Source organism: Paenibacillus silvestris (assembly GCF_009882985.1).
Lineage (GTDB): Bacteria > Bacillota > Bacilli > Paenibacillales > NBRC-103111 > Paenibacillus_E > Paenibacillus_E silvestris.
The window spans coordinates 115,344-173,014 of sequence record NZ_WTUZ01000037.1 but is presented as its reverse complement, the minus strand read 5'-3'; the positions used below and the strand labels follow the sequence as shown (position 1 = coordinate 173,014).

General features: G+C 47.5%; 53 protein-coding genes (1 of these 53 only partly in view). 32 read left to right on the top strand and 21 right to left on the bottom strand.

All coding sequences use genetic code 11. The annotated features are described in order from the left end of the window. Nucleotides 1–101 precede the first annotated feature (101 nt). From GQF01_RS28605 to GQF01_RS28575, 7 genes are all read left to right on the top strand, one after another. Nucleotides 102–452: a DUF2294 domain-containing protein gene (locus tag GQF01_RS28605; protein ID WP_127456545.1), complete on the top strand. Its 351-nt coding sequence runs from the start codon at nucleotides 102–104 to the stop codon at nucleotides 450–452. A gap of 258 nt (nucleotides 453–710) precedes the next feature. Beyond that, entirely contained in the window at nucleotides 711–1,808 is a 1,098-nt protein-coding gene (locus GQF01_RS28600; RefSeq protein ID WP_161410351.1) for an ABC transporter substrate-binding protein, read from the top strand. A 74-nt stretch (nucleotides 1,809–1,882) separates the two neighbouring features. Further along, the gene (locus GQF01_RS28595) at nucleotides 1,883–2,815 is read left to right on the top strand and encodes a nucleoside hydrolase (RefSeq protein ID WP_161410350.1); all 933 of its coding nucleotides are present in this window, start codon (nucleotides 1,883–1,885) and stop codon (nucleotides 2,813–2,815) included. Nucleotides 2,816–2,842: 27 nt separating this feature from the next. Then, on the top strand, nucleotides 2,843–3,664 hold the full coding sequence (locus GQF01_RS28590; protein WP_161410349.1) for an ABC transporter permease: 822 nt from the start codon (nucleotides 2,843–2,845) through the stop codon (nucleotides 3,662–3,664). 4 nt (nucleotides 3,665–3,668) lie between these two features. Beyond that, entirely contained in the window at nucleotides 3,669–4,457 is a 789-nt protein-coding gene (locus tag GQF01_RS28585) for an ABC transporter permease (protein ID WP_161410348.1), read from the top strand. A 15-nt stretch (nucleotides 4,458–4,472) separates the two neighbouring features. Further along, nucleotides 4,473–5,534, top strand: a complete 1,062-nt coding sequence (locus GQF01_RS28580; RefSeq protein ID WP_161410347.1) for an ABC transporter ATP-binding protein — start codon at nucleotides 4,473–4,475, stop codon at nucleotides 5,532–5,534. A gap of 21 nt (nucleotides 5,535–5,555) precedes the next feature. Continuing rightward, entirely contained in the window at nucleotides 5,556–7,268 is a 1,713-nt protein-coding gene (locus GQF01_RS28575; protein WP_161410346.1) for an adenine deaminase C-terminal domain-containing protein, read from the top strand. A 42-nt stretch (nucleotides 7,269–7,310) separates the two neighbouring features. Here the strand turns inward: GQF01_RS28575 and GQF01_RS28570 are convergent, their stop codons facing one another. Continuing rightward, on the bottom strand, nucleotides 7,311–7,694 hold the full coding sequence (locus tag GQF01_RS28570; RefSeq protein WP_161410345.1) for a c-type cytochrome: 384 nt from the start codon (nucleotides 7,692–7,694) through the stop codon (nucleotides 7,311–7,313). Between the two features lie 203 nt (nucleotides 7,695–7,897). Here GQF01_RS28570 and GQF01_RS28565 point away from each other — a divergent pair, with 203 nt between their 5' ends. Genes GQF01_RS28565 through tatA form a run of 4 tightly spaced genes read left to right on the top strand, consistent with a single transcriptional unit; the run spans nucleotide 7,898 to nucleotide 11,459 of the window. Next, nucleotides 7,898–8,671, top strand: a complete 774-nt coding sequence (locus GQF01_RS28565; protein ID WP_161410344.1) for a gluconate 2-dehydrogenase subunit 3 family protein — start codon at nucleotides 7,898–7,900, stop codon at nucleotides 8,669–8,671. 38 nt (nucleotides 8,672–8,709) lie between these two features. Then, complete coding sequence (locus GQF01_RS28560) at nucleotides 8,710–10,431, top strand: GMC family oxidoreductase (RefSeq protein WP_161410343.1); 1,722 nt, start codon at nucleotides 8,710–8,712, stop codon at nucleotides 10,429–10,431. A 37-nt stretch (nucleotides 10,432–10,468) separates the two neighbouring features. Next, complete coding sequence (tatC, locus tag GQF01_RS28555; RefSeq protein ID WP_161410342.1) at nucleotides 10,469–11,203, top strand: twin-arginine translocase subunit TatC; 735 nt, start codon at nucleotides 10,469–10,471, stop codon at nucleotides 11,201–11,203. A 58-nt stretch (nucleotides 11,204–11,261) separates the two neighbouring features. Then, a complete protein-coding gene (gene tatA, locus GQF01_RS28550) occupies nucleotides 11,262–11,459 on the top strand; it encodes a twin-arginine translocase TatA/TatE family subunit (RefSeq protein WP_161410341.1) in 198 nt (65 codons plus the stop codon). Nucleotides 11,460–11,803: 344 nt separating this feature from the next. Here tatA and GQF01_RS28545 read toward each other — a convergent pair whose 3' ends face one another. After that, entirely contained in the window at nucleotides 11,804–12,211 is a 408-nt protein-coding gene (locus GQF01_RS28545) for a cytochrome-c oxidase (RefSeq protein ID WP_161410340.1), read from the bottom strand. A gap of 242 nt (nucleotides 12,212–12,453) precedes the next feature. On the opposite strand from GQF01_RS28545, the gene GQF01_RS28540 reads away from it, so the two are divergent. From GQF01_RS28540 to GQF01_RS28530, 3 genes are all read left to right on the top strand, one after another. Further along, complete coding sequence (locus GQF01_RS28540) at nucleotides 12,454–12,654, top strand: hypothetical protein (RefSeq protein ID WP_161410339.1); 201 nt, start codon at nucleotides 12,454–12,456, stop codon at nucleotides 12,652–12,654. A gap of 128 nt (nucleotides 12,655–12,782) precedes the next feature. Beyond that, the gene (locus GQF01_RS28535; protein ID WP_161410338.1) at nucleotides 12,783–14,111 is read left to right on the top strand and encodes a DRTGG domain-containing protein; all 1,329 of its coding nucleotides are present in this window, start codon (nucleotides 12,783–12,785) and stop codon (nucleotides 14,109–14,111) included. A gap of 32 nt (nucleotides 14,112–14,143) precedes the next feature. Further along, nucleotides 14,144–14,626: an SRPBCC family protein gene (locus GQF01_RS28530; protein WP_161410337.1), complete on the top strand. Its 483-nt coding sequence runs from the start codon at nucleotides 14,144–14,146 to the stop codon at nucleotides 14,624–14,626. A 562-nt stretch (nucleotides 14,627–15,188) separates the two neighbouring features. Here the strand turns inward: GQF01_RS28530 and GQF01_RS28525 are convergent. Then, a complete protein-coding gene (locus GQF01_RS28525) occupies nucleotides 15,189–16,499 on the bottom strand; it encodes an aminotransferase class I/II-fold pyridoxal phosphate-dependent enzyme (protein WP_161410363.1) in 1,311 nt (436 codons plus the stop codon). Between the two features lie 114 nt (nucleotides 16,500–16,613). After that, nucleotides 16,614–17,204, bottom strand: a complete 591-nt coding sequence (locus tag GQF01_RS28520; RefSeq protein ID WP_161410336.1) for a GNAT family N-acetyltransferase — start codon at nucleotides 17,202–17,204, stop codon at nucleotides 16,614–16,616. 134 nt (nucleotides 17,205–17,338) lie between these two features. Here GQF01_RS28520 and pdxR point away from each other — a divergent pair, with 134 nt between their 5' ends. Further along, on the top strand, nucleotides 17,339–19,009 hold the full coding sequence (pdxR, locus tag GQF01_RS28515; RefSeq protein WP_161410335.1) for a MocR-like pyridoxine biosynthesis transcription factor PdxR: 1,671 nt from the start codon (nucleotides 17,339–17,341) through the stop codon (nucleotides 19,007–19,009). Between the two features lie 77 nt (nucleotides 19,010–19,086). Then, the gene (locus tag GQF01_RS28510; protein ID WP_161410334.1) at nucleotides 19,087–20,526 is read left to right on the top strand and encodes an NAD-dependent malic enzyme; all 1,440 of its coding nucleotides are present in this window, start codon (nucleotides 19,087–19,089) and stop codon (nucleotides 20,524–20,526) included. A gap of 310 nt (nucleotides 20,527–20,836) precedes the next feature. Here GQF01_RS28510 and GQF01_RS28505 read toward each other — a convergent pair whose 3' ends face one another. Both GQF01_RS28505 and asd read right to left on the bottom strand, forming a co-directional pair. Then, nucleotides 20,837–22,090 carry an MFS transporter gene (locus GQF01_RS28505; RefSeq protein ID WP_161410333.1) on the bottom strand — a complete coding sequence of 418 codons (1,254 nt, stop codon included), beginning with the start codon at nucleotides 22,088–22,090 and terminating at the stop codon, nucleotides 20,837–20,839. 15 nt (nucleotides 22,091–22,105) lie between these two features. Further along, nucleotides 22,106–22,894, bottom strand: a complete 789-nt coding sequence (gene asd, locus GQF01_RS28500) for an archaetidylserine decarboxylase (protein WP_161410332.1) — start codon at nucleotides 22,892–22,894, stop codon at nucleotides 22,106–22,108. 222 nt (nucleotides 22,895–23,116) lie between these two features. Here asd and GQF01_RS28495 point away from each other — a divergent pair, with 222 nt between their 5' ends. Beyond that, nucleotides 23,117–23,413, top strand: a complete 297-nt coding sequence (locus tag GQF01_RS28495) for a transposase (RefSeq protein WP_235960599.1) — start codon at nucleotides 23,117–23,119, stop codon at nucleotides 23,411–23,413. A gap of 155 nt (nucleotides 23,414–23,568) precedes the next feature. After that, nucleotides 23,569–24,780 (top strand): beta-N-acetylhexosaminidase, encoded by a 1,212-nt coding sequence (gene nagZ / locus GQF01_RS28490; protein WP_235960597.1) that lies wholly within the window; start codon nucleotides 23,569–23,571, stop codon nucleotides 24,778–24,780. 567 nt (nucleotides 24,781–25,347) lie between these two features. Here the strand turns inward: nagZ and GQF01_RS28485 are convergent. Further along, nucleotides 25,348–26,448: a YheC/YheD family endospore coat-associated protein gene (locus GQF01_RS28485; protein ID WP_161410330.1), complete on the bottom strand. Its 1,101-nt coding sequence runs from the start codon at nucleotides 26,446–26,448 to the stop codon at nucleotides 25,348–25,350. Between the two features lie 255 nt (nucleotides 26,449–26,703). On the opposite strand from GQF01_RS28485, the gene GQF01_RS28480 reads away from it, so the two are divergent. The 5 genes from GQF01_RS28480 (at nucleotide 26,704) to GQF01_RS28460 (ending at nucleotide 35,499) form a co-directional block, all read left to right on the top strand. After that, on the top strand, nucleotides 26,704–27,870 hold the full coding sequence (locus GQF01_RS28480) for a glycosyltransferase family 4 protein (RefSeq protein ID WP_328803553.1): 1,167 nt from the start codon (nucleotides 26,704–26,706) through the stop codon (nucleotides 27,868–27,870). A 103-nt stretch (nucleotides 27,871–27,973) separates the two neighbouring features. Further along, nucleotides 27,974–32,731: a WIAG-tail domain gene (locus tag GQF01_RS28475; RefSeq protein ID WP_161410329.1), complete on the top strand. Its 4,758-nt coding sequence runs from the start codon at nucleotides 27,974–27,976 to the stop codon at nucleotides 32,729–32,731. Nucleotides 32,732–32,884: 153 nt separating this feature from the next. Beyond that, nucleotides 32,885–34,018, top strand: a complete 1,134-nt coding sequence (locus GQF01_RS28470) for a glycosyltransferase family 4 protein (RefSeq protein ID WP_161410328.1) — start codon at nucleotides 32,885–32,887, stop codon at nucleotides 34,016–34,018. A gap of 26 nt (nucleotides 34,019–34,044) precedes the next feature. Further along, nucleotides 34,045–35,187, top strand: coding sequence for a glycosyltransferase family 4 protein (locus GQF01_RS28465; protein WP_161410327.1), 1,143 nt, complete (start codon nucleotides 34,045–34,047; stop codon nucleotides 35,185–35,187). Nucleotides 35,188–35,214: 27 nt separating this feature from the next. Beyond that, nucleotides 35,215–35,499 carry a hypothetical protein gene (locus GQF01_RS28460; protein WP_161410326.1) on the top strand — a complete coding sequence of 95 codons (285 nt, stop codon included), beginning with the start codon at nucleotides 35,215–35,217 and terminating at the stop codon, nucleotides 35,497–35,499. Between the two features lie 535 nt (nucleotides 35,500–36,034). Here the strand turns inward: GQF01_RS28460 and GQF01_RS28455 are convergent. Genes GQF01_RS28455 through GQF01_RS28430 form a run of 6 tightly spaced genes read right to left on the bottom strand, consistent with a single transcriptional unit; the run spans nucleotide 36,035 to nucleotide 41,326 of the window. Then, on the bottom strand, nucleotides 36,035–37,000 hold the full coding sequence (locus GQF01_RS28455) for a GDP-mannose 4,6-dehydratase (RefSeq protein WP_161410325.1): 966 nt from the start codon (nucleotides 36,998–37,000) through the stop codon (nucleotides 36,035–36,037). A 25-nt stretch (nucleotides 37,001–37,025) separates the two neighbouring features. Next, nucleotides 37,026–37,796, bottom strand: a complete 771-nt coding sequence (locus tag GQF01_RS28450; RefSeq protein ID WP_161410324.1) for a hypothetical protein — start codon at nucleotides 37,794–37,796, stop codon at nucleotides 37,026–37,028. A 13-nt stretch (nucleotides 37,797–37,809) separates the two neighbouring features. Then, nucleotides 37,810–38,589, bottom strand: coding sequence for a hypothetical protein (locus GQF01_RS28445; protein ID WP_161410323.1), 780 nt, complete (start codon nucleotides 38,587–38,589; stop codon nucleotides 37,810–37,812). An 11-nt stretch (nucleotides 38,590–38,600) separates the two neighbouring features. Beyond that, nucleotides 38,601–39,377, bottom strand: a complete 777-nt coding sequence (locus GQF01_RS28440; protein ID WP_161410322.1) for a hypothetical protein — start codon at nucleotides 39,375–39,377, stop codon at nucleotides 38,601–38,603. Nucleotides 39,378–39,402: 25 nt separating this feature from the next. Beyond that, the gene (gene glf / locus GQF01_RS28435) at nucleotides 39,403–40,524 is read right to left on the bottom strand and encodes a UDP-galactopyranose mutase (protein WP_161410321.1); all 1,122 of its coding nucleotides are present in this window, start codon (nucleotides 40,522–40,524) and stop codon (nucleotides 39,403–39,405) included. A 31-nt stretch (nucleotides 40,525–40,555) separates the two neighbouring features. Next, on the bottom strand, nucleotides 40,556–41,326 hold the full coding sequence (locus GQF01_RS28430) for a glycosyltransferase family 8 protein (RefSeq protein ID WP_161410320.1): 771 nt from the start codon (nucleotides 41,324–41,326) through the stop codon (nucleotides 40,556–40,558). A 260-nt stretch (nucleotides 41,327–41,586) separates the two neighbouring features. Between GQF01_RS28430 and GQF01_RS28425 the strand changes: the two genes are divergently transcribed. Genes GQF01_RS28425 through GQF01_RS28395 form a run of 7 tightly spaced genes read left to right on the top strand, consistent with a single transcriptional unit; the run spans nucleotide 41,587 to nucleotide 49,272 of the window. Then, nucleotides 41,587–42,912, top strand: coding sequence for a UDP-glucose dehydrogenase family protein (locus GQF01_RS28425; protein ID WP_161410319.1), 1,326 nt, complete (start codon nucleotides 41,587–41,589; stop codon nucleotides 42,910–42,912). Between the two features lie 43 nt (nucleotides 42,913–42,955). After that, nucleotides 42,956–43,822, top strand: coding sequence for a UTP--glucose-1-phosphate uridylyltransferase GalU (gene galU, locus GQF01_RS28420; protein WP_161410318.1), 867 nt, complete (start codon nucleotides 42,956–42,958; stop codon nucleotides 43,820–43,822). Nucleotides 43,823–43,849: 27 nt separating this feature from the next. Beyond that, complete coding sequence (locus tag GQF01_RS28415; RefSeq protein ID WP_161410317.1) at nucleotides 43,850–45,808, top strand: DUF707 domain-containing protein; 1,959 nt, start codon at nucleotides 43,850–43,852, stop codon at nucleotides 45,806–45,808. A 2-nt stretch (nucleotides 45,809–45,810) separates the two neighbouring features. Further along, nucleotides 45,811–46,965 (top strand): glycosyltransferase family 4 protein, encoded by a 1,155-nt coding sequence (locus tag GQF01_RS28410; RefSeq protein ID WP_161410316.1) that lies wholly within the window; start codon nucleotides 45,811–45,813, stop codon nucleotides 46,963–46,965. Nucleotides 46,966–46,997: 32 nt separating this feature from the next. Next, complete coding sequence (locus GQF01_RS28405; RefSeq protein WP_161410315.1) at nucleotides 46,998–48,047, top strand: CotS family spore coat protein; 1,050 nt, start codon at nucleotides 46,998–47,000, stop codon at nucleotides 48,045–48,047. Beyond that, a complete protein-coding gene (locus tag GQF01_RS28400; protein ID WP_161410314.1) occupies nucleotides 48,037–49,053 on the top strand; it encodes a CotS family spore coat protein in 1,017 nt (338 codons plus the stop codon). The genes GQF01_RS28405 and GQF01_RS28400 overlap by 11 nt, the downstream gene beginning before the upstream one ends. A 12-nt stretch (nucleotides 49,054–49,065) precedes the next feature. Then, a complete protein-coding gene (locus GQF01_RS28395) occupies nucleotides 49,066–49,272 on the top strand; it encodes a hypothetical protein (RefSeq protein WP_161410313.1) in 207 nt (68 codons plus the stop codon). A gap of 94 nt (nucleotides 49,273–49,366) precedes the next feature. Here the strand turns inward: GQF01_RS28395 and GQF01_RS28390 are convergent, their stop codons facing one another. The 8 genes from GQF01_RS28390 to GQF01_RS28355 all read right to left on the bottom strand — a co-directional run bounded on the left by GQF01_RS28390 (nucleotide 49,367) and on the right by GQF01_RS28355 (nucleotide 56,628). Next, nucleotides 49,367–50,341 carry a hypothetical protein gene (locus tag GQF01_RS28390; protein WP_161410312.1) on the bottom strand — a complete coding sequence of 325 codons (975 nt, stop codon included), beginning with the start codon at nucleotides 50,339–50,341 and terminating at the stop codon, nucleotides 49,367–49,369. Between the two features lie 79 nt (nucleotides 50,342–50,420). Beyond that, complete coding sequence (locus GQF01_RS28385) at nucleotides 50,421–51,257, bottom strand: SDR family oxidoreductase (RefSeq protein ID WP_161410311.1); 837 nt, start codon at nucleotides 51,255–51,257, stop codon at nucleotides 50,421–50,423. Then, on the bottom strand, nucleotides 51,254–52,243 hold the full coding sequence (locus GQF01_RS28380; protein WP_161410310.1) for a polysaccharide biosynthesis protein: 990 nt from the start codon (nucleotides 52,241–52,243) through the stop codon (nucleotides 51,254–51,256). Before GQF01_RS28380 ends, GQF01_RS28385 begins: the two co-directional genes overlap by 4 nt. Further along, nucleotides 52,233–53,327 (bottom strand): non-hydrolyzing UDP-N-acetylglucosamine 2-epimerase, encoded by a 1,095-nt coding sequence (gene wecB, locus GQF01_RS28375; RefSeq protein WP_161410309.1) that lies wholly within the window; start codon nucleotides 53,325–53,327, stop codon nucleotides 52,233–52,235. Before wecB ends, GQF01_RS28380 begins: the two co-directional genes overlap by 11 nt. Before the next feature lie 16 nt (nucleotides 53,328–53,343). Then, entirely contained in the window at nucleotides 53,344–54,324 is a 981-nt protein-coding gene (locus tag GQF01_RS28370) for a GDP-mannose 4,6-dehydratase (RefSeq protein WP_161410308.1), read from the bottom strand. Beyond that, nucleotides 54,321–55,034, bottom strand: coding sequence for a sugar phosphate nucleotidyltransferase (locus tag GQF01_RS28365; RefSeq protein ID WP_161410307.1), 714 nt, complete (start codon nucleotides 55,032–55,034; stop codon nucleotides 54,321–54,323). The genes GQF01_RS28370 and GQF01_RS28365 overlap by 4 nt, the downstream gene beginning before the upstream one ends. A gap of 13 nt (nucleotides 55,035–55,047) precedes the next feature. Further along, a complete protein-coding gene (locus tag GQF01_RS28360) occupies nucleotides 55,048–56,031 on the bottom strand; it encodes an SDR family NAD(P)-dependent oxidoreductase (RefSeq protein WP_407945432.1) in 984 nt (327 codons plus the stop codon). A 186-nt stretch (nucleotides 56,032–56,217) separates the two neighbouring features. Further along, entirely contained in the window at nucleotides 56,218–56,628 is a 411-nt protein-coding gene (locus GQF01_RS28355; protein ID WP_161410305.1) for a hypothetical protein, read from the bottom strand. 201 nt (nucleotides 56,629–56,829) lie between these two features. On the opposite strand from GQF01_RS28355, the gene GQF01_RS28350 reads away from it, so the two are divergent. Next, nucleotides 56,830–57,591: a sulfotransferase domain-containing protein gene (locus GQF01_RS28350; RefSeq protein ID WP_161410304.1), complete on the top strand. Its 762-nt coding sequence runs from the start codon at nucleotides 56,830–56,832 to the stop codon at nucleotides 57,589–57,591. A 20-nt stretch (nucleotides 57,592–57,611) separates the two neighbouring features. Then, nucleotides 57,612–57,671, top strand: partial view of a glycosyltransferase family 4 protein gene (locus tag GQF01_RS28345; RefSeq protein WP_161410303.1) — the beginning only. Its footprint extends 972 nt past the window's final position; the window shows 60 of its 1,032 coding nt (coding positions 1–60); it begins with the start codon at nucleotides 57,612–57,614; its stop codon lies off the right edge, out of view.

Below are 57,671 nucleotides of genomic sequence, written 5' to 3'. Positions count from 1 at the left end.
ATAAAATCACGAACAATAACCTTGATTAATTAAGGAATCCTATGTATTATTAATATAGCTCGAAATCATACAGATCAATTATTCCTCTTGAAGGTGATTTAATGTCCGTACCGGATGATTCGAATGAATACAAGAAGAAGCTGTGTCACCTGTATAACGAGATTTCCAAAGAGTTATTCGGTTTTGGTACAACATTGCTGAAGGTTTCTTTGGATCAGAATATCATTACGTTTCATGCCAAGCATCGTCGGTCACCCCGCTCTACGGCTTTAGAAGGAGAGGCTCCTACGCTAAAACACGAGGTCGATTTTTACATGTCCTCGATTTACAAGAAGAGAATCCGGGAGAAGCTGGAGCAAGAACTTGGGTTGTCCATGGATGCGGTGTTAAGAGACTATGATCCACCGACTCAATGGGCCATAACGAACATTATTCTTAAACCAACTAAATAGTCTAGACCACGGTGTATCTCTTTTGATCTATCTTAAGAGGTTACCCGCTTGTATATCACTTGATGTCTCTTTCCATTGTTTACGATGAAAAGTGCTCTTGTTAGAAGTTATCTTCTATCAAGGGCACTTTTCTATTTTTTTATAGCCATAGCAAGAAGCACGGCATATATTTGTTAGCCTGTGTAGCATACTAGTAAAAATTTAACAAAGGGATTTTGCGCTACAAATTATATATATGATATTGGGAGGATGTTAACGATGAAACAAAAAATGCTTCGTGGTTTGATTTCTTTATCCGTAGTAGGACTGGCCTTGACGGGGTGTGGGACTGGACCTGCGAAAGATCAGGGCAATACGGGTGCAGCAACAGCTTCGCCAGCAGGAGCAACAAAAGGAGAACCTACACAACTGGTTATTTCCACTTGGGGTTTTTCCGATGATTTCTTCAAGAAAGAAGTATATGCGCCTTTTGAGAAAGAGCATAATGTGAAGATTGTTTTGGAAATCGGCAATAACTCGGAACGTTTGAATAAAGTGAAACAAGGTAGCTCCAAAGTGGATCTTATGTATTTATCCGATTATTATGCACAGCAAGGTATTGAAGCAGGTTTGTTCGAAAAAATCGACCGCAGCCGTATTCCGAATTTAAAAGATATCTACGATATTGCTAAGGCACCGCTTGGTGAAGATTACGGTCCTGCCTACACGATAGGCCGATTCGGAATCGCCTATAATCCTAAAGCAGTAGGTAAAGAAATCAAGTCATGGAGCGACCTGTGGAGTCCTGAACTCTCCAAGAAGCTGACACTTCCAAACATTACGTCTACAACAGGTCCAATGGTTCTAGATGCAGCGTCACTGGTATCCGGCAATGCGAAGTTCAATGAGGATCAAGCTTTCACAAAGGTTAAGGAGCTGAATAAAGGAGTCGTCAAGTATTATGGACAAACTTCTGAATTCGTTAATATGTTCGCGCAAGGAGAAATTGCTGCTGGTCCGATCATGGAGATGTATGTGAAGGATTTGAAAGCGGCTGTGCCTGATACGAAGTTCATTTCCCCAGCAGAAGGGGCATATGCCGTAATGAATACGGTCAACGTGGTTAAAGGAAGCAAAAATAAGCAACTGGCAGAAGATTTCATCAACTGGCATTTGAGCAAAGAAGTGCAAGAGAAATCCGCTAAAGCGAAAGTCGACTCACCTGTAAACACTACCCTGCAGCTCTCCGCTGATGAAGCTCAAGGGATTACTTATGGCGCAGATGTTGTAAATAAGTTGATCAAGATGGATATGAAATTCGTGAATGAGCATCTTAAATCGTGGATTGATCGTTGGAATAAGGAAGTTGCTCAATAATATAGAAGTGGACAAGGGTATATGCTGGTGTGTATACCTTTGTTTTCTTAAAAGGACTTGAAGGGGGCTTAGTTATGAAAAAGAAAGTCATCCTCGATGTGGACACAGGGATAGATGATGCACTAGGCATCCTGCTTGCCGTAAAAAGCGGAGAAATGGACGTACTGGGCATCACTACGGTGAATGGAAACGTATCGTTGGATCAAGCGACAGTGAATACATGCAAAATTCTGCAACTGCTTGGGGTGGAGCATGAGATTCCTGTTATTCGAGGCGCGAATAAACCTTTGATGCGCCCCACTTTCTTTGAGCATCGCGTCCATGGTAAAGATGGGCTTGGCGGAGCTTTACTCGACATGCCGGTTCATGTAGAGGCAGCCGAGGGGCATGCTGTTGATTTCATCGTGGATCAAGTGAAACAGCACGCTGGAGAGGTCACCCTAGTCATGACGGCTCCACTGACGAACCTAGCTTTGGCCGTTATGAAGTATCCTGAGCTGGTTCATCAAGTGAAAGAAGTAGTTGTGATGGGCGGCGTCGTCCAAGGCTTCGGCAATGTGACGCCTACAGCGGAGTTCAACATCTACGTCGATCCGGAAGCGGCCAAAATCGTCGTTCAAGCAGGCTTCCCAAACCTGACCCTCGTAGGCTTGGATGTAACAAGGAAAGCGCTGCTGACGGACGAGCATATCCGTGCACTTGGGGACTCGCCAATAGCTCGTTATGTGAAGGAGAGCACAGCAGATTATATGGAGCGTTACCATGAACGCAATGGTATTCGATCTTGTGCGCTTCATGATCCTCTTGCAGTCGGAGTAGCGTTAAACAAACAGCTGGTCACGACCCGCGAGTACTACGTCGATGTAGAAACCAAGAGTGAGCTGTGTGATGGGCAAACGGTATGCGATTTTCAGAATCGCTTGTCCAAAGCGGCCAACGTACAAGTATGTACCGAGGTTGCGGCTGACGAATTTCTCGAACTTTTTATCCGCACGTTACGTGCATAGCGAACCTAGGAACAGGAGTAAAGCTGCATGAAAAAAACGTACTTATTATTACTATTACTGCCAGGTGTATTATTCCTGACGGTTTTCATGGTAGTTCCGATCCTTCTTACGATAGGTTCGACCTTTTTCGATAAAGGAACATTTACCTTTGCAGGATATTTAAATTTTTTCAAAGACCCGTACTTTCTCAAAATTGTGTGGACAACGCTGCGTGTCAGCTTGGTGACCACGGTTCTCTGTATCATCCTTGGGTTTCCGGTGGCCTATTTTATATCCAAACAGGGTCCTAGACAGAAGGCTATTCTGCTTGCGCTAGCTATTTTTCCATTGCTGACAAGCTCTGTCGTTAGATCGTTCAGTTGGATGATTATTTTAGGTAAAAAAGGATTACTCAACAACGCCCTGATCGCGATCGGTCTCATTAAGGAACCACTGGATATTTTGTACACGCCAGCTGCGATGATGATTGGTCTCATCCACTTGTTTTTACCGCTCATCCTTATTACGTTGGTCGGTGTTCTTGAGAATATAGATCCGGATCTGATCAAAGCGGCGGAAAGCTTGGGAGCTAATCGATTTAAAGCTTTCGTTAAGGTCATTGTGCCACTCAGCGTTCCCGGATTAATCATAGGAAGTATTCTTGTTTTTGTCGGCAGCCTGACAGCCTATACGACGCCTGCTTTGCTTGGTGGCAAGCAGCGAGTTATCTCCACGTTCCTTTATCAGAATGCGATTACGCTTAACGACTGGCATCTCGCCTCTGTCATTGCTGTGATTATGATCGTGATTACCTTCGTCGTCATCGCGCTAATGAATAAGTTGGCGACTAAATTAAATCCGAAGGGGTAGAACTATGCGGGAAAAGAATCGAGGGCTGGCGTTTTTCACCCTTCTTGTCTATATTTTCTTGCTCGGGCCGCTCGTTATTATAGCATTTGCTTCATTTGAGCCAGGGAGTGTACTGAAATTCCCACCGACAGGATTTTCGTTGAAATGGTACCGCAACATTTGGGAAGTTAAGATGTTCCTGACAACCGCGGGCACCTCTATTATTGTATCGCTGATTGGTAACTTGTTTGCTTTGCTGCTTGGAATTCCAGCGGCTTATGCGTTAAGTCGGTTCGCGTTTAAAGGGAAAGAGGCATTGAATGCTGTTTTTATTTCCCCAGTCCTTATTCCTGGTATCGTGCTTGGATTTACGATGCTGAGGTATCTCATCGTCACGTATCACCTTCCGATCTATGCAGCTTTGCTTATAGGACATACGGTGATTATGCTTCCTTTCATCATCCGTGTCATCGCATCAAGCTTAGCGAATTTCGATTTCGCGGTTGAGGAAGCTGCCCTGAGTCTTGGCGCCGGCCGGTTGAAAACTTTCTTTAAAGTGGTCCTGCCGAACATCAAATCAGGGATTATTGCGGCTATTCTGATTGCATTTTTGGAATCTTTTAATAATGTCGACATCTCCGTCTTTATGACGGGTCCTGGCATCAGCACGCTGCCAATTCAGATGCTAACGTATGTGGAGAACCATTTTGACCCTACGATTGCTGCTATTTCGGTTTTACTTATGATCTTAACCGCGGTACTTATGTTCATCATTGAACGGTTGATGGGTTTATCCTACTTCACCAAACGATAACGGAGGCTTTCATCCATGGCATTGCTTACTCTGGAAAATATTTCGGTTGCCTACGACCAGCAATATATTTTGAAGGACTTCAATTTAAATGTAGAAAAAGGAAATTTAATATCTCTTCTCGGTCCTAGCGGATGCGGGAAAACGACGACCTTAAGGCTCATCGCCGGGTTCTTATTAGCTAAAGAGGGGAAGTTCGCTTTAAATGGGAAGGACTACACTCGTATTCCCGTTAGCAAGCGTAACTTCGGCTTCGTGTTTCAGAGCTATGCGCTGTTCCCGCACTTGTCCATTTACGATAATGTGGCCTTCGGCCTTCGTCTTCGGAAGGTAAGCGGAGCAGAGCTTGATCGACGTGTTCGCAAAATTCTGGAAACGGTAAGCTTGTCTGGCTTCGAGAAACGTTATCCGAAAGAACTCTCAGGCGGTCAGAGACAGCGCGTGGCTATTGCCAGGGCGCTGGTTATCGAACCTGAGCTGCTGCTCTTCGACGAGCCTCTTAGCAACTTGGACGCCAATCTACGTATCAATATGCGCGTAGAGATACGTCGTATCCAACAAGAGCTTGGTATTACGACTGTCTATGTCTCCCATGATCAGGAGGAGTGTTTCTCCATTTCGGATCAGGTGGCGATTATGAATAAAGGGATTATCGAGCAGCTGGGTGCTCCGGCAACGATTTTCAAATATCCAAAAACAGAGTTCGTGGCTCGTTTTATTGGCTTTACGAATTTTATCTCCTTTGATACAAGGTACGAAGAAAAAGAACTGATTGCACTAAAAGTGAAAGACTATATGTTCACTGTAACTAAGCATGTTAATAAGGGTGAACAGACTGGGATGCAAGGCGCTATTCGCCCAGATGATGTCGTCCTTGGTATGCCGGGGGAAATCGAGGAAGGTCCCAATGTAGTGACAGGACGTGTTAAAGTGAGCACCTTCTTGGGAAGAAGCTATCAATACGTCGTTGAGACGGCACTCGGAGACATTACGGTCAATAAAGAAATGGAGTTCCCATATCCGAGCAGTCAAGAGGTTCGGCTTCATTTTCCAAGCGAGAAACTGGTTTTAGTAGAGTAGTGTACTTGGAGGTTAAGGCATATGCAGGTTGATTTACTGATTGAAAATGTAAAGATTTATAATAGCTATTTCAAAACATTCATCGAGGGTAACGCAGCTATTCTGGATGGCAAGTTTCTATATATCGGAAAAAAGGGTGCGGAAAGCTTTGCGGCTGCTGAGCGTTTGGACGGGCAAGGCCGTTACATGATTCCAGGCCTCATCGACATCCATCTGCACATCGAAAGCACCATGGTCACACCAGAGACGTTCTCCTACGGCCTTATTCGCAATGGCGTTACGACGATTGTTCCGGAGCCGCATGAAATTGCTAATGTTTTTGGACTTGACGGGGTCAAGGAATTCATCAAAGCCAGCCAGAATTGTGTAGCGGACATGTTCTATGCCCTTCCTAGTTCGGTTCCTGCTACCTCCATGGAAACGTCCGGCGGATCGATCGAAATCGAGGATATGGACGAGTTGCTGCGAACGGAGCGAATTATTTGTCTAGGTGAAATTATGAATTTCGTAGATGTCATAACAGATCCAGACTGCAAAACGAATCACATCCTCACGCATATTCGCAAACACTATCCTCATCTGATTATTGAGGGGCATGTGCCGAAACTGCTGGATTTGGACCTGCATAGGATGATCTATAGCGGAGTCGATTCCGATCACACGCATCAGACGATTGAGGGTATGGAAGCCCGGATCGCTGCGGGCATGTTTATAGAAATTCAGGAGAAATCCATGACGCCTGAAGTAATGGATTATTTGATGGAGCATGAAGTGTCTGAGCACTTCTGCTTTGTTACCGATGATGTGATGGCGGATTCCTTCGAACGGCGCGGTCACTTGAATCATATTGTGCGTAAAGCAATTGAGATGGGGATGAAACCCGAGCATGCGATTTATGCGAGTACCCTTTCTCCAGCGAAAAGAATGCGGATGTATGATCGCGGCGTTATCGCACCGGGCAAAGTCGGTGATTTTCAGTTAATTTCTGATCTGGAGCTTCTGACTATTGACCAAGTGTTCAAGCACGGACGCAAGGTCTATGATGTTCAAGAGGCTTATACCTCAGTCACGAATGCACCTGCTTTTCCAGCCCATTATTATCAAAGCGTCCAGATGTCGCCATTAACAGAAGCAGATTTCTCAGTTAACGTTGAAGTAATGGACGGTTCTTATGACTGCCGTATGATGATGGTGAAAAACGGTTCAACCTTTACTGAGGAGCATCATACGGAGGTTCCTGTTCGTTCAGGTGAGCTTATGTGGCAGGAAAGCGGAAAAGGGCTTATTGCTACCTTTGAACGCTATGGTAAAAACGGAAATCGTGCCTATGGCTTAATTGGCGGGGATACGATTAAACGAGGAGCCGTGGCGACGACTTATTCGCACGATAATCACAACTTGCTTGTTGTCGGACATAATCCGCAGGATATGGTCATCGCGGCTAACGAGGTCATTAACAATCAGGGGGGCTTTAGCGTCGTAGAAGACGGTAAGGTAATTGCTTCGCTTAAGCTGCCTGTCGGCGGTATTTTAACGGAAGCTCCACTTGAGCAAGTAGCTAGGGAAGTCGAACAATTGCGTAAAGCGATGGAATCATTAGGCTACTGTCATTATAATCCTATTATGTCGATCAGCACGCATTCTTTGCCAGTAAGTCCAGCTTTGAAAATAACTGATTACGGTCTAATTGATGTGAATAACGGTAAAGTCGTACCGTTGATCGTCTCTAAATAATATAAAAATCCCGCTCTCATTCTGAGGCGGGATTTTTTGTATCTATTTCTTGTCGGCGAGCCAAGTAGCGAGGGACGAAATTTCATCATCATTGAGCTTGCCTTTGAAGCTAGGCATTGCGCCTTTCCCGTTGGTCACCGTTGCAGCAACTTGATCCTTAGATAATTTGCTGCCTACTTTTTGAAGATTAGGGCCTACAGCACCTTCCAGGTTGACACCATGGCAGCTTACACAGTTGGCTTTGAACACGGCTGATGCCTCAACCTTGGTTGTTGTACCCCCTGTGCTCTGGGTCGCGGAAGGGCTTGCTGAAACGGCAGGGCTTGCAGGTGCGGACGAGCTTGCCTCCGGTTTTGTTTCACTCTTGCCGCAAGCAGCCAGAGAACTGGCGAGCAACAGAGTGAGCACTAATAAGGTTTTCTTCATGTGAACTTCTCCTCATATACGTAGGTTCAAGTGCAAGACAGCCACTGATTGCATGCAATAATCTGCGTAATGACTGTAAATTTACATTGCCCGAATTACCAATTTTTCATGCAAATAATGAATAAGATAAGGGCTCTGGGCTCATGATATCCATAACTACCATAACTAACCTATTGTTCATAAAATTCCAAGGAGGCAACCATATGGCTGATAAAAATGTGGAAAATTCCCCTGACCAGTCGCGACGCAGTTTCCTGAAATATACCGGCACTGCCATTGGTGGTGTAGTGGTTGGAGGGGTGATTGGCAGTGCGATTTCCGGTGGATTCACCAAAAAGTCAGCAACGCCAACCCCTTCGCCATCGGCATCTCCGCAAGTTCAAGCAGGAACGGACTACAACAGAGCGCCTATGTTTTTCAACCAGGCTCAGCTACAGATGACAGAAGCTGCGGCTGAACGTATTTTCCCAAAAGATGAAAGCGGTCCAGGAGCAACGGATTTAGGAGTTGTTTTTTACATCGATCATCAGTTGGCAAGTCCTTGGGGCGTGAATGCCCGGACGTATCGGACAGGCCCTTTCGTTAAAGGGGAAGTGACGCAGGGCGACTACTTAAGTATTCAGCGCCACGAACTGATCACGATGGGACTGCAGAGCATGGAAGAAGCGAGCAAATCTAAATATACGAAGTCCTTCGTAGAGCTGGCTCCTGAGGAACAGGATGCGATTCTCACTTCGATGGAAAAAGGCGAAATTAATGTTGTGAATGGCGTAACAGGTAAAACCTTTTTCAATCAATTCCGTGTGCTCGTGATGGAAGGCGTGTATTCGGACCCGTTATATGGGGGAAATAAGGATATGCAGGGCTGGAAAATGCGGAAATATCCAGGCAACCAAATGAGCTACACCGATGTCATGAGCAAGGATCAATTTGTCGCTATGGAACCACGGAGCTTGCATGATCATTTTGTACATTAATTAAGAGCGAAATCCGATGAAGGAAGGGAAAAAAGCACATGGCTACTAAAATGCCAAAAGTTCCAGTAGTTATTGTTGGAATGGGATGGGTCGGGGGCATCATCGCTGCCGAGCTGTCGAAGCAAGGAGTCAAGGTGGTTGGACTAGAGCGTGGGAAGCCAAGAAGTACCCAGGATTACTACATGGTGCATGACGAGCTGCGTTATGCCTCCAGGTACGATCTGATGCAGGACCTATCCAAGGAAACGGTGACATTCCGTAATACGGAGAAGCTGGCGGCTGTTCCTATGCGAGAATACGGCTCCTTTTTGCTCGGAGAAGGGCTCGGCGGGTCGAGTATTCACTGGAATGGACAAACGTACCGGTTCCTTCCGTACGATTTTGAAATCTACAGTAAAACGGTCGAGAGGTACGGGAAGCAGAAGATACCAGATGGAATGACTATCCAGGACTGGGGCATTACATATGACCAATTGGAGCCCTATTTCGATAAATTTGAAAAGCTGGCAGGCATCTCAGGCGATCCGGATCAGAATCCGATGGTGGGCAAGCGTACGAATCCGTTCCCAACCAAGGCGATGGTGAAAACGCCAGTTCTGAAGTTATTCGAGGATGCGACGAAAAAACTGGGCTATCACCCGTATATGATGCCGTCGGCGAATCTGTCCGAGCAATATACGAATCCGGACGGTATTACCAGAGCGGCATGCCAGTACTGCGGATATTGTGAGCGTTTTGGCTGTGAGTATGGAGCCAAGGCGGATGCAGTGGTCACAGTGCTGCCAATTGCTCAGAAGTCGGGCAATTTCGAGCTGCGCTCTTACTCAAATGTCATTCAAGTGTTGAATGACGGGAAGAAGGCGAGTGGAGTTGTTTACGTCAACACGGTGACAGGCGAACAGTTCGAGCAGCCTGCTGATGTGGTGATTATGGCCAGCTATGTGTTCAACAACATTAAGCTCTTGCTGACATCTAAACTGGGTAAACCTTATGATCCCGCCTCAGGTAAAGGAGTAATCGGTAAAAATTATTGTTACCAAACGAACGGCGGCTCGGCTACGGGATTTTTTGATGACAAGGCGTTCAATCTGTATGCCGGTGCAGGATCGCTTGGCATGGAGATTCCTGATTTCAATGGAGATAATTTTGACCATAGCAGCCTTAATTTCCTGCATGGAGCGGGTATTCGGATCTCCCAAACCGGACAACGGCCGATTGCGACCAACTCAGTTCCCAAAGGCACACCTGCGTGGGGGAAAGATTTCAAGCAAAAGTCACTGAAATACGCGAATAGCGTCTTGGCTGTGTCCCCGCAAGGATCAAGCTTGCCTTGGAAGCATCATTATGTGGATCTGGATCCTACCTATAAAGATGCCTATGGGCTCCCGTTGCCGCGAATTACGTTTGATTTCGAAGAGCAGGATCGGCAGATGATCAAATTCGTAAGCGGTAAAGCCGCTGAAATTATGAAGGAAATGAATCCAACGAGCATTGGCTCATCGGATCAGCTCGGGCCTTACAATATCGTGCCGTATCAGTCCACGCATAACACAGGCGGAGTCATCATGGGGGCGGATCCTTCTACCTCGGCGGTTAATTCCTATTTGCAAATGTGGGATGCTGAAAATGTTTTCGTTGTCGGAGCGTCAGCATTCGCTCATAACAGCGGATATAACCCAACAGGAACCGTGGGTGCTCTTGCATATCGAGCCGTTGAAGGGATCGCGAAATATTTGAAACAAGGCGGAATGGTCGTTTAATCAGGCGCGAAGGTGACCCATAGATAGGAGGCCCCGCATGGAGCAAGAAGATTTGATTTTGCATCTTACCGAGGTCCGCAAACGGTTAATTATTGTGTTGGCTTGGTTTGTCATCATGTTATGCGCCGGGTTATATTTCTCCAGTGACATCCTGCTGTATTTGAAAAGGCAGCCTATGATCGGTGAGATTAAGTGGAATGTGTTCTCGTTTACAGATGGGCTGATGATTTATATGAAGTGCGCATTCCTCTTCGCTTTATTGTTTACAGTACCGGTGATGCTCTATCAGTTGTGGGCATTCGTCAGGCCAGGGCTTACAGAAGCGGAGTCCAGAAGCGCTCTTCCTTACATTCCAGTGGCTTTTGCGCTTTTCATCATCGGGGTGGCGTTCAGCTACTGGGTCGTCTTCCCCATGATGGTTCGCTTTATGATGCGTATGAATCAAACCATTGGCGCGGTGGAAACCTATGGCATTGACCGGTACTTTGGGTTTCTGTTTCAAATCGTATTTCCGATGGCCATAGCTTTCGAGCTGCCCGTGATTCTTCTGTTTTTGACCAAAATAGGACTGTTAACGCCGCAGCGTTTGAAAATGTCCAGGAAGTACGCGTACATCGCTTTAACGATTACAGGATCATGCATTTCGCCTCCTGACATGGTTTCACATCTATCGGTAACGGTTCCATTGCTGTTGCTGTTTGAGATCAGTGCTTTGGCCTCCAACTGGCAGTGGAGAGCGATGATGAGGCAAAGCAGTCCAACGAATGGCTAAGAATGAGGCAAAACAGTTCGATAAGTAGCTAAGTTATCATATAAAAAGGAGGATACGCATGTTTAACAACATTGGTGTATCAGGTTTAATCTTGATTTTGGCGATTGCGTTAATCGTCTTCGGCCCGTCCAAATTGCCGCAGCTGGGAAGAGCATTTGGCGATACGCTCCGAGAGTTCCGTAATTCAACGCGTAATATCATGGATGAGGGCGAACGCGAGCAGCTGATTGAGAATGAGGGTAAGAAGCCTTTTTGAGAGGGCGGACGTAGTGGATTAGCGGGGGAGGGGACTGTAGTCCGCTATTTTGATGAAAAGGAGCACTTTTCATGAGGAAGCGGAACTACGGTTCTCTATTTTATCAATTTCGCCTGAAAAAACAGCATGGCGGACAAATAAGCGCCTGTAGTTCCGCTCAGAAGGGAAACTCGCCTTTTTTCTCCAAATAAGGGACTCTAGTTCCCTTGCATGAGCTTATAGCCGGATTCCCACTAGATTTTTTTGGGGAAATGATAGCTTAAAGAACCGTCAGGAGGATCCTGACGGCTTTTTTTATTTTTTGAAGGTATTGCGTTGCCGCCTCAATGTCAGATGACTTTTGATCAACCAGGCAAGTCCTTATTCTTCGCTTGTTTCACAGATGTACTTCCAAGCTGCAGGAACAGGTTAATCGTAAAGAGGATGACGCCAATAACGACGAGCAAGGAACTGACAATGACAAGCGGGAGCATGGCGGAATTGCCAGAGAGAATCTCAATCGCGAGTCCACCCTGCATAAGAGGCAAACCAATGTTATGTAACCAGAAGTGAAGTTTTGCAAGACGTGTTTCTGCTGCATGCGGATAGAAGTGATAGATGAGACCGAATATCGCCATTGATACCCAACCTAGCAAATTCAAGTGCGCATGGACCGAGGCAAGTCTAAAATCCTGAATGATGCCCATCAACATTCCCAGTAGAACACCTAATGTGATGTAAACCGCAGCAATCTTTAAAAATGTCTTTGCCATTCAGCGAATCCCCTCCAAATTTGTACTTCACACTTATCGTATGTTGTATACAACAAAATATAAGGCGTGAGGAACCAAATTAGATTAAATATTTTATTGAGCCGATTAATTCGCGATGCATTGTTATAAAATAAATTAAAATTTTATTATTGTTTCACATATATTTTTGAAATTTATATAATATATTATCACTATGTTAAATGTAATAATACATTGGCGAGCGTCTGAAGGGGGAGATGGTTATGAGCAGCTTGGCATCTTCGATGGAGTTCGAGAGTAAAAACGTTTCACGCCAACACACCTATGACTTTCAGAGAATTATGGCGAATCGACAGGAACGAACCACACACGAGGAGTGTGGAGATACAGCGTTCTATCCCTTATCACCAGTAGCTTTGGCACTTTATTATGGGTTTGATTATGACATGGAGCCTGCCGGATAATCGGCAGGTTTTTATTTTGTATAACAGGTTGATAAGGTGCTTGAGAATCGGGTGATTTGCTTACTTTTTCCAAATGAATGTACTATACTTATCTCAATGTTATAGCACAGTTCAGCGAGGTGTGATCGATGAGCACAGGCCATTCGGAGCTACATACGAAGCATGAACAAATTACGAAATATATTGAATCTTTGCCTGTCGGCACCAAGCTGTCTGTTCGGCAAATTGCTCAAGACTTGGATGTGAGCGAAGGAACAGCTTATCGAGCCATCAAAGAGGCGGAAAACATCGGGCTGGTCAGCACCAAACGCCGAATCGGTACGATACGCATGGAGAAAAAAGAAGAGCCAGTCATTGATAAGCTAACGTTCGCGGAAATCGTGAATGTGGTGGAAGGCGTTGTGCTTGGAGGATCTTCCGGTATACATAAGTCACTGAACAAATTCGTAATTGGCGCTATGCAGCTCGAAGCGATGTTGAAATACATTGAAGCGGGCAATTTGCTTATTGTCGGTAATCGCGTGCAAGCCCATATGTGCGCTCTCAGCCAAGGGGCTGGGGTGTTGATTACGGGAGGTTTTGATACGACGCCTGAAGTCAAAGAGCTGGCGGATGAGCTTCAGCTGCCGATTATCGGGAGTTCTTTTGATACGTTCACGGTGGCCACTATGATCAATCGCGCGATGGAAGACAGGCTGATCAAGAAAAAGATAATGATTGTCGAAGACATCATGCGCAAAGACAGTCCGGTTTACTCGCTGAAAGGAACGGAGACCGTCAAAGATATGCAAAGGCTGGCTGATAAAACCATGCATACGCGCTACCCTGTCATTGATGGCAATAAAGTGCCCATAGGGATGATCACAACCAAAGATATCGTGGGTGCGAAACCGAACCAGCTCATCAGCCTGTTAATGACACCGAATCCACTCATGATTAACTTGAAGACTTCTGTTGCTTCAGCAGGGCACATGATGGTATGGGAAGGAATTGAACTGCTGCCAGTTATCGATAGTGAGCGGAAAATGATCGGCGTCATTAGTCGCAAAGATGTCATGAAAGCGATGCAGCATATGCAGCAGCAGCCACAGAACGGGGAGACCTTCGAGGTGCAGATCTATGCAGGGATCGATGAAGTGCGCGACGCCGAAGGGAAGCTATCTTTTAAAGGGAGCATTACGCCTCAAATGACGAACTTCGAAGGTTTGGTATCGGAGGGGGTACTCACCACGATTATGATTCGTGCGGCCTATCGCACGGTTAAGGAACATAAGAAAGGCGATCTCATTCTGGATAGCTCATCCTGTTATTTTCTGATTCCACTGCAAATGGACGAGTCCTTTGATATTGTGCCGACGATTGTGGAAATGACACGCCGATTTTGCAAGGTTGATATGGAAATCGTGGCGAATGGCGCCAGGGTGGCTAGAGCGATGTTTACGGCGCGCATCCTTTAACATTGCAACTCTAATCTAAGGAGGACATGCACATGATTGCTTCGATTCACAAAAATGAGAACGGATATATCGTTCAGTATAATCGATCGCTTGAGCATACCGTCAGCGAGATTTGGGCAGCACTTACCGAAAATGATCGCCTAGAGAAATGGATGACCAATCTTCAAGCCGAGGATCTGCGCAAGGGCGGCCACATGAAGTTCGATATGAAGGATGGCTCGGGTACACGGATAGATATGGAGATTACCGATTACGAGCCGCTTTCTGTGCTGGAATTTATATGGGGGAAAGATCGTGTCCGTTTTGAAGTTTCGGCTAGGTCAGAGGGAACCCTATTAGTTCTAAAAGAGTTCATTGGCACGATGACGGACCATACGCCCAAGGACTTAGCTGGCTGGCATGTGTGTCTGGAAATGATGGCTGCACTGCTGGATGGGCAAGCGATAGATTTTCCGATGGATGAGTGGAAGAAATGGTACGAACAGTATGGTGAGCTGGTTCGGCAGGTTGGTTGATACGTAAGCAGACCAGCACTATAATCATATGACCATCAGACAGTGAAACCTCAGCGGCCTGACTAACAGAGACTGATCATTAGAAATCTGACCATTTTTTGGCTGATCAATCCTGATTTTACGGAATCAGCCGTATTCTGAAGCAGGACTGAACGGTTGGCAAGGTGTGCCAACGCCTCCTTCGACTTTCTAACGGACACAGCCGCTCTTATTCGGCGAATTATAGGCGATTTGAAAATCTAACGGACACCAGCGCAGCTATTTGTTTGTTTCGGCCTTGATTTCGCCTCGAAATCGGCAAATAAGGTTACCCGTGTCCGTTAGAAATGAAACGGGTCGATTTTCACGATCTTAACGTCAGTGGTGTCCTTTGGAATTGGCTGGCAAGTTCATGCTGAATAGGGGATGGTCGGTAGTTCCCATTAATTGGTTCTAAGGCTGTTTTCGCGGGAAATAGCGGACCGTAGTTCGCTTGTGAGGAAAACTTTGCATAATCGGATAATAAAGAGGCTGTTCATAGGTCGGTTTAGACCCTATAAGACAGCCCCTTTGTTCGTTTCAGCTATTTGCTAGCGGAGACGGTTTCGATTTCTTTTACGCTTTGATAAATGAGGTTGAACAGCTCTTCCAGGTTGCCTTCTTCAATACAGGAGAAAGCGACGCGAAGATCAGCTGCCCCAAGAGCGATGGTACCCACACCATGCTGATCCAGCAAGTGCAGACGCAGCGTCTCGGCATCAACCGTTTTGAGCTTCAGGCACATGAAGTAACCGGAGTTGAACGGGTAGTAGCCCCATGCATCATCGAACTTGCCGGAGTCCAGAAGGGACTTCGTACGGTTCGCACGGCCTTTCATAATCTCATATTTCTCTTGCTTCTGCTGATTGAACTCTGGGGAGTTAAGCGCATGAAGCACGAAAGTTTGGGATGGGTGAGGCCCGCTGGAGATCGTCGCACGGATGATACCCATTGTTTTCTGTTCTAGTGCGCTAAGCATCGCTTCGCTTTGGCCCGCATAAGTGACAAAACCAACGCGGAAGCCCCAGACGTATTCTTCTTTGGTAGCACCGTCAATTTTGATCGCCAGCACACGTGGGTGAATGTCCGCTAATTTACCGAACAAGGACTCATGAAGAGAACCTTCAAAGAAAAGTCCGAAGTAAGCATCGTCAGTTAGCACAACGACATTGATTCCAGCTTCAGCTGCATCTTTAATCGCGGCAGCAATCTCATTGCCTTCTTCAGCCCCAGGCGTGTAGCCTGTTGGGTTGTTCGGGAAGTTCAAGACAACGATGGCTTTACCTTTGGATTGTTGAGCAAGCAGCGCTTCACGGAGGCCAGCAGCATTAAACTTCTGTTCCTCATTGTAGAGCGGGAAGTTCACAATTTTTGCACCACGGCGGATTTCAAAAGTGAGCTCGTAATTCTCCCAGTTTTTGTCCGGAATAATAACAGAGTCGCCTGCATCAGCGAAAAGATCAGCTGCGATACTCAAACCGTGCGTCAATGCATTCGTTACGATCGGGTTGCCAATCAGTTTGTTGCCGATCTCAGGGTTTTCTTCGAGCATCTTTTTGCGCCATGCGCTGCGGAGCTCAGGCTTACCAGCTGGCGGCGCATATTCATATATATCTTTAGGTGCGTACGTGGAGAGAGTATCTTGAATGACCTTTAAATGCATCGGCTGACCGTTTTCGATCGCAATACCAATCGTAGCATTGAACTTTTTGGCTTTGGCCTTGGCTTCAGCAGATTGGCTAAGAATGCCTTCTTTCGGGAAGTAAATCGATTTACCTAATGCAGAAAGCATGTCAAATACGTGAGAATTTTCACGTTCCAGGGTCTCGTTTAACTGTCGTGCCAGAGGATTCATAAGCATGGGTCATTCCTTCCAATGTGCTATTCATTTTTTGCAGTTATTATACCACTTTCACCCCGGTACGTCACTGCGAGAAACAAATTTTTTTGGATAGAATTATAATCGGATCTAAACCTTTACTTGATTTAAAAATCCTTCTAGGCGCAGCTTCACATCCGTCCATTCGCTGGCAATAATGCTGAACATCACGGTGTCCCTCACATAACCGTCATGAAGCACGCGATGTTGGCGAAGTGTGCCTTCTTTTTGGGCGCCTATACGTGTAATTGCTGCTTGGGAGCGCTCGTTTCTTAGGTCTGTTTTAAGCTGCACGCGCAGGAGGTCCAAGGTTTCGAAACAGTGTCGCAGCAACAAATACTTACACTCTGTATTAATTCTGGTCCGCCAAACACGTGGATTATACCACGTATGACCGATCTCAACGTGACGATTTGCGGCCGAGTAGTCGAAAAGGCGCGTGCTGCCGACGAAGCTATCGGACTGTTTATCATATACGCTGTAAGGGATGCCTAGGCCAGCTTTTTGCTCATCTAAGGCTTGGCGGACAAATTGTTCAACGGCTGAAGGTTGAAGCAGCGGGGTCATGTAGGCAAAGATGGCAGGATCTGAGGCAGCCTCCACTAGAGCGTTAATGTGGGATTCCTGCATGGGCAGTAGAATAACTTGGGTACCTTCTAGCTTGATAGGTTGGAAATTCATCGGCGTATTCTCCTTGTCAAAAAGTCAGATTTATGAGATTTTAATAAGCATAATGGTAAAATGGTGTAATAAAAAGAGCCAATTTGGTTGAATTTATGTAGACCAATTGTAGACGTAACAAAGGAGGAGCACGTATGGATTTTCATATACCGTACCCTACCTATCAAGCGAGATATACGAGTAAATATGCGGCTTTGTATCATGCCCTGCATGACAACATACTCGCAAATAAGCTGGTGCGGGATACGAAGCTGCCTTCCAGTCGTGAATTGGCTGCTTTGTACGGGCTATCGCGGGGGACTGTTAATCAGGTGTACGATATGCTGATTGCTGAAGGTTATTTGCAAGCTGATGTCGGTAGAGGGACTTATGTTGTTTATAACGGTGTGCAGGAGAAGCGGGTACCGTTTGAGGGGAAGGCTATCCGGCTTTCGGACTGGGGGACGCGGGTTTGTGAGGCGGATCGGGATGGACGGGGGTTGGGGCGAGGGCAGGGGCAAGGGCAAGGGCAAGGACAGGAATGGGGGCCAGGACAAGAGGAAGAGCGAGAGCGTGGGAAAGAGCAAGAGCGGGAGGAAAAGCTAAGGCAAGGGCTAGGGCGAGAGGAAGAGCTAGGACAAGAGCAAGAGCAAGAGGAAGAGCAAGAACGTGGGAAAGAGCAAGAGCAAGAGCAAGAGGAAGAGCAAGAGCAAGAGCAAGAGCAAGGGAGAAAGATTGCGTTCGTGATGGGTCGGCCGCAATTGGATGAATTCCCGCGGGAGCTATGGAACCGCGGAATGTACGAGCAGGTGCGGCGCATGACAGAGTCGCCGCAGGCAGAAGCTCACGTCGCCGAGGGGCATTATGCGCTTCGCGAAGCGATCGCACAGCACCTAAGGCGAATACGCGGCATCGAGGCGCCACCAGAGCGCATCGTGATCGTTAACGGGTCGATGCAAGCGATCGCGCTGCTGACCCAAATGCTTGTGAACGAAGGCGATCCCGTCATCCTGGAGCGCCCGGGCTACCAAGGCGCCAGCCGCGCTGTGCTGGCGGCTGGCGGTGTGCCCATCCACGCAGAGGTGGATGGGCAAGGGCTTGCCCCGCAGCCGTGGAACGCACGGCTGCTGTTCGTGACACCCAGCCGCCAATTCCCTACGGGGGCGGTGCTGGGTCTAGAGCGCCGCCAGCAATTGCTGCGCTGGGCGGCAGAGCAGGGCGCTGTCATCGTCGAAGACGATTATGACAGCGAGTTCAGGCACCGCGGGCGGCCCATTGAGCCGCTCAAGGTGCTAGACCAAGAGGGCCGAGTGGTCTACATCGGCACCTTTTCCAAAACGATGCTGCAGGACCTGCGCATCGGATATGTCGTGCTGCCTGAGGCGCTGCACGACGCTTTTGTAGCCGCGAAGCGGCTATACGAGCCGCACCCTTCGGGGCTGCTCGAACAGCGCTCGCTCGCTGCTTTCATGGCGAGCGGCGGCTACGAGCGACACCTGCGCCGCATGCGGCGGGTGTACGCGAGTAAGTTCTTGCTCCTGCAAGCGCTGCTGCAGGAGCAGCTCTCCACCCTCTTCGAGTGGGTGGAGAGTGACGCGGGGCTGCATCTCTTCGGCTGGTGGCGGGGGGACCCCCGCACCTATGCCGCTTATGCAGCCGAGTGCCGTAAAGCTGGCGTCACGTGGAGCGACGCCAGTTCCTACGGCATCCCCGCGGGGAGGGCCGGGGCATGCTTCGGTTTTGCACATCTCAGCGAGCAGGAAATACGCCAAGGCGTCGCTGCCCTGCGACAAATCTCAGAAAATGTCATAAAATCAACAATATGATTTTGGCAGGATTGACAGAGTATGCTATGATCTAACATGTGGTCAATTAATCATTTTATTGTAGGAGTGATCCCTAAATGGCAGGATTAAATGGTGGAGGCACAAGCGTGATTGTGCGTTTGGAAATACATAAAGAACAGGTCACGTTTGGTAAAATTGCTACAGCCATAGGCGATGCCGGTGGCGATATCGTCGCGGTTGACGTGACGCGAGCCAGTAAAACAACAACAACACGGGATATTACTGTTCAAGTTAGCGATCCAGATCATACCGAAGTGATTGTTAAAGTATTGAAAGGTATTCCTGGTGTACGGTTAATTAACGTATCCGACCAAACGTTCCTTATGCATTTGGGCGGCAAAATTGAAGTCACTCCGAAGATTCCGATTAAAAATCGGGACGATCTGTCCCGTGTATATACGCCGGGAGTCGCTCGTGTTTGTATGGCGATTCATGAAGATCCATCCAAAGCGCACTCATTAACGATCAAACGGAATACAGTTGCTGTCGTTTCTGACGGAACAGCGGTTCTTGGACTCGGCAATATCGGGCCAGAAGCAGCTATGCCGGTTATGGAAGGTAAAGCTATGCTGTTCAAGCAAATGGCAGGCGTTGATGCCTTCCCGATTTGCCTGGACACACAAGATACAGAGGAAATTATTCGTACTGTGAAAGCCATCGCACCTGCTTTCGGCGGTATTAATTTAGAGGATATTTCGTCGCCGCGTTGTTTTGAGATTGAAGAACGGTTGATTAATGAATTGGATATTCCAGTATTCCATGACGATCAGCACGGGACAGCGGTTGTTATTCTTGCTGGTTTGCTTAACGCAGTTAAGGTGGTGGGCAAACAGTTGGAGTCGTGTAAGGTTGTAATTACGGGCATCGGAGCAGCAGGAATTGCTTGTACAAAAATGCTGCTAGCTGCCGGCGTCACGAACGTCATCGGTGTAGACCGTCAAGGGGCAATCGTACGTGGTGAAAGCTATACAAACTCCATGTGGGATTGGTATGCGAATAACACGAATCCTTTAGAACTAAAAGGAACTTTGTCCGATGTGATTGCTGAAGCTGATATTTTCATCGGGCTATCCGGTCCAGGTGTTTTGAAAGTAGACGATGTGAAGAAAATGGCGACTGACCCGATTGTCTTCGCGATGGCCAATCCGACACCGGAAATTACGCCAGAAGACGCGGAGCCTTACGTACGCGTTATGGCGACAGGTCGTTCAGACTATCCGAATCAAATCAATAATGTGCTCTGTTTCCCAGGCATTTTCCGCGGAGTACTGGATTGCCGTGCTTCCCGAATCACGCAAGAAATGAAGCTTGCAGCAGCCAAAGCGATTGCTTCGGTTGTGAATGAAGATGAGCTGAGCGAGTATTACATCATTCCGAGCGTATTCAACCATGCGGTTGTTGAGAAGGTACGCGAAGCAGTCATGGAAGCCGCTTATGAATCGGGTGTGGCTCGCCGCCGCCGTCAACGCGAGACGCAAGAGTCCCATCACGAATAAACGGGTGAAAATAATCTCACCTCATCTGGTTACTTAAATGGAAAATCTACCGCTAATCTGCGCTGCTCTGCGGCAGGGAGCAAAATAGCGGTAGAAACTCCAGTTAATACGCTGATTTTGAACAAGATAGGCTAAATTTGGGAAAAATAGCGGTAGAAACTCCAGTTAATTGAGAAAAGTTGGATCAATAACGGAAATTAGCAGGAGAAATCGGCGTTACTTGCTTTGACGATACTGACGCGCGCGCGTCAGCACAAAAAAAACCTTGCACCAGCAGCTGTTTCCAGTCTGCTATGCAAGGTTTTTTGTGTTAATTCTGTTCCGCTGTCCACTCTTTTAACTTACTGTCAGTAGGAAGAAGGAACGTCAGAATGCCGAGAAGCGGCAGGAATGCGCATAATTCCATCACACGCGTCGTGCCGATCGCGTCACATAGATTACCAAGAACGACGCTGCCGATACCGCCAAGTCCGAAGGCGAGTCCAGTAATAAGGCCGGATACGGTTCCTACTTTGCCAGGGAACAGCATTTGGGCATAGACCACAGTAACGGAGAAGCTGGACAAGAGAATAATACCGATGACGACAAGCAAGACATAAGACCAAGTAATACCAACATGCGGCAGCAGCAAAGCGAATGGTGCTGAACCCAGCATGGAGAAGAAGATGACATTGCGCTTACCGAAGCGGTCTGCGATCGGACCACCAAAAAATGTTCCCACAGCGCCAGCCGCGAGGAACAAGAAGATAAAGTCCTGCGCTCGGTTAATTGACATGCCGTAGTTATCTTGCAGGAAGAAAGCGAAATAGCCGCTCATTGCAGCGCCGTACCATGACCGAACGAAAACAAGGAAGATCAATACGTATATCGCGAAAAAGACACGTTTGCGATGAACGGGATTGACCGTTCGCTTCACCGTTGACTTAGGCTTGACTGGGAAGTTAGTCAGCTCAGCTTTGTACCAGCGTGCAATGAACATCTGTACAGCTATCGCAATCGCAGCAACGCCTGTGAACCATATGGAACCGAAGAGTCCAAGCGGTATGAAAATCCATTTGGTCATGACAGGAGCCAACGATTGGCCGAAGTTACCGCCAACTTGGAAGATGGACTGTGCCAAGCCCTTGCGTCCACCTGCAGCCATATGCGACACCCGAGAACCTTCTGGATGGAAAGCAGCGGAGCCTAGCCCCACAAAGCATACAGACAGCAGCACGACCCAATACGAGTGGGCGAAGGCTAGCAGCAGCATCCCCGTAAGGGTGGACGCCATACCAATCGGCAGCATGTAGGGGGAAGGCTTGCGGTCAGAATATAAACCGACTACGGGCTGCATGATAGAAGCCGTGAAATTGATGGCGAACTGTACCCAACCTACTTGGGAATAGCTTAATCCCATTTCGCTTTTCAGAATTGGGAAGATGGCGGGAATGACGGATTGGATAGAGTCATTCAGCAAATGTACAAGGCCGATTGCAAATAGGATCCGGTAAACAGTTGGTTTAATATCTCCTGCACCCTGCAAGCTTTTGGATTCGGAAGATGGTGTTGTTATGGCAGCCATGATGCGCTCCTCTCGCTATGTATCTAGGAAACGGCCGAGGTCTTCTCCCATTTTCACTTTGGAACCAAGCTTAAGGTCTGGGCGAGGTTCAAACATGTCATCTTCAAAAAGCAGCACAACGGTTGAGCCGAATTCGAAATAGGCCAGCTCTTGGCCACGTTCCAATGTTTTGGGAAGCGGCTTGACGTACTGAATTGAGCTCACGTTCAGCGCCCCGACTTTTACGACGGCAACTTCACCTGTGTGATGCTGGATGAAGGTGATTAACCGCTCATTGCGACTAAGTACTCGCTTCATGTGGCGAAGACCGAATTCGTTCACCGGATATACTTTGCCGAGCACGTGCTCTTTTTCAAGGATGTCCCCGGAAATCGGAGAATGAATGCGGTGATAGTCGGTTGGGCTTAAGTACAGGACGAAATAAAAGCCGTTTTTGTAATTAACTGTGCGGGGCGAGCGGTTAAGCAGCTCCTCAATGGTGTAGTCTTGCCCTTTGACATTGACGATTAAGCCATCTTTGATGTCCCCGATCCCTGTAATCATGGCATCTACAGGACTTACGACACGTGTCTCGTCTTCATGAATCGGCCGTAAACCCGGCTTTAACCGGCGAGTAAAGAAATCATTTAAGGATTTGTAATCTTTTACATGCTTCTCAGCATCTTCAATACGTATACCGTAAGTTTGGGCAAAACGGGGAATGAACATCCGACTTGCTCTGGACCTGGCAAAGGCTCCTGTCACTTGGGATACCCATTTACGTGAGGAGAGCTCAGTTAGCAATTTGAAGAACGGTTTTGACATAGATTAACTCCTGTTCATTCGTGGTTAGGCGGGCTTTTGACCAACGTTCAAGCTTCTTCAAAGATCCCTATTTATCACTCTTCGCTAATCTTGCCACAGAAAGGTAAAAGAATCAATTGTCGAATGAAGAAGAAACGGCAAGATAGGTGGCTAAAAAAATAGTTTAAGGGCTGTTTGAGGTGAAATATGCTTGTCAATGCTGTTAATGAGGTGAACTGGTAAATGTCCATGATGATCGTATTGCTTCTGTTTTTGATTCCGGCTTGCATGCTTGTTGGGGCTTGGATGTTCACAGCCTGCCGAATTGGCTTTCATGTCCTTGCCTTAGTCAGTGCCTATGTGTTTGGCATCATTTCCGCTTTGGCGGTTTATGATATTTTGCGGGATGATACGGTATTTATGACGAATATTCATGCGGTTTTCAACAACCAACTGTTCCTTTTAAGCGGTGCCTATTTAGGATGTTATGGCATCTATATTATGTGGAAATGTCTGTTAACAGAGCTTAGGAAAGAGTAGTCCTGTGTAGCAGCACCAATTTTAACTGTAACTATTTCATTCCATACATCGTCTAATAGGGAAATCTTAGAATAAAGGCAGGTAGTAGTGTGAATCTTTTTATTTCTAGATATACCAAGAGTATGATGTGTGCGTCTGCGTTATCTCTCTTTTTAATGGGGTGTGCATCTTCTCCGCAAGGTAACACGCCGTCAGCCGCTGTTTCGATGGCGCCAACGCCTTCCGCGTCTGCTCCGGCAGCTACACCAGTCCCTACGGTTGCACCGACGCCAAGTCCGACGCCTTCAAGTTCTACTTCAGGCATGTCGCTGGACGAAAAATTGGGACAGATGATCTTGGCTGGCATTGATGGATACAGCGTGAATGCGAATACCCAAGCGTTGATTTCAACGTACCACGTCGGGGGCATTATTTTATATAAGCCAAATGTCAAAGATTCAAGCCAACTAGTTTCCTTGGTTAATGAACTGAAGCAAAAGAATGCCAAAAATAAGCAGCCGCTCTGGATCGGCGTGGACGAAGAGGGAGGAAGGGTCACGCGACTGCCGGATGAGATCCAGAAAACGCCAACTAATCAGGAGATTGGGAAGACGAATAACAAAACGTATGCCTACAACATCGGTAACTTGATTGGTTCCGAGCTTCGCGCGTATGGATTGAACGTTGATTTCGCTCCTGTGCTGGACATTAACAGCAATCCGAAAAATCCGGTGATCGGTGATCGTTCATTTGGAGCAAATGCTGCCGTGGTCAACGCTATGGGCATTCAAGAAATGAAGGGGCTGCGAGATCAGCAGATCACGTCAGTTGTTAAGCATTTCCCGGGGCATGGCGATACATCTGTCGATTCGCATGTCGGGCTGCCGGTTGTCCAGAACGATCTGGACAGATTGCGTAAGCTTGAATTACTCCCATTCGCGGAAGCTTTCAAACAAGAGGCAGATGCGGTGATGGTTGCCCACATTTTGCTGCCGAAAGTGGACGGACAGAACCCGGCATCAATGTCGAAGAAAATCATGACGGACTTGCTGCGTAAGGAGATGGGATTCCAAGGCGTAATCATGACCGATGATATGACGATGGGAGCTATTGAACAAAACTATGATATCGGCGCTTCTGCTGTGAAATCAGTTTTGGCTGGAGCTAATGTCATCATGGTCGGACATGACTACAATAAGGTTGTCAAGGTCATTGAAGCACTGCGACAAGCTGTTCAGAACAAAGAGATTCCGATGGAAACGATTGATCAGAGTGTGGCGAAAATTCAGAAGCTGAAGATGAAGTATAAGCTGAAGGATGAGAGCGTCGGCGCGGCTGATGTAGCTGCCCTCAATAAAGCTGTAAAGCAAGTGCTAAGCACGAAATAGCACAAATTCAAAAAGAGTGCCCCTCAGTCATGTTATGACTCTTGGGCACTCTTTTTGATTGTGGGGAAGGAGCGGGACCAAAGTGGTGTCATTTTGAGCGATGGGACATGAGAGTTCAAGAGGGTGGAGAGGTGGAGACGTAGAGAAGTGAAGAACTTGAGGTGTTGTGATCTCGATTGTTGGAGTGCTAGAGAACTGGAATGATGGAGTGCTGGAGAACTTGAGATCTGGAGAGTTGGAATGCTAGAGAACTGGAATGTTGGAATGATGGAGTGCTGGAGAACTTGAGATCTGGAGTGTGGAATGCTATAGAGCTGGAATGATGGAATGATGGAATAATGGAGTGCTAGAGTGCTGGAGCGGAACTACAGGGCTCTATTTGTGCTAAATGGGCTAATTGGCAGTTTTTGTGGAACTACAGGGTCCTATTTGCTCACAATTGCCGTCAAGGAGCCCGAAATCGGGGGAATAGCGGATCCTAGTTCCCTCCGATTATCCAAATGGCTGTTTGGAGACAAAATAGCGGACTATAGTTCCTATTACCAGAGATAGGGGCAGGTTGACGGGCTAATAAACCGGGGTACCGCCATTCAACAAATATTTGGCATAAGCCATCGGATTATAGTAGGTAGCTTTCCATTCTTCCAGCATGTTAGCTTCTCGGAAACTATAACGCTGATCCTTGCCATTGCATTCAATGAATAAGGGATAGCCATCCTTGGTGATCCCGATATCAAGTCCGAGATCGGCCAAATGCGGCAAATGCATGCTTAGAAACTTCGCTACCAGAAGGGCAAACTCCGCAATTTGCTCACACACTGCACAGGAATTCAGAGACGGATAGTCGGCGGCCAATATTTCCGTCAATGTCTTTACTTGGCCCCCTTGCGCCACGTTGGTCAAGAACAGCTTGCGTGAAGCGACTTTGGCGACGATCCCCGTCACGCACCAATCGCCGGAGGCTCCGCGCTGCACGGATACGCGCAAGTCGAAGGGGCGGTTGTCGTGGGTAGCCAAAGGCAAGCGCTGTTGCACGAGATAGGCGCGGCTTTGGATTTTGCGCCGCAGGGTTAACGGCAGTTGTTTGCGAAAGTTGACCTGCCGCCAGACTTTATTGCTGATTTTGAGTGTCGCGGGATAAACAAGCTGCCAGCCTGTAGGGGTTCGATCCATTTTCATGACACCGCGCCCGATGCTAGAGTTCGTTGGTTTGATAATGATAGAGTCGTAGGCACTCATCATGACTTTCATGTTTTTGAGGGTGGCGGGGAAGGTGCCTGGCAAATGGGGTCTGATGGTTTCATCCAGCATCAAGATTTGGTGAATTTGCAGCTTACTGTACCGATTCCAGCGGTTAAAAACGTGAATGCCATGCTGTGTCCAGCTTTCCAACTCCTGATCCGAACCATGGTCCAAGTAAATGGCCCGGTTATGAATGATCTTGGGAAGGGGAATCCATTCACGTATATATTGAGTTCCTCTTTGCACGTAGGCATGAACTCTCATCGTGTGGATGTGAACATCTTGCATGCGGAAATAGCAAGGGGTAATGCCAAATTCTCTGCCTGCCTCACTGTAAAAATGGATGGCTTCATATTTTGTGTTCCCTAGGGGAATGCCTGCGTATAAGGAATCGTTCACTAATATACCCACATAGGGATTTACCATCTACTTCACTCCTTAGAGTTTTTCGCCAGAAAAACTGGCATCGGAAGCATAAGCTTAAAGTTTTTCGTCAGAAAAACGGGCTACGGAATTGGCTTGCCAAAACGCCGCGGCACGATAGAGGCTCCCTTACAGCTTATGGAAAAGCAGTGCAGCTTGTTTGTACGGATGCTGATACTTTTGCGTAAGTAACGGGCAGATGCCCAAACTTTGCCTGTATATCCGCATATGTATAGAAGAAGGAAGGGGGAGTTACATGTGAGCCAGAGACCTATGCGTGTTGTCATTGTTACGCCAGGTTCTTTTCCCATTCCCTCAGGAAAAAGCTCCTCGGTGGAACAGGTTGTCCAGAAAACGGCCGAGAAGCTCGTCAAATTTATGCCCGTGTGTGTTCTGGGGAGAAGAACGTCGTATCAACCAAGAAGTGAAGTACGGGACGGGTGTACGTATATAAGGGTTCCTTATGCGGGTCCACGTTCCTATATTTCTGCCATCTCTCGGCAAATCGCCATACGAAAGCCAGGCATCATCCAGGTCGAGAATCGACCGCATTTCGCACTCTACCTGCGCAAACGTTTTCCAAGATGCTTCATTAGTTTGGTGCTGCATTCCAAAGTTTTTATTTCGTTGCCGTATATCTCGCAGAAATATCTGAAGGTATGCCTAGCCGCGGCGGATGTCGTTATCGTCAACAGTGATTATCTGAAACAGGCGGTGCAGGCGAAGGTGCCGTCTGCTGCACATAAAATCGTGACGCAGCATTTGGGCGTAGACGTTTCTAAATTTACGTCAAGGTGGTCTCCGGAAGGGAGCGAATCACGCGCCAAAAAGCTACAAGAGCTCGGCTATGAGAACCGGAAGATCATTCTTTTTGTTGGCCGGCTTATCCCAAGAAAAGGGGTTCACCATCTGCTCAAAGCGATGAAAACTGTGATTCAAGCGGAGCCAAATGCGGTTCTAATTCTAGTAGGCGGTGCTTTCTATGGGTCTAGGAGATTGACGGCTTATGTGAAAAGGTTGTACCGGGAAGGGAGCAAGATGCCACAGAATGTGAAGTTTGTCCCCTACACATCGCACGCTGATATCCCGAAATGGTATCACCTTGCAGACGTTGTCGCCGTGCCTTCTGGGGAAGGCGAGGCTTTTGGACTCGTTAACATTGAGGCTATGGCTTCTGGAGTACCCGTGGTAGCGACAAACTCAGGCGGAATTGGTGAGGTTATTAAGAATGGAACGGTCGGGTATTTAGTTGATTTGAATAAGATTGAGGCGGATCTGCCCCTTTATTTATTGCGCCTTTTGGCAGATGAAGAGCTAAGACGAGCCATGGGGGAGCAAGGTATTCATCGGGTCGAGCAAATGTTCACATGGGATAAGGCGGCAGAGACGAGGTATGACTTATATAAGCATAAATTGGGGAGGTAACCATTTATCTGGGTGTCCGCACATTTTTCAGGGCTAACGTACATCTCTCAGTGAGCTTGAATATGTTACAAATGACCAATTTATGTGGAATGGAGAGGAGTCTATGAGTAAGCGTAAGAGCAACAGCAACAGAGCAAGGCCTTATGTGCAAAAAGTGAACTCCCGAACAAATGAGTTGAAATGGCTCGATGATAATGAACAGCCTTCACCTGCTCCGGTTAAGCAGGAGAAAGTGGAAACAAGTCCCAAGGTTGCACAGGTGGAAGTAAGTATCCCTCCCAAAACGCCAACGCCCAAACCAACACCTGCGAAAAGCACGATTGTTGAGACGACGAAAGTGAGTAAACCCACATCGTTGGTAAGTGTATCACAGACCGCAGTGCCTGCTCCTCCGCTCTTGCTGCTTTCTGAGCGTAAAACAGGTAAATTCGTAAATCCCGTGGTGTACACGGATGATATCGTGGAAGAAGCGATAACATGGGAGAAAATCGCCAGTCGTTCAGTGGACGAAAGTAAGATCAAGCCGCAAAGCATCGGGACCAAAGTTATTAAGGATTTTGCAATCGATCAGTCTAAACTAGCATCGGCTAGCGTGACTCGCGACAAAATTGCAGGTCACTGCATTCATGATGAACATATTGCTCCACACAGCATCTCTGGTGAAAAAATGCAGGATCAATCAATCCCCGGAAGCAAACTGCTGGATAACAGCATTACAGCAGATAAGCTCGCTGATCAAACGATTAATTCCATTAAATTGGCGGATGGTTCCATTTTATCACAGCATTTATCCGAGTTGGTCATTACGAATGAGCTGATTGATGATCAGTCGATTACAGCTGAGAAAATACGCAGCAGTGCTGTGCAAGCCAAGCATATCGCCAATTACAGCATCGATACCGCCAAGCTAATGGACGCAGCCATCACGACGGATAAGTTAAGGGATCAAGCGGTTACCGAAGAAAAGATTGCGAATGAGAGCATTTGCTCCGTTCATATCCAGTCTAAAGTTATTTTTAACGACCATTTGGCTGATGGAAGCATCCAGAGTCGGAGTATTGCGCCAGGTCAGATTGAAGCCACTCACATCGCTGATGGCGCCATCGATGGTTACCATCTGGAAAATTATGTTATCACGGAGGATAAAATCGCTCCTGCATCGGTCACAGAGGAAAAGCTGGCAAATCAAGCGGTTACGAATCAGAAAATCGCCCCTCTGTCGATTGAAGCTAAGCATATCGTGAAGTCTTCGATCCGCACGGAGCATTTGGCAGACGGTTCCATCCAAACCACGCATCTTGCTTCCGGCGTGATTCAATCCGGGCATCTGGCAGAAGGTGCAGTACACACCAAGCTGATTCAGGATGGCTCCATTACATCAGCCAAACTAGCTGCAAATGCGGTAGAAGATAAGCATATTCTCCCGAAGGCGATTCAAATCGGGCATCTCGCCGACAATGTCATCTCTAACGCGAAGCTGCAGGATGAATCCATTACCTCTTCGAAGCTGGTGGAAAGCTCAATTGAAGGAAAACATATCCAGCAGCAGGCAATTCAGAGCGGGCATCTAGCTAACGACAGCATTTCAAATGCAAAGCTGCAGGATGAGTCAATCACTTCCTCGAAGCTGGTTGAAGCCACCGTTGAGGGCAAACATATTCGGCAGCAAGTGATTCAAAATTGGCATTTGGCCGATAACATCATTTCTAGTTCGAAACTGCAAAATCAGTCCATTACATCAAACCATTTGACGGAGAGTATCATTGAGGAAAGGCACATAAGCGAAGGGGCAATCACGCAGGTTCACTTGGCTGATGGGATCATTTCGTCTTCCAAACTGGAAGAGGGAGCTGTGACGACAGATCTACTGGCGGCTGGCAGTGTGGATTCATCGAAGCTGAAGCAGCACAGTGTGACCTCTGATAAGCTCGCAGCAAGTTCAATTACAGCTGAGCACTTGCACCAAGGCATCGTGGCCAGCGAGCATTTGGTAGAAGGGGCGGTACTTGGGACACACGTTTCGCTAGGAACGATTGGAACTGCACACTTGCTTGATGCAGCCGTTACCAGTGAGAAGCTGGGCTTAGGCGTTATCCGCTCAGAGCACATCGGGAATGGTGTAATTGGCGCTGAACTGATCGGGGAATCTGCGATTGAACGTGATCATATTGCTGAAGAGGCGGTTACGACTCAGCATTTGCAGGATCAAACGATCACGACAAGCAAAATCGCGGAAGAAGCCGTGACAGGCACCAAAATTGCTTCCATGAGCATCGAAACTCGTCATCTTCAAGAAAATAGTATCGCTGGCAGCCATCTTAAGCCTGGGTCGATTTCGTCCCAGCACTTGGCGCAAGGCTCGATTACTCTTAATATTTTTGCTGACAGGAGCTTGGATGGAACGAAGTTAATGGAGCAATCCATTACTGGAGAAACCCTTGCGAAAGGGGCAGTCACCGACGAGAAGCTGGCGAATAGCGCAGTTGGCGCGCAGCATCTGCAGCCTGGAGCAATCTCAGCGAGAGCTCTGCAGGAGCAAGCCGTAACGACTGGCAAACTAGGAGAGCAAGCCGTTACAGAAGCTAAACTGGCTGATTCCAGCGTAACGGGCCGTAAAATTGCTAGTAAATCTGTTCACAGCGAGCATATTGTTGACGGTGCGATTACGGCTGCGAAGCTGGCGAACGAGAGCATCCATGGCAGCAAACTGGTAGCTGGTGCGCTCAGCTCAAGGCATTTGGCCGATGGCGCGATCAGCAGTGCGAAGCTGGCAGCACGGGCGATTGGCAGCGAGCATATCGCTGACGGAGCTGTGACCATCACGAAGCTGGCGAAGGAAAGCGTGGATAGCGCGAAGCTGACAGCGGGTGCCGTAACAGGTGATAAGCTGGCTGATGGCGCAGTTACCGGAGCGAAGCTTGGACTTGGCGTTATCGCAAGCGAGCATCTGGCAGCCGGTGCGGTCGAGAATGAAAATCTGGCGGCAAATTCCGTAGATGGTACGAAATTGAGCCTTGGCGCGATCAGCAACTATCATCTTGCGGATAGCTCGGTGTATGGGGCGAAGCTCGCGACGGGCAGCGTGGATAGCAGCAAGTTGACCGCAGGAGCTGTGAATCATGAGCACATCGTAGATGGGGCGATAGATGGCATCAAGCTTGCGAAAGGCAGCGTGGATAGCAGCAAGATCATTCCAAGCGCCATTCAACGGGAGCACTTGGCAGAGAGTATAATTGACTCCACGAAGCTCGCTGAAGGGGCTGTAGTTCGCAGTCATTTAGTTGCAGGGATTGTTGATGCATCAAAGCTGGCGGACAGCAGTGTAGTTAGCTCTAAGCTGGCAGTCGGCGCTGTAAAAACAGATCACCTGGTTGACGGAGTTATTAGCGGAGCGAAGCTGGCACCTGGCAGCGTGGACAGCAGCAAGCTGGTGTCTGGTGCAGTGAACAGCGATCACATCGCACAAGGCGCAGTGAACGGCAGCAAGCTGGCGGCACTTAGTGTGGACGGCAGCAAACTCGTGGAAAACGCTGTGAACAGCGAGCACCTAAGCGTCAGCTCAGTGACTAGCGTGAAGCTGGCAACGGGCAGCGTGGATGGCAGCAAGCTGGTAGCTGGCGCGGTGAGCAACTTTCATCTCGCGGACGGCGTAGTGGATGCGGTGAAGCTGGCATCCGGCAGCGTCGATGGCAGCAAGCTGACAGCTGGTTCCGTGAATGGCAGCCATATCGTAGATGGTGCGATCGACAGCGGCAAACTTGCTGCAAACAGCGTAGATAGCAGTAAATTGTCCCCTGGCGCAGTCACAGGAGATCATTTGGCTGACGGTGCATTATTTGGCGCGAAACTGGCGGCAGGCAGTATTGACGGCGGCAAGATAGCCCCAAGCGCGATCATCGGCTATCATTTATCCGCTGGCAGCGTGGATGGCACCAAACTAGCCCCTGGATCGGTAAGCAGCGATCATCTGGCGGAAGGTGCTTTAGATGGCGCCAAGCTCAAAGCAAGCAGTATCGATGGTAGCAAATTGACAACTGGCGCGGTGAATGGCAGTCATATCGCGGATGGCGCGATTGATAGCAACAAACTGGCTGAGAATAGCGTTGACAGCAGTAAATTAGCATTTGGCGCAGTGACGGGAGATCACTTGGCAGACGGCGCACTCAGCGGCTCGAAGCTGGCGGCAGGCAGCATAGATGGCAGCATTCTGGCAGCAGGCTCGGTCAGCAGCGAACATCTGGCAGCGGGTGCTATGGACGGCGCCAAGATTAGAGCAAACAGTATCGATGGCAGTAAGCTGGCTCCTGGCTCGATTAGTGCTTTCCATCTTGGAGCAGGCAGCATTGACAGTTCCAAACTGGCGAGCAGCAGTGTGGATAGCGGCAAACTGGCACCAAGCAGTGTGGACGGCAGCAAGTTGGTATTTGGCGCAATTAGCAGCTTCCATCTGTCGCCAAACAGTGTTGACAGCAGTAAAATCATCGCTGGTGCCGTTCAGGGGGAACATTTGGCTGAAGGGACAATTGAAGCTACGAAGCTGGCAGCGGGTAGTGTGGATGAGAGCAAGCTTAGCTTTAACGCTGTGCATGTTCCTGCGGCTAAGCAGACGGCTTTGCAGCAATTCGGGCTAGTTCCTTTTGAGTTAAAAGTGCAGGACGAAACTGTCGAAGTAACGCTGCTCTTTGATGAACCGTATGCAGATGTTAACTATGTAATCACAGCGACAACAAGTCATCCTTCGTGTTATGCCGTTATCAAACAAAAACAAACGAATTCCGCGCAAATGATCATTGTGCGTTCCCGTTTTTCACCAGACGCGTACGGGATTCTTAACTGGATTTCCATAGGGACCAAAGGGTAATGACTTCCTTTATAAGGATTGCGTCTACTAGGCGTGATCCTTTTTTGTGTGATTCGCGGAGCTTTTTTTGGATATGTACAATCACTTATGCGTCTTGAAGAATAGGATAGAGAATAACCCTAAATAGCATTCATCTAAGAAAGGAGGACTTTCATGAAAATTGCCTTAATCTGCCCAGATTCTCTGCCGTGTCCACCGATCAAAAGCGGAGCGATTGAGTTATTAGTTGATCGTATGGCTCCCTACTTAAGCAGATTGGGTCACTCGGTTACGGTATTTTCGATACAGGATCCTTCGTTCAGCAATGATGAACGGATGAATGGTGTGAGATTCATTCGTTATGATCAATCCAGTTATTTCAGTGATGTGCGGAGCTACTGTGAAAACCAGTTATTTGACGTAGTTCAATTATATAATAGACCGGATTGGGTTAAAGAAATGAAGAGAGCAGTTCCGACTGCCCGCGTTTATTTATCGCTTCACAACTTACTAATCAATCACGAAATGCAGGATCAGGCTGCACTTCACGCTTTCGAATTAGCTGATCATCTCATTACCGTCAGTAAATTCGTTGCAGAGGATATTATCAAAGCCATTCCTACAGTCAGCAGCAAAATCACTACGCTCTACACGGGAGAAGATCCTAAGCGATTTACGCCTCATTTCACCATGGAAGGTAAAAAGATTGCCGAAAAGCTAAAGAGAGAATTGGGTATTCCCCCTGGTTACCATGTCGTCCTCTTTGTCGGCAGGCTGCTCCCAAAAAAAGGGTGTCATCATCTGATTAATGCCATGAGACTCGTTATCAGAAAGCATCCGAAAACAGCGCTAGTGATCATAGGGAGTAAGTGGTATGGTGACAGGACTATTAGCAATTATGTCAAGAAGCTTCAAAGCAGAGCTTTATCTGTGTCCTCTTTTATTTATTTTACCAATTTTATACCGGTAGACAGGCTCCCGGGCTATTATACGATGAGCGATATACTGGTTTGTCCCTCTCAGTGGCAGGAGCCGCTTGCAAGAGTTCAGTATGAAGCTATGGCAGCCGGCATCCCGATCATCAGCTCGAATCGAGGGGGAAATCCTGAGGTTGTTTTGAATGAGAGAAACGGTTATATCATTGATCTTTATAGAGAACCGGAAGCCTATGCACAGGCTATCATCAAGTTATTAAACAACCCTGAGAAACGCGTCGAAATAGGACGCGCGAACCGGAAGTTGATTACGGATCGTTACAATTTTGAAAAGTATGCACGGCGGCTATCGAATCTATATCAGACCACTTGAAACCGTATACGACTGGAGTGAACAGGGTGAAGATTGCTTTAATTTGTACGGAAATGTTAACCGTTCCTTCCATCAGGGGAGGGGCCATTCAAATTTTCATCGATGGCGTTATTCCTTATTTAAAAGAAAATCATGAAATAACGGTATTTTGCATAAAAGACAATGACCTTCGCGACCGGGAGGTAGTAAAAGGCGTGACGTATATTCGGGTTGCGAAAAATAATTATCAAATGAATGTTGCAGGTGAGTTGAAGAAGTTGAGGGCTGACAATCGGATTTTTGATGTCATTCATGTGTTTAATCGGCCCTTAAACGTACCTATTATTAAGCAAGCTATGCCTGGGAGCCGAGTTGTTTTGAGCTGCCATAATGAGATGTTTCGCAAACAGAAACTGCCGGATGACAAGGGACGCAATGTGGTTAAAATAGCCCACAACATCATGTCCATCTCCAACTACATTGGAAAAACGATTGTGGACCGTTTCCCTGAAGCAGCAAGTAAGGTGAAAACGGTGTACTCTGGCATTAATCTGGAGCAGTACAAACCCATCTGGCGCGAAGATGCTCAGGCCGAAAGAAAGGCATTGCGCAGAAAATACGGCGTCGACAATAAAAAAGTTGTGTTGTTCGTTGGACGGCTTTCTGCCAACAAAGGGGCAGACGTTCTGCTGCGGGCGATGCAGCGAGTCATCCAAAAGCACGATGATGCCGTGCTGGTCATCGTCGGAAGCAAATGGTTCAGCGATAACCGGGTAGACGATTATATATCGAACTTGCGAAAACTTGGCAATTCACTCGGAAAAAACAGGGTTGTGTTCACAAACTTTGTGCCTCCGAGCAAAATTCCCTCCATCTACCTGTTAGGAGATGTGTTCGTCTGCAGTTCCCAGTGGCAGGAGCCGCTGGCTAGAGTACACTATGAGGCCATGGGAGCGGGCCTCCCGATCATTACGACGAATCGCGGGGGAAATGCCGAGATTATAACGAACCATAAGAATGGCATCGTCATAAGCTCCTACACCGATCCGTGGGCATTCGCCAACTCGATTAGCCACATTTTCACGAATCCTTCGAAGGCGGATGAGTTAGGCAGGGCTGGCCGCAACTTTGTGGAAGGCAACTATGGGTTCCAGCACGTTGCCAAGCGATTGCAAGAATTGTATGTATGAGGGTGAAAACAGCGGCATATGTGTTGTGTGAAGGCCAACTTTGGGGTTGGCCTTTTTGCGTTGGGGGCAGTTGAGGGAGCTGCGGGACGGGAGCGGGCCGAAGGGGCAGAGGCGGATGCGGAAGCGGGGGCAGGGGCAGATGCGGGAGCAGAGGCAGGGGCAGAGGCAAGAAGCAAGAAACAGAATCTGCGGTTGCAGCTCGACTGGGGAACTACAGGGCGCTATTTCAGAGAAATATGCGCCTTTACGCTCGGAGGGGAACTATGTTCCGTTATTTCTATACAATCGGCGGATATTCCGCCAATTACATAGAAATAACGCCCTGTAGTTCCCCAAGATCTGTCAAACAGGCCTGAGGGGCGCGAATAGCGCCCTCAGGTTCCTCTATGCGCCGTACGCAGCTAAGATAAATGGAAAAACTACCGTTAATCTGCGCTGCTCAGTAGCAAGGAATGGATTAACGGGAGAAGCTCCAGCTAAATGATGAGTAGCTGCCTCAAATTCGTCAGATATGACGAATTTAACGCCAGAAAATCCAGTTAATCACCAAAAACGGTAAAAACTTAGCAAATAGCAGGAGGAATCGGCGTTAACTACAAACGACCGATCTACTCAGCAGCGCAGCCAGGGTTGATCACCGCCATGCGCTGGCAAAGCAAGGAGCGCCCAGAATTCGCGAGCGCCCGGAAACTCCAAGGGGCGAGTGAACTAGGAAGCACGTTTGTCGGATGAACGCTTCAGTCAAGGCGTATGACCTCAATCCGCAGAAAAAGAAGCTATCCCAGAAGTCATCAAATGACCGAGGGAGAGCTTCTTTAAGGTTTAATAAGATCGCGGCTCGCTTATCTTACACCAGCGGCTGTTCCTGGAGCCACTGCACAAAGCGCTCAATGCCCGCCTCTAAGCTCGTCGATGGCGTGTAGCCCAAGAGAGTGTGCGCTTTTTCGAAATTGGCCCACGTCCGTGGGACATCGCCGATCTGCATCGGCTTCCAGTTGATGATTGCCTTCTTGCTCATCGCATTCTCCAAGACGGTGACAAGGCTCAGCAAACTAGTCGGATGGTCGTTCCCGAGGTTAAACACTTCGTAGCCGGGATGGTCGTAATCAATCGATTTGCGAATGCCTGCGACGATATCGGCTACATACGTATAATCGCGACTCGTTGTGCCGTCTCCGAATAGGGAGATGGGTTCGCCCTTTGCTATTTTTTTGGCAAACAGGTGAATGGCCAGATCCGGCCGCTGCCGAGGACCGAATACGGTGAAGAAGCGCAGAGCGACAATCGGCAAGGCGAAGCAGTGGCTATAGCTGCGGCACAGCGCTTCGCCTGAAGCTTTGGTAGCGCCGTAAGGGGAGGCGATGAGCAGGGTAGGATCGGTTTCCGAGAACGGCACCTTGTCATTCAAGCCGTAAACTGAGCTCGACGATCCAAAAACAAATTTGGAAACGCCGTATTTGACAGATGCGTCCAGCAGATTGACCGTGCCCGCAAGATTGACGTCGACGTAGGTGCTCGGGATTTCCAGAGAGGGCCGGACACCTGCTTTGGCGGCCAGATGGACAACGGCGTCCGGTTTCCATGCGCTGAACACACGGTCCATGCCGGCTCTGTCCCGAATGTCGGCTTCAACCAGTTCGTATCTAGGTGAGCGCAAGTGATTATGGATGTTGTTCTCCTTCACTTTGCGATCATAGTAGTCATCAAAGTTATCGATCACAAGCACTTCGTAGTTATCCTCCAAGAGAAGTGAGTCCACCAGGTGGCTTCCGATGAACCCCGCACCCCCGGTAACCAGAATCCTTTGTTTCATCATGGTTTCCTCCTTGGCTGCTTGATCATAATGTGCTTATCCAAGCGCGTACGGAATCGTCTTTGACGGGATGAGCAAACATGACTTCTGATTTCTGTGAAGCTTCTTGAATTTCTTGCAAGGAAATATTCGGACGATAGCGGAAGCACTTCCTGATATTGGCCGGATACTCTTGGCACTTGGCTCCGCTCTGCATTGCAAGCGTCATATACAGAATTTCACCCAGCGCAAACACATCCGTTTTGGCGAGAATTTGCTCGAACAGCGGCTTGTTCACTCTAGCCAGCATGTTCTTCACTAGACGATGCCGATAAACTTGCATGGGGTTGAACGTGCCGTAGAAGTGGTTGCTTTGGAAAAACGGCTGCCAAAGCCCCCACTCCTTCCACATGCCGAGTGCTGTTGTCCAATTGCTTTTGTGAGGTGTCGTCTCTGTTTTTAGGGCCTCGACCAAACAATCATAACCTTCCATGTGATGGCTCAAAAACGCCTCAAATCCGTCGTGAATGAACATCACATCATACTCGGTATAAACTAAATACTCGTATGGAATCCGGGTATCTTCCAGCCATCTCATGACGTCATAAAAGAATCGTCCAGTTCGTCCTCTGCGCAGGGGTCTGCTGTAGGGACAGTAGAGGATGTGCTCGCTCTGGCATACCTCTTTGCCGAAGCTCCTGTCGATGCCGCCGTTATAGAGAACGATAAAAGCATTCGGGTTATATTTGCGAAGATTCCTAATTTGTTGGCGAAGCGTAGGTTCGTTCTCGTGAGCTAATAGAGCGAAACAAATCATGCGGCTTCCTCCTTTATTTTTTAAGGTTAAAGATCCAGTCGCGAACATCAGCGTCCTTGACCGGGTGCACGAACATGACCTCAGACTTGTGACTGGCTTCTTTGGCGTCATCAAGACGAATGCGATGGTACACGCGCAGGTAATCTACACTCGGCTTAGGGTAAGCTTTTAAGCGGCCGCCGCACTTTTTGGCCAACGTAATATAGAGCATCTCGCCTAAAGCATACACATTCGTAGCGCTAAATAACTGTTCCAGCATAGGTGTATCGATTATGGCCAACATCCGCTTAAGGATGGAACGCCTATACACTTGCATCGGATTAAAGGTTCCATAGAAATCGTCCGTCTGGAAGAAGGGCTTCCAGCGGTGCCATTCCTTCCACATCGTTTTGCCGGGAATCCAGCAATTACGCTTCCGATCCTTCTCGTGGCGGATCAATTTCACCAAGCAGTCGTGGTCCCTAAGTTCATTCTCGACCATTCGTTCAAATCCGTGATTGACGAACATCACATCATATTCGGTGTAAACTAGGAAGTCGTAGTTAACGTTCTTCTCTTCCAGCCATCTCATGACATCATAATAGAAACGTCCCGTCTTTCCCTTCTGCAAAGGCCTGCTGTATGGGCAGTACATGACTTTCATTTTTTTGCAAAGGGCTTTGCCGAAGTTTGCATCCTGTCCGCCGTTGTACAAAACAATGAGTACGTTATTCGGATTATATCTGCGAATGTTTCGGATTTGTTTGTAGAGGGCGTTTTCATCGGCATGCGCTAATAGTGCAAAACAGAGCATGTTCCAGCCTCCTAGGGTTGATTAAAAATCCAATCACGAACTTCGGCATCTTTTACGGGGTGAACGAACATCACATCAGGTCGGCTTTTCGCTTCTTTGATTTCCTTCCGTGTAATCGAGGGGCGAAACCTAAGAAACCGCTTGGTGTTATCTCCGTAAATTTTGCATTTGCCGCCGTATTTCTTGACTAATGTAATGTAGAACATTTCACCTAAACAAGGAATGCTCGAAGTGTCAAATAGATGCTCTAGACGCTTCTTATTCAGTCCTGCGAGCATTTGCTTAATAATGCCATGACGGAAAACGGACATTGGAGAGGATGTGCGGTAGAAAGAATTGGATCCGAAAACCGTCTTCCACCGTTCCCAGTCCTTCCACATGTCTTTGGCAGGAGGCCACGAAGCCTTCTTGGGATCCTCCTCTTTACGGAGTATTTTAACCAGACAATCGTAGCCTTCCATTTTACTCAACAAGTACTCGCGAAAGCCTGAATTGACGAACATGATGTCGTATTCCAAATAAACCAGGTATTCATAAGCAATCTTTTTATCCTCCAGAAACCTCATGACATCATAGAAGAATCGACCGCTGGTACGCTGCTTCAAAGGACGGCTGTAAGGGCAGTACATGACCTTTTCGTCTTCACAAACCTTTTTACCGAAATTCTCGTCCTGTCCGCCGTTGTAGAAGACGATTTGGACATCCTGGGGATTATATTTACGAATATTTCGAATTTGATTGCGTAATGCTTGTTCATCCTGGTGGGCTAACAATGCCATACAAATCATGAATGCAGCCTCCTTTGCTTATGCGTTATTTCTGAATCTCATTGTTGAATAGTGTCAACGCACGAGCTACGGCCTGATCCATATTGTAGTATTTGTAATCGGCCAACCTTCCCGCAAAGAGCACCTTATCCTTGATTTTGTCGGCTTCTGCTTGGTACAGCCTGTAGAGGTCTTTGTTTTCATCGCGCGGAATTGGATAGTAAGGTTCATTTTTTCCTATGGTATAGGTTTCAGGGTATACGTAAGAAATGGTTGTTTTGGGAGATTGCTGACCAGTGAGATGCTTCTGCTCCAGAACCCGCGTGTAGTCGTATTCATGCGGATAGTTGACTGTACCGACTTCTTGATGATAATCCTTATCCAGCGTATCAAATTCAAAGCGCATGCTGCGGTAAGGAAGCTGTCCGTGCATATAGTCGAAGTATTCATCGATCGGGCCTGTGTAGAGCATTCTTTGGTACGTGATTTCTCCGATGAGCTCTTTGTAGTCGGTATTCAGGAGCGTCTTAATGTTCGGATGGTTGAGCATCTTGTTGAACATAGGCGTATAGCCGTGTTTAGGGAGTCCTTGATAGGTATCTTGAAAATAACGGTTATCCCGTGAGATGTAGACAGGTACTCTTGCAGTCACCGACGGGGCGAGTTGTTCCGGATCTAACTCCCAGTGTTTCAGTGTGTATTTGTAGAATACGTTTTGATAGATATAATCGGCCAAGTCACTTAATTCACCGCTCGCGCTTTGGCGAAGCTTCAGGATCGGAACTTTGACGCCATAACCGAAATGGTCAATCAGCAGCGCTTCCAGCTTTTCTGCATATTTGGGAGGGAATAAGGCGTAGATGGAGTTGAGATTAAAAGGGACAGGCACCTTCTTGCCGTCAATAACCACGCGCACTTCATGAAAGTAAGGACGCCACGGGGTAAACATGGAGAGGTAATTCCAAACCATACTTGAGTTCGTATGGAAGGTATGGGAGCCGTACTTATGAATCAGTATGCCGTGTTCGTCATAACAGTCATAGGAGTTACCGCCAATATGATCTCTTTTATCGACAATCAGGACCTTCTCTCCCCGTTGGGAGGCAATTCGCTCTGCCAGCGTTGCGCCTGTAAAGCCCGCGCCAATGATTAACCAATCTGTTTTCATTACTTGACCTCCTGAACGTTGGGCTGTGCCGCTAGTCTAATTTCCAAATGGTTTTTTTTGCATATTTGAGATACTCATCTTTAAACTTGGGATTATGCCAGCTGTTCCACGGTTTTTTATCCGTTGTGTAATGAATGATGGCAGGATCGAAACGCTGGTGATGGGAACGATGCACTTGATAGTTCCACTTGGGGTCAAGCTTCAGCCATTTCTCGTGCAGAACAGCGTTTAATGCGTCTTGATCCATGAATTTTAGCTTCTCCGGATTTTTTCTCATATAATGTAGAACTTTCTCCGAGGTTTGGTTATCTCGCCACTTCTTCAAGTTAATAAGCAGCACGCCAGCGTTAAAATAGCCAGTACTTTCCGGAATGGAAAGCTCCTCGAAACGAAGCACTTTCCCAGGGATTTGCACAGCGCCAAGATGATATTTCTCAATGTTTACATCCCACAAGTTGGCAATATCTTCTTTCACAATGAGATCACAGTCCAAATAGAGCGCTTTGCGGACATCCTTCGGCAAGAGGGCTGGAATCGCAATCCGATAGTAGGTTTCTTTGCTCAAATGATAACGAACGACAACATCCTGAAAGAGAGCGTCTTCCACTGTTAAGAAAGCAAGCTCGACTTGAAAAGATTTCAAGGCATTATGAAGCTTCTGCTTGTTCTCGCTAGACAGATTGCCGTCGATCACATAGAGGGAGATGGGCCGATTCGTCTGTTCGAATAAGGAAGTAAGCATCACAGCTAAATGTTTCACGTACTTGTTGTTGGTAGCCACGACGATATGGATTCTTTCCAAGCGTAATCCTCCTTCGTATACACTGGTTTTTACCCGTCTAGATATTTGTATTACCGGAAGGAAAGGGTGGTTTGTACGTTTGTCCCGAAAAGCAGAATAAAGCTGACTGAGGTGGGTAAGAGTTGATTTTTCCTAGGGGTTAGTTATCCGTCCGAGTTTGTAATAAGACAAGACGCATACACTTTAAGATGACAGTGATTAATGTCTACCCGCACTTGCGGCTAGCGTCAGTGAACTCTACACAACAAGGGAGAGCGGCCATGAAGATTTGCATGATTGGAACTGGTTATGTAGGACTCGTGGTTGGGGCATGTTTGGCGGAAATGGGGCATCAAGTGATTTGTGTGGATAATAATCCTACCAAAATATCCGCCTTGCAAAACGGACAATTGCCCATTTACGAACCTGGATTGGAGCGGCTGGTTGAACGAAACGTGCTTGAGAGCCGGTTAAGCTTTTCGCTTGATATTAGCGAATCTGTTGCACAGAGCCAATTCATTTTCATCGCTGTAGGAACCCCGCCGGCTGAAGATGGGTCCGCCGATCTTACTTATGTGATGAAGGCTGTAGAGCAGATTGGCGCAAGTATCCGAGATTATGCCATCGTAATTACCAAATCAACGGTACCTATCGGCAGCAGCGAGCGCATACGAGGCATCATTGAAGAGCAGCTTAAGAACCGAGGGCTCACGAATTTGGAATTCGATATTGTGTCGAATCCGGAATTTTTAAGAGAAGGCGCTGCCGTCAATGACTTCTTGAACCCTAACCGAATTGTTGTCGGCAGCAGCAACCCCAGAGCCTTGGCCTATATGGAGAAGCTGTATTTGCCGCTTACGAGCAAGGGATTTCCGATTGTGCATATGGATATTGCCTCTGCTGAGCTTGCCAAATATGCTTCCAATGCCATGTTAGCCACACGAATAAGCTTTATGAATGAAATGGCTGGAATTTGCGAAGCGGTCGGCGCAGATATTGAACGGGTGCGTCAGGGGATGGAGCTCGATCATCGGATTGGCAGTTACTTTTTATCAGCTGGGGTTGGCTACGGGGGCTCTTGTTTCCCTAAGGATGTACGGGCTATTATCCAAAGTGCCACGGAGCGAAACATTCCAACGCATATCTTGGAAGCCGTTGATAAAGTCAACCATAAGCAGAAGAAAAAGTTGTTTGAGATGGTTGTAAGCCATTTCGGTGAAGATTTGAAGGGACTTAAGCTGGCCGTGTGGGGATTGTCCTTTAAACCGGAAACCGATGATATTCGTGAAGCGCCGTCCATTGAGACCATTGAACAGCTGAGAAAACGCGGGGTTCAGATTCAAGTTCACGACCCTGTCGCTCTGCAGAATGCGTACCAGGCTTTAGGCGAGGAGAATATCACCTATTTCACAGGGCCTTATCAAGCACTTATGGATGCGGATGCACTCTTGATATTTACGGAGTGGAAGCAGTACCGATCGGCTGATCTAGGCCGAATTAAGAGTTTGCTGAAGCAGGCGGTCATTTTTGATGGAAGAAATTTATTCAATCCTTACATGATGAAAGAAGAGGGATTCGTGTATCAAAGCATCGGTAGGATGAAGTGATCGTTCATCCTATCCCAATTCACACAGAAGGATGATGATCATTATGAAGGTTCGGAAAGCAATAATTCCTGCAGCAGGTCTGGGCACCCGGTTCTTGCCGGCAACCAAAGCGATGCCAAAAGAATTGCTGCCGATCATCGATAAACCTACGATTCAATTTATCGTGGAGGAAGCGGTTGCTTCAGGCATTGAGGATATCATCATTGTGACAGGAAAAGGCAAGCGTGCGCTGGAGGACCACTTCGACAACGCTTTTGAGTTAGAGTACCATCTGCAGCAAAAAGGCAAGCTGAGAATGCTGGAGAAGGTGCAGGAGCCGGCTCAACTGATTGATATCCACTATATCCGCCAAAAAGAACCGAAGGGCTTAGGTCACGCCATCTGGTGCGCAAGGAAGTTTATTAATGATGAGCCGTTTGCCGTGCTGCTTGGCGATACGTTCGTACAGTCCGGTGTTCCCTGCTTGAAGCAGATGATGGACTATTTCGACCGGTACAAAACATCGATTATCGGTGTGCAGCCAGTCAATCCGAAGGATGTTTCGAGCTATGGCATCATTGATGCTCAGTTGTTGTTCGACCGTTTCTACAATATTACGAAGCTTGTGGAAAAGCCGAAACCTCAAGAAGCCCCGTCTAATCTCGCAATGATTGGCCGGTATATTTTGACTCCCGCTATTTTCGATATTTTGGAAGCACAGGAGCCAGGTGTCGGGCAAGAAATCCAGCTGACCGATGCGATTTCGAAGCTGAATGAGCAAGAGGCGGTTCATGCTTGTGAGATTAACGGCATCTGGCACGATGTTGGAGATCATCTAGGTTACGTGAAAGCGATTCTTGATATTGCTGTGCAGCGAGAAGACTTGAGACAGCCTATCATGGACTATATACGGTTTATTGAAAGGAAATAACGATTGGCTTAAAAAGGAGCGAGCGAAATGACACGATTTGAAGTCAAAGGTGACAAGAGGTTTCTTGTAATCGGCAGAGTGGGCGATACCTCTATCCATCAACAATGGCTGCAGCCTGCGGAGTATAAAAACTTCGATCTTTGTCTTAGTTATTTCGGTACTACGCCACAAAGGTATGTGGATGATTGCGACTTCTATCATGAAATTCCAGGGTTGAAATGGCCTACGGTGAAGGATACGGTCGAAGCCTTTGGGGATGGGATCTACCACTATGATGCGATCTGGATGCCTGACGATGATATAAGGGCGAATGCTTATGACATTCATCGCATGTTTGAGATCTTCATGGAGCAAGGTCTGGAGCTGGCACAGCCGAGCTTAACACGGGACTCCTATTATGGACATGGGATCACGCTGCAAAATAGTAATTATTATTTGCGATATTCCCAGTTTATCGAACCGATGGTTCCTCTGTACTCCAGAGAGACATTCAAGATGCTGCTGCCTACGTTTGAAAAGAGTGAGTCGGGCTGGGGCCTTGATTTTGTTTGGCCTAAGGTACTGGGTTATCCCCATCAGAAATTAGCCATTATCGATGAGGTCGCTGTCAAACATACGAGACGTGTCGGAGGCGGCGAACTCTATAAAAATATATCAGGCTCCCAGTGGGACGATTTGTACCGAATCACTGCCGAGTATGATGCAGCCGTTAACTTCCGGATGACCCATTATGGCGGCAAGCCAAAGAGCAAGCGCGTCATGTTCGCGCTGCTGGCTCACAAAGATCAGCATGTTCTTGCCGCACAGATTGAAAATATTCGTAAATTCAACCCGGAAGCGGGCATTGTGCTCTATAACGGAGGCGAAGACAGCCAATTCGGGAAAGGCTTGAATGCGGCCCTCTGCGAGTACAGCCGCCACTTGACTTGGGGGCACTTGGCTCCCTTTCTGTGGGACGTAATGAAGTGGCTCGATGAGCATCAGGTGAACTACGAATATTTGGTGAATCTTGACGATGATATGCTCTTCGTGAAGCCTGGCTTTGAAGGTTATCTGGACCAAACGATGCGAGGTTACGACTGCATGGGATGGGATATGCAAACCAGCCGGAGCGTAAGCGATGCAGACAACATGAATAAGCAGACGATGTGGAAAGAATGGGGGCGTTGGGGTTCCTTGTTCCAAACCGATCACTTCGTCCGCTACTTTAACCCAACACAGGTTTACCGGCGTGGCATTGTTAAGAAGATGCTTGAAGCTGCGGATGTCTCTTTGGTTGATCAATGGCTCTCAGAGAGCCAGGTTGTGGCATTGGAGGAATTTTTCTTTGTCACATTCGTTAAAGCACTAGGTGGGAAATGCCGTGAATTTCCACGTGACGAGCGATTGAACGTGATGCGGCATGAGCACCAAATTGAGCAGAATGAAGCGCATGCGGCTATGCATCATTACATGTATTATACGATCCATCCTGTCAAAGGGGATCGGCTTCTTCACCTGCACAATCAGCTGATGGCTGGAGATATTCCTTATGTGGATCCGAATCCGCCACAACCACAACCAGCGCCGCAGCCGCAGCTGAGTCCTGTTCCGCAAGTGCAGCGTCGATTGACAGGGAGGAAGCACACTGCTTCTAAGAAAAGGCTGCTTCCAAGGAAGAAGCCAATACTGAAAAAAGCAGAGGGGAAGAGGAAGAGCGTGCTAACCAATAAAACACCGCTCCTGAAGAAAAGAGTGAAGGCGGTTAAGACAATTAAGACAATTAAGACGATTAAAACGGTCATTCCTAAGAAGACGAAAACAGTGAAGAAGCGTATTCAGCCTAATCCAGGCATGAAGAAACTTCCAGTTGCAGCTCCAGTTATTGGAGGAGGCCGGACTAAGCCCCAGCCGACAATATGGAGCAGGTTTCGCAAAAAGGAGGTACGTAAGCCTAAAGGAGTAGCAGAACGAACCTCCATTAAGAAATACCGATTGGAGTGGTAAAGATGAAGCTTGCATTTATTTGCACTGAAATGCTTACCGTTCCGCCTATTAGGGGTGGCGCCATTCAGATTCTAATCAATGGCGTCACCCCGCATATTGGCAGTAGGCATGATCTCACGATTTTCTGCATTACGGACCCCGATCTTCCCAATCGGGAAGTGGTTGACGGAGTCAGATATATACGGATTCCTCGTGAGGATTATGTGAACGGCGTTGCCAAGGAGCTGAGCAAACAGCGCGCTAACAACCAAAAGTATGATGTCATCCATGTATTTAACCGTCCCAAAAATGTACCTGTGTATAAAGCAGCCATGTCGAACGCACGTTTTGTAGTCAGCTGCCATAATGAAATGTTCCGAGAAGGAAAAATTACGACGGAAGTTGGACGTTCGGTTATCAAAACAGTCGATAAGATTATGTCGATCTCCAATTATATCGGCCAAACGATTACCAGCCGTTTTCCCTCGGCCAAGGGAAAAGTAAAGACCGTTTACTCGGGTATCAACTTGGAGCATTATAGGCCAATCTGGACACCTGAGGCGCAGGACCTTCGGAAGGGACTCCGCAAAAAATTTGGAGTTGAAAACAAGAAGGTCATCTTGTTCGTAGGACGTTTGAGTAAAACGAAAGGTCCTGACGTTCTGATCAAAGCCGTCGAACAGGTAAGCAGAACCCATAAAGATGTTGTGCTCGTCATTATTGGCAGTAAATGGTTTCATAATGAGCAGTTGGATGAGTACGGAGCAAGCCTTCGTCAGCTGGCCAAATCGCTTGGAGACCGGGTCGTCTTTACAGGATTTGTTCCACCTAACGAGATTCCCGTCCATTATTTACTTGGAGATATTTTCGTTTGCTCTTCGCAGTGGCAAGAGCCTCTGGCTAGAGTTCATTTTGAAGCGATGGGTGCGGGACTTCCCGTCATTACAACGAATCGCGGAGGGAATGCTGAAATTATTAAACAGAATGCTAACGGTATTGTAATCGAGGATTATAGTAATCCAGGGGCATTCGTAAAGGCGATTACTTTTCTGATAGCCAATCCTGCCGAAGCGCTTCGTTTAGGAAAAGCAGGCAGAGCGGTTGTAGAAAGCAACTTTGGTTTCGAGCATGCGGCTAAACGGCTTGAGAGCTTATACGCCCCAGATAAAAGTAAATGAGCTTAAAGCCATACATCTACGGAGGTGTCAGCATGGATACTACTTTTTCGGACGTAGTGAAGAAGGTTGTGACGCACTATCCTTTGAAGGTGAAAAATATTTACCTCTTATCATTTAAAGGGAAAAAAGCAGTCTGGTCCATCCAAACCGACATGGGTGAATTAATTATGAAAAAGGTTCCATTCGACGAAACTCATATTGATTTCATGCTCCATGCCATTAACTATCTCAAATCCAACGGCGTTCATACACCGGCTGTAATCAAAACTAGTTCTGGCCAAGGTTATGTGAAGCTAAATGGGGAATACTTCGTCGTTTTTGAAACCGTATACGGACACTCGCCGGAGTATGACAATGATAGTGATTTATCTCTCATGTTAAAAGGAATGGCTACTTTCCACCGAGCATCAAGGGGAATCGAATCTCCCAATGGTTTCTACCCTTCCTACCTGTTGACGAAATGGAAATCAGATTTGCAAACAAGAATGGAGCGCCTGAAGGCCTGGAAAGAGCAGCGCCAGCAGGTTAAAAATAAAAATGAATTTGACCGTGTATTTCTGGCAAATGTGGATAACTTCGTGCAGCAAGCGCAAACAGCGCTTACGACGCTGAATCAACCCTATTTTGAACAGTGGGTGAAGGAAACGGAGATTACCAAAACACTGTGCCATCAAGATTTTGCTGCGGGTAATCTGGTTGTAGGTAAAGATGGAAAGCTCTACGTATATGATATGGATTCATTGACAGTAGATTTGCCTGTGCGTGATATGAGGAAAATATTAAACAAGGTTATGAAGAAAGGCACCAGTTGGAATCTTCCAATGATGCTCAAAATGATGAAGTTTTACCAGCAAGTCAATCCCTTAACGAAAGAACAATATATGATTCTAGCAGCAGATATACAGTTTCCCCATTTATTCTATGGACAAGTGTCTAAATATTATGAAAATCGCGAGGACCAATGGACCGTTGACAAACATATCGTCCGTTTAAAAGATATGATTAGTACCGAGCTGAGTAAAAATACGGTGTTGAAATCGTTCCTTGCCCGACTCGATGAGGTGGTTAAACGTGGTTCCTAGTCAAGAAGAGCTTAATTTGGGGAAACGTCTCATGGCAGAAAATTATCCACAGATAGTGATTAAACACATCCAGGTTATTCAAAGCGGTGGCATCAAAACCATATGGAAGCTGGAAACTTCTGTAGGAACCGTTTGTCTGAAACGAATACGGAAGTCAATTCCGATCGTTAAGTTCACGACAGCAGCGCAGACTTATCTTTACCAAAAAGGAGCCATTGTTGCGGGTATTCTTCCAACGAAGGACGGCCAGCTGTATTTCGTCCATGAAGGCTATGCATTGGTTCTGTACGCGTGGGTGGAAGGAAGCGATCTGGAGATGGATCGTGTTCCTGAGCATCTCTACACGGGGCTCAAGGGGCTCGCTCAATTCCATAAAGATACCGTAGGGTTTATCCCCCCTGACGATTGTGAGGTCTATAACCGGATGGGGGTATGGCCCAGTCATTATAGCGGGATGTATGAGGAACTCAATGAGTGGAAAGCACAAGCTGCTCAAGGAAAAACGCTTTTTCATCAGACTTATGTAAAAACAGGTGACGCTATGATTCAGATGGCGAGCCATGCCATGAAGCTGCTGGAAGCGTCCTGCTATGCGGACTGGGTAGCCGACATCGGTAATTACGGTTACATGTGCCACCAGGATTACGGCAAAGGGAATGCGATTGAGACGAATCGAGGCGTATGCGTGCTGGACTTGGATAATTTGACGTACGATATTCCTCTGCGTGATATCCGGAAGCTTCTAACGAAGCGCATGGAAGAGCTTGGTCGTTGGGATGCCGATGAGCTGAAACGGTGCATGAGCTATTATGAAGCTGTTCTACCATTCACACCTGAGCAAATGCAGGTGCTTTATATTGATTTGCTTTTTCCGCATAAGCATTATGGTTATGTGAAATCGCCTTTCAAAAAAGGCGAGCCAGGGGATGAAAAAAAACTGAACAAGATTGTTACATTTGAAATGGAGAAGCTGCCTGTTCTTAAGAAACTGATCAAGGGGTTCTAAGGAGGGATCATGATGAGATCTGAAGAGGAATTTGTCGGTCGGGGGTTGCAGTTTGCTGAACTGCTAAGAAAAATTGCTGATCAAGTAACGGCAGATAACCTTGTTATAAGAGGCAATCAAATCACTTTGCCAGATGTAGATATGGAGTTTAAAGTGAGTCATAAACGCGATCTGGGAGCAAACAAATTGACAATCGGGATTGAATGGGTGGACAAATAGCTAAGAGGACGGAGCGAGGGACTATCCCTCTCTTCGTCCTCTTTTTTGATTTGGCCGCTTTTTGCTTTGTCACCGATTTAGGGCGCAGCTGCTTTTAGGTCAGCTTTTTCGTTTTGTTCCGGCTGTGTAGTCCGAACTTGATTTTACGCCGTTTGACTCGTCTTCGAGGAAAGGCTCGCTTCAGAAGCTTCTTGCACTTGATTCTTTTTCTTCTTGGAACAGCAAGGTGAGGAGCGGGAGGGACACTTGCCATTGGTTCAGGTTTAGGGAGAAGTTGTTGATTCATTTCTAGCAGTTTATCCCCTTTTACTGGATGGATCCAATAGAAATAGGGATGATCTCGATGCTGCTGAACGCTCTCGAATGTGATGTTTTCGCCCCATCGAACCATATCATTGTACTTGGTTCCCTCGGGGTATTCCCTAACTCTGCCACCGCAGGCCATAGCCAGCGTAACGAAGAAAACTTCTTCTAAGGCAACAGCTTCCGATATGCTGAGCAGGTGATTTACGGAGGCATGGTCCACATGGGCGAGCATGCGTCTGACGATATCATGCCTGTAGACCTGACCGGGGTTAAAGTAAGTCAGAAATCCGTCTGTCCGAAAGACAGGCTGCCATAGATGCCATTCGTTTTTCATGTTTCGTACAGGAAGGGAGAAATCATGATCCCTGTTGTTTTCCAGCCTCCAGCCCATGCTGTCGGACTCCGCCATAATTTCATCTAAGAAGGGTTGAAACCCGTGTTTAACAAACAAAACATCATGATCCAGCGACATGAGATATTCATAGCCGGCGCCGAGTTCCTCCAGCCAGTTCATGATTTCCCACATCGCTGGTGCGATAATTCCAGCCTTTAAGGGGTGGCTGTGTGGAAAGGACCATATATTCACGTTTTTTCCGAAGTCGGGATTATGTCCGCCGTTGTAGAGAAGAATGCCGGCTTCAGGGTTAAAATAATGAATATTTTCAACCTGTGCCGCCAATACCTGTTCGTTTTCGTGAGCAATTACGATAATGACCAATCTTTTGTGAGTCAGTTCATGTATGTGAGTACGTGTCATATCCATTGAGGCACTCACCACCTTATGATTTGTTTCGCTGCTGCGTTGTATTTATCATATTCTGGAGCTGGCAAAGTGTGAGAGGCTAGTCAGATTGTTTCATCCACGCATACAGATCAGCTATCATTTGGGGATAAGAAGAAACAGGATAGCTGAAGTCAGCTCTTGTGGAAACTAGGCTCTTATCTGATTTCATATCATCGTTAGCATGGATCGTGACAGTATCATGATGGAACTGCGCCTGAATTATTTTCAGCAAGTCATATTTGGAGAGTTTTGGCTGGCCGGCAAGGTGTACAAGTCCATGAATGGGATGCCCAAGGCACCAATCCACCGCTTTGGCCAATTCCAACGTCGTAACCCCGTTCCAGAACACCTTGCGATATCCCTGGATATCGCCTTTTTGCTGCATAAACCAGTGAAAGAGCCCGATGCCGTTCTGCTTTAACTCAGGCCCGATGATCGAGGTGCGGATCGTGACCACGTTAGGGCCGACGACTTCGCCCAGGCTTTTACTTTTTCCATAAACAGATAGAGCATCTGTGAGATCAGATTCTGTATAATCCCCGCGTGAGCCTGAGAACACACAATCCGTGCTGATGTGAAATAGCCGGAAATTATACTGCTTCGCAAATTCAGCCAGCAAATGGGGAAACAGGCTGTTGACATAAATGGCTTCAGCCTGCCTCGTTCTAGCTTCTTCATTCAGCAAACCGACAGCATTGATGACGGCATCCGGCCCAATCTGTTTCAGCAGATGACGCAGGTGCTCATCGTTCCTGACGTCTAACGGTACAGCTCGGGGAGTAGGTGGATCAGCGGATCGCACGGTCGTCCACACATCACCCTGATGCTGCCGGGTAAAATAGTCCTTCAACATGTGTCCAGCCATGCCTTGACCGCCGATAATGAGTAGTTTCAAGGAAGAAATCCTCCTTTAAGCAGCATCTCTAATATTTCTTCGGACGTCATGAGTGAATCATTGGAGGCATACTGGGTGAAGGTTGATTTGGGCAAATGACGGTAGTGCTCATAAAGTGAGGGTGTCGCATTCCCTGGGAGAATGACAAAATATTTCTCATTATATTGGTAGGTATAAGGGATTTCGTGTGAGGAAATAAGCACTTCATGCAGCTTCTCTCCGGGACGGATGCCGACATCCTTGACCACCAGAGGCTGGTCTGACAATTGCTCCATCAGGACTTCAGCTAAGTCAAGTATGAGGCAGGCATTCATTTTCATCACGAAAGTTTCTCCGCCTATAGCTGCTTTGGCCGCTTTTAACAGTAACTCAATTGCTTCAGGAAGCGTGAGGAAGAAACGAGTCATGTCCTTATGCGTAAGAGGGAGATCTTCTCCTTGCAGAATGCGGTTCTTAAAGAAAGGAACGACACTGCCGTTGGTGCCAAGCACATTGCCGCCTCGAATGCAGACGAATTGGGTTGTGGAGCTGAGATCATTCGCCCGAACCATGAGCTTCTCTCCCAGCGCTTTGGTCATTCCATAAAAATTAATCGGATCTACGGCTTTATCGGTGGAGACGTCGATGACTTTCTTGACACCGTTACGAATGCTGCCCCGAATCACATTCTCGGTTCCTTTTACATTCGTTTTCAGCGCTTCATCCGGCTGTGCTTCACAGATTGGCACGTGTTTGAGAGCGGCCAAATGAAAGACATAATCGACGTTCCGGCATGCGTCCTCGACAGCTTCCTGATCCCGGACATCACCGATCATAAAAGTGAGTGACGGATGGAAGGCGAAGTCGCGCTGCATCTTCACTTGTGAGAACTCGTTCCGGGAGAAAATACGAATTTCCTTAGGTCCCTCTTGCAAGAGACTGCGGGTAAGCTCTTGCCCCCAAGATCCGGTTCCTCCTGTAATGAGGATCGTTTGATTATGAAACATAGCTCTGTCCTCCTAGTACAATATTGACAACCTTACTCGATACATTCGGGTCCAGATAGCCTTCTGGACACTGCCATGTATGGTGAGGCTGCATCATCAGCTTGACACTGGCGGCGATTCGCTCAGGCACAAGCCCGGAAAGTAAATTGCTGCCGCAAAGCAGTGTTTCTGGCCGCTCGGTGCTTTGGCGGATCGTGACGGCGGGTACGCCAAGGATACAGCTTTCTTCCTGCACAGTGCCGCTATCTGTAATGACGCAGGCAGCATGCTTCTGCAGCTTCAGAAAGTCGAAGAATCCGAATGGCGGCAAGAAGCGAATGAGCGGGTGGGAAGCCATGACTCCGAGTTTATCGAGGCGGTCCTTCGTTCGGGGATGCGTGCTGCAGATGACAGGGAGCTGTGTCTCCTCAGCTACTAGCTGCAAACCTGCGATAATTTGGCGCAGCCGGGATTCATTATCGACATTTTCGGCCCGGTGGGCGGTAACGAGAATATATCTTTTATCCGCAATGCCTAGTTGGTTCAAGATATGGCTTGCATCCGCCTGCTCTTTATAGTGCTCCATCACTTCATAAATCGGATTGCCCGTCATCCAGATTCGCTGGGAAGGGACGCCGTCCCGCAGCAAGTTCTCGCGTGCGCCGGGGGTATAGGGCATATTGCAGGTAGAGATGGCGTCGATCGCTTTTCGATTAATCTCTTCAGGAACGCGGGTATCATAGCAGCGATTTCCGGCTTCCATGTGATAGACGGGAACGCCGTGCCGCTCGCCTATGAGGGCTGTGAGTGCACTGTTGGTATCGCCAAGAACGAGCATGCGATCCGGTTTCTCCTTCAGCAGCACTTTCTCAACTTCGACGAACATTTGCGCAATTTGCTCACCAACGGTTTGAGCTTGGAGCCGAACGTGTACGTCCGGGAGCCGAATGCCCATTTGTTCGAAAAAGACGTCACTGAGCGTACGGTCATAATTTTGCCCGGAATGCACGAGTAGATGTGAATCTGCAAGGAGATCTAGTTTGGCGATTACTAAGCTTAACCGGATAATTTCGGGGCGTGTTCCTAGGACTGTCATGATCTTCATCGCGTAAATCTCCTTTTCATAAGAGGCTTCGATAGTAATCCAGCGTGTCGGATACCGATTGTGCGAGTGAAATGGTTGGTGTCCAACCGGTCGCTGCGCGCAGCTTGGCGTTGTCCCCTTGCACGAGGGGGGCTTCGTTAAGGCGAACGAAACGCTCGTCGACAACTACCTCAAAAGTGATTGCTGCATAGTGCTGCAGCAGGTCAATGATGGCGCTGATGGGGGAGGCTGTGCCGCTGCACACGTTGAATATGCTGCCGTAAGGTACTGCGGTTAGCTGCATGAGTGAGCTGTAGGCGATAACCGCATCGCGAACGTCAAGAAAATCACGCTGTACAGCTGTGTTTCCAACTACGAGCTTAGGAGGGAGCTGGCCTTTTTCCATCATCGCGACTTGCTTAGCGAGCCGAGCGCACACGCCAGTGGCATGACCTGGGCCAATTAAATTGAATGTTCTTGCTATGAAGGTTGGGACGGCATACACGCTGCCGTACATTTGCATGAATGAAGTCATAATCTGCTTACTCCATGCATAGGGGCTGACAGGCTGAATGGGTGAGGATTCTGTTAAAGGCGCGGAAGGCACAGTTGAAAGATGATTTTGAAAATCATATTCATAAGCGGTTCCTATGGCTAGGAACCCCTCAAGGCTGCTTGTTGCCGCAGACCTTACAGCCTCTAACATGTGCAAGGTGCCCCAGGCGTTCGTATAGAGGACTTGAACGGGATCCGCATAAGAGGTGCTTACATCGTTAGCTCCAGCTAAATGAACGATATGTGTGATCGGATGCTCCTGAAGGAGATATGAGAGGACAGCGCTCTGTGAGATATCAACGGAGATGTATTGCAGATTGGGATGCATGATAAGGCAGCCTGCCTTTCGTCCAACCCCAATCAGATTCATGTTTTGACGCAAGAGATAGGCCGCCATGTGCTGCCCGACGAACCCGTTAATCCCCGTAAGGAGTACGAGTGGAGGATTCGTCATATTCGTCATACGGGTTCACCGGGCAGTAGGAGAGATTTGAGTTTGCCGAATTGCTCATTGGCCAAGGTATAATCTGCAGGCCGACCAATATCGAGCCAGAAATCATTGTTTTCATAATGACGGACCTTCTCATTTGCAGCCAGCAGGGCATGAATCAAATCGGGAATGTCGAAATATTGATGGGAAGGAATATAATCGGCTACTTCTGGATTCATCATATAGATACCCATGCTTACATAGGCCGATCTGGTAGGTTTCTCAACAAAATTAGTGACGTATTCATCCTGTGTTTCAAGGACCCCAAGCTCAATCGGAATCCCTTTTTTCTGCGAAGCGATAGTAAGTATACTGCCGCCTTGGATATGAAAATCTCTAAAGCGGGAAAAGTCTAAGGTGGTTAAGACATCACAATTAATCAACAAGAAAGGGCCAGGCCAACGGTTTATGAGTTTAATTGGACCTACAGTGCCCAAAGGCTCATTTTCTACATAATAAGAGATAGAAACCCCCCGAGAGCTTCCATCACCAAAATAGGTTTGGATAAGCCCTGACAAGTAGCCGCATGCCATGGTGATGGAGGTAAACCCATAATTACGGAGCTGCTTCACGATGATCTCCAGAATGGGTTGTTCGCCAACGGGTAATAACCCTTTGGGAAGCACCTTGGTATAAGGCGCCATGCGCATCCCCTTGCCTCCTGTCATGATTACGACTTCCACTGAAACCAACTCCTTATACGACATATTCATTAGATCGATATAGTTCTGGATGGTTTTTCATCCACGCTATCGTCTGAGTTAAGCCTTGCACCAGAGGAACGGTTGGTTTCCACCCCATTAAAGCTGCGGCTTTGCTGCTGTCCGAGAAGAGGCGGTCTACTTCGCTTTTTTCTGGCCGTACCCGTTCGCTAGCTATTCGCACAGGCAGATCTTTACCAACAATTTGTTTGATCGTTTGAGCAAGCTCGCCAATGGAGATTTCTGCCCCTGATCCAGCGTTTATGGTCTGCCCAACAGCTGATTCATGGCTTGCAGCACAAATAAATGCTCTGGCGGTATCTTCTACGAACGTAAAGTCACGGGTTGCACTGAGATTGCCGAGGACAATTTCGGGTTGATGCAGCGCTTGATTAATAATAGTAGGAATGACTGCTCGCATGGACTGTCGAGGACCATAAGCATTAAACGGCCTGACCGTTACGACTGGCAGCGAATACGAGCAATAAAAACTTTCAATAATTTTATCGGCGCCGATCTTACTTGCGGAGTAGGGGGATTGGCCTTGTAGCGGATGCGTTTCATCCATGGGCACATAACGAGCGCTTCCGTACACTTCACTGGTAGAGGTGTGAATCAGTTTGGCTGCCCCTAACTCTAGAGCGGCTTGCGCGATATTGAGAGTGCCGATGACATTTGCTTGCACAACATCAGTGGGATGTTGATAAGAATAAGGTATAGCGATCAGCGCCCCTAAATGAAAGATGGTATCCATACCTTTCACGGCACGATAGACCCCATGAGGATCGCGCAAGTCACCTTTGATAATGTCAATTTCCTTCTGAATATCAGTGGGGAGCTGATCTAAGAAACCGCGTGAATTCGTTGAATTATATCGGATAAAAGCTCTGACATTAGCACCTTCTGCAACTAACTGGTGCACAAGATGACTGCCGATAAAGCCAGCGGCACCTGTTACCAGTACTTGCTTCCCTCGCATCATGAATGAGACCACTCCTTCCAGCATGTGGTTACATTTTATTCTCTTTGTCTATGAAAGTAGTGGACTATCCCCCACTCTAAGGACATTTAGGTAAAAATAGGTAAAAGCAGATATGTCGAAAAAGCCGCCCCAAAGGATCTTTGCAGATCTTTTGAGGCAGCTTGTTTTATTCCAAATGCTCTATTAGCCATACGTGTAAGAGATACCGGAAAGTGTGACTGGTCCTGTAACCGTTGCGCCAGTTAATAAACCTGGTTGCAATTGTACAGTAAATGAGTATCCTTGGTTCGATGTTGCTGGAACGTTGGTATCAATGGCCTGGAATGAGATGGTAAGTTCTTGCCCAGTGGACAGGAGAACCTCCTGTCTGGCGGAGAAAATAACGGCGTTGCCACGGAGCACGTTAAATAATAAGACAGGAGCTAGGAGAGTAGAAGTTATACCAACGGTAGCCGTCAGAAGTACTCTGTTCGGCCCTTGTGGAATCGCTAATCCGAATTCAGCAAGAGTAATGGGAGTCGTTGAAACGACACGACTTAGCGAGCCGCTGGATGATCCGGGAACACTTGTCCCAATGCTAACAATGTTTGACATGAAAATCACCTCCTTTACTCTATTCTATTAAATTAAATAGGAATTGCTTGGATGGGAGGTTGTGTTTTCCATATAATTTCCAAAATGTGTTCTTGTTCTAACTTTGTTAAGAGATATAGACGCATTAACAGGTCAAGTTGGTGCTGTGACACATACGCTAAGTTTAAACAAATAAACCAATATTGGGAGGTGCTGCCGATCATGGATGCACGCAGAGCTCATCAGCTACGGCCCGTCATTTTTCTAAATACGGTTCCCAAAAGCGGAACAAACCTCCTGAATCAGCTTTTGTTAGGCATTCCCGGTTCGATCATGAATGACTATGTCTTCTATGAAGGCTTGGCTAAGGACTTGCCGATGCAGGCTTCAGTTCTTGGCAAGGCAGTCCCGAATGATGTTTATATGGGACATGTGTACTACTCCCCCGAGTGGGCAAAGCTTTTGGTCCGACCTGGTATTAAAACGATATTTATGATCAGGGATTTGCGCGACGTGCTTGTATCCCTAACGTATTACATCGTCGAAAAGCTTCCGGACTATCCGATTTATGAGCAACTAGTTGCCTTGCCAAGTCAGAAGGAACGTTATTTACTGCTGATTAATGGCCTAGACGAATACCCGAATATTAAGAATTGGTTCGGGGTATTTCAGGGCTGGTTGTCTCAGCCGGGAATCTTTATCACCACGTATGAAGAGTTGATGACTTCGAAGGCATCAAGGCGGAGAACGATTACAGCAATAGCGGAATTTCTGTGGAAAGATAGCGTGCCACCGATGCCTTTGGCTAGGCTGGTTCGCTGCATGGAGGCCAATATAGATAGCAGCAACTCTTTTACTTTTCGCAAAGGCGTTGTCGGTGGTTGGAGAAACGAATTTGACGATGAGGTTATAGCGGCCTTCAAACGTGTGGCAGGTGATGTGTTGATACGAACCGGCTATGAAAAAGATATGGATTGGTCATAACCGGAGAAGGGAGGTTAACCATGAAAATTGTCATCCCAGCGGCTGATTTGCATATTGGCGGGGGCTGTAAGGTACTGGTC

What these genes read in the sequence shown, in the direction of transcription:
- GQF01_RS28450 (WP_161410324.1), bottom strand. Translation starts at nt 37,796, where the DNA reads ATGATTTGTTTCGCTCTATTAGCTCACGAGAACGAACCTACGCTTCGC.
- GQF01_RS28585 (WP_161410348.1), top strand. Translation starts at nt 3,669, where the DNA reads ATGCGGGAAAAGAATCGAGGGCTGGCGTTTTTCACCCTTCTTGTCTAT.
- nagZ (WP_235960597.1), top strand. Translation starts at nt 23,569, where the DNA reads ATGGGGTGTGCATCTTCTCCGCAAGGTAACACGCCGTCAGCCGCTGTT.
- GQF01_RS28540 (WP_161410339.1), top strand. Translation starts at nt 12,454, where the DNA reads ATGAGCAGCTTGGCATCTTCGATGGAGTTCGAGAGTAAAAACGTTTCA.
- GQF01_RS28485 (WP_161410330.1), bottom strand. Translation starts at nt 26,448, where the DNA reads ATGGTAAATCCCTATGTGGGTATATTAGTGAACGATTCCTTATACGCA.
- tatC (WP_161410342.1), top strand. Translation starts at nt 10,469, where the DNA reads ATGGAGCAAGAAGATTTGATTTTGCATCTTACCGAGGTCCGCAAACGG.
- GQF01_RS28470 (WP_161410328.1), top strand. Translation starts at nt 32,885, where the DNA reads ATGAAAATTGCCTTAATCTGCCCAGATTCTCTGCCGTGTCCACCGATC.
- GQF01_RS28475 (WP_161410329.1), top strand. Translation starts at nt 27,974, where the DNA reads ATGAGTAAGCGTAAGAGCAACAGCAACAGAGCAAGGCCTTATGTGCAA.
- glf (WP_161410321.1), bottom strand. Translation starts at nt 40,524, where the DNA reads ATGAAAACAGATTGGTTAATCATTGGCGCGGGCTTTACAGGCGCAACG.
- GQF01_RS28520 (WP_161410336.1), bottom strand. Translation starts at nt 17,204, where the DNA reads ATGAATTTCCAACCTATCAAGCTAGAAGGTACCCAAGTTATTCTACTG.
- pdxR (WP_161410335.1), top strand. Translation starts at nt 17,339, where the DNA reads ATGGATTTTCATATACCGTACCCTACCTATCAAGCGAGATATACGAGT.
- GQF01_RS28590 (WP_161410349.1), top strand. Translation starts at nt 2,843, where the DNA reads ATGAAAAAAACGTACTTATTATTACTATTACTGCCAGGTGTATTATTC.
- GQF01_RS28525 (WP_161410363.1), bottom strand. Translation starts at nt 16,499, where the DNA reads ATGAATCCTCTGGCACGACAGTTAAACGAGACCCTGGAACGTGAAAAT.
- GQF01_RS28595 (WP_161410350.1), top strand. Translation starts at nt 1,883, where the DNA reads ATGAAAAAGAAAGTCATCCTCGATGTGGACACAGGGATAGATGATGCA.
- GQF01_RS28405 (WP_161410315.1), top strand. Translation starts at nt 46,998, where the DNA reads ATGGATACTACTTTTTCGGACGTAGTGAAGAAGGTTGTGACGCACTAT.
- GQF01_RS28565 (WP_161410344.1), top strand. Translation starts at nt 7,898, where the DNA reads ATGGCTGATAAAAATGTGGAAAATTCCCCTGACCAGTCGCGACGCAGT.
- wecB (WP_161410309.1), bottom strand. Translation starts at nt 53,327, where the DNA reads ATGAAGATCATGACAGTCCTAGGAACACGCCCCGAAATTATCCGGTTA.
- GQF01_RS28445 (WP_161410323.1), bottom strand. Translation starts at nt 38,589, where the DNA reads ATGCTCTGTTTTGCACTATTAGCGCATGCCGATGAAAACGCCCTCTAC.
- GQF01_RS28505 (WP_161410333.1), bottom strand. Translation starts at nt 22,090, where the DNA reads ATGGCTGCCATAACAACACCATCTTCCGAATCCAAAAGCTTGCAGGGT.
- GQF01_RS28360 (WP_407945432.1), bottom strand. Translation starts at nt 56,031, where the DNA reads ATGCGAGGGAAGCAAGTACTGGTAACAGGTGCCGCTGGCTTTATCGGC.
- GQF01_RS28440 (WP_161410322.1), bottom strand. Translation starts at nt 39,377, where the DNA reads ATGATTTGTATGGCATTGTTAGCCCACCAGGATGAACAAGCATTACGC.
- GQF01_RS28560 (WP_161410343.1), top strand. Translation starts at nt 8,710, where the DNA reads ATGGCTACTAAAATGCCAAAAGTTCCAGTAGTTATTGTTGGAATGGGA.
- GQF01_RS28575 (WP_161410346.1), top strand. Translation starts at nt 5,556, where the DNA reads ATGCAGGTTGATTTACTGATTGAAAATGTAAAGATTTATAATAGCTAT.
- GQF01_RS28510 (WP_161410334.1), top strand. Translation starts at nt 19,087, where the DNA reads ATGGCAGGATTAAATGGTGGAGGCACAAGCGTGATTGTGCGTTTGGAA.
- GQF01_RS28395 (WP_161410313.1), top strand. Translation starts at nt 49,066, where the DNA reads ATGAGATCTGAAGAGGAATTTGTCGGTCGGGGGTTGCAGTTTGCTGAA.
- GQF01_RS28415 (WP_161410317.1), top strand. Translation starts at nt 43,850, where the DNA reads ATGACACGATTTGAAGTCAAAGGTGACAAGAGGTTTCTTGTAATCGGC.
- asd (WP_161410332.1), bottom strand. Translation starts at nt 22,894, where the DNA reads ATGTCAAAACCGTTCTTCAAATTGCTAACTGAGCTCTCCTCACGTAAA.
- GQF01_RS28370 (WP_161410308.1), bottom strand. Translation starts at nt 54,324, where the DNA reads ATGACGAATATGACGAATCCTCCACTCGTACTCCTTACGGGGATTAAC.
- galU (WP_161410318.1), top strand. Translation starts at nt 42,956, where the DNA reads ATGAAGGTTCGGAAAGCAATAATTCCTGCAGCAGGTCTGGGCACCCGG.
- GQF01_RS28425 (WP_161410319.1), top strand. Translation starts at nt 41,587, where the DNA reads ATGAAGATTTGCATGATTGGAACTGGTTATGTAGGACTCGTGGTTGGG.
- GQF01_RS28410 (WP_161410316.1), top strand. Translation starts at nt 45,811, where the DNA reads ATGAAGCTTGCATTTATTTGCACTGAAATGCTTACCGTTCCGCCTATT.
- tatA (WP_161410341.1), top strand. Translation starts at nt 11,262, where the DNA reads ATGTTTAACAACATTGGTGTATCAGGTTTAATCTTGATTTTGGCGATT.
- GQF01_RS28380 (WP_161410310.1), bottom strand. Translation starts at nt 52,243, where the DNA reads ATGTTTCATAATCAAACGATCCTCATTACAGGAGGAACCGGATCTTGG.
- GQF01_RS28530 (WP_161410337.1), top strand. Translation starts at nt 14,144, where the DNA reads ATGATTGCTTCGATTCACAAAAATGAGAACGGATATATCGTTCAGTAT.
- GQF01_RS28455 (WP_161410325.1), bottom strand. Translation starts at nt 37,000, where the DNA reads ATGAAACAAAGGATTCTGGTTACCGGGGGTGCGGGGTTCATCGGAAGC.
- GQF01_RS28535 (WP_161410338.1), top strand. Translation starts at nt 12,783, where the DNA reads ATGAGCACAGGCCATTCGGAGCTACATACGAAGCATGAACAAATTACG.
- GQF01_RS28605 (WP_127456545.1), top strand. Translation starts at nt 102, where the DNA reads ATGTCCGTACCGGATGATTCGAATGAATACAAGAAGAAGCTGTGTCAC.
- GQF01_RS28350 (WP_161410304.1), top strand. Translation starts at nt 56,830, where the DNA reads ATGGATGCACGCAGAGCTCATCAGCTACGGCCCGTCATTTTTCTAAAT.
- GQF01_RS28390 (WP_161410312.1), bottom strand. Translation starts at nt 50,341, where the DNA reads ATGGATATGACACGTACTCACATACATGAACTGACTCACAAAAGATTG.
- GQF01_RS28495 (WP_235960599.1), top strand. Translation starts at nt 23,117, where the DNA reads ATGTCCATGATGATCGTATTGCTTCTGTTTTTGATTCCGGCTTGCATG.
- GQF01_RS28355 (WP_161410305.1), bottom strand. Translation starts at nt 56,628, where the DNA reads ATGTCAAACATTGTTAGCATTGGGACAAGTGTTCCCGGATCATCCAGC.
- GQF01_RS28600 (WP_161410351.1), top strand. Translation starts at nt 711, where the DNA reads ATGAAACAAAAAATGCTTCGTGGTTTGATTTCTTTATCCGTAGTAGGA.
- GQF01_RS28545 (WP_161410340.1), bottom strand. Translation starts at nt 12,211, where the DNA reads ATGGCAAAGACATTTTTAAAGATTGCTGCGGTTTACATCACATTAGGT.
- GQF01_RS28580 (WP_161410347.1), top strand. Translation starts at nt 4,473, where the DNA reads ATGGCATTGCTTACTCTGGAAAATATTTCGGTTGCCTACGACCAGCAA.
- GQF01_RS28570 (WP_161410345.1), bottom strand. Translation starts at nt 7,694, where the DNA reads ATGAAGAAAACCTTATTAGTGCTCACTCTGTTGCTCGCCAGTTCTCTG.